General features: G+C 64.2%; 44 protein-coding genes and 5 pseudogenes (1 of these 49 running past the window's edge). 15 read left to right on the top strand and 34 right to left on the bottom strand.

The genetic code is table 11. From position 1 onward, the window contains the following. From BG28_RS15795 to BG28_RS05375, 4 genes and pseudogenes are all read right to left on the bottom strand, one after another. A pseudogene (locus BG28_RS15795) lies at positions 1–207 on the bottom strand (hypothetical protein); the annotation flags it as partial. A gap of 374 nt (positions 208–581) precedes the next feature. Then, the gene (locus BG28_RS05365; protein WP_036474713.1) at positions 582–839 is read right to left on the bottom strand and encodes a type B 50S ribosomal protein L31; all 258 of its coding nucleotides are present in this window, start codon (positions 837–839) and stop codon (positions 582–584) included. A gap of 141 nt (positions 840–980) precedes the next feature. Further along, positions 981–1901 (bottom strand): sulfite exporter TauE/SafE family protein, encoded by a 921-nt coding sequence (locus BG28_RS05370; protein ID WP_051501037.1) that lies wholly within the window; start codon positions 1899–1901, stop codon positions 981–983. Further along, positions 1901–2737, bottom strand: coding sequence for an ABC transporter ATP-binding protein (locus tag BG28_RS05375; protein ID WP_051501038.1), 837 nt, complete (start codon positions 2735–2737; stop codon positions 1901–1903). The genes BG28_RS05370 and BG28_RS05375 overlap by 1 nt, the downstream gene beginning before the upstream one ends. Positions 2738–2785: 48 nt before the next feature. Here BG28_RS05375 and serB point away from each other — a divergent pair, with 48 nt between their 5' ends. From serB to pgl, 7 genes and pseudogenes are all read left to right on the top strand, one after another. Further along, entirely contained in the window at positions 2786–3778 is a 993-nt protein-coding gene (gene serB, locus BG28_RS05380) for a phosphoserine phosphatase SerB (RefSeq protein WP_235180984.1), read from the top strand. 140 nt (positions 3779–3918) lie between these two features. Then, positions 3919–6078, top strand: a complete 2160-nt coding sequence (gene tkt / locus BG28_RS05385) for a transketolase (RefSeq protein WP_084479489.1) — start codon at positions 3919–3921, stop codon at positions 6076–6078. A gap of 126 nt (positions 6079–6204) precedes the next feature. After that, the gene (tal, locus tag BG28_RS05390; protein WP_036474717.1) at positions 6205–7326 is read left to right on the top strand and encodes a transaldolase; all 1122 of its coding nucleotides are present in this window, start codon (positions 6205–6207) and stop codon (positions 7324–7326) included. Between the two features lie 220 nt (positions 7327–7546). Beyond that, positions 7547–9195 (top strand): annotated as a pseudogene (locus BG28_RS05395) (glucose-6-phosphate isomerase). A gap of 110 nt (positions 9196–9305) precedes the next feature. Further along, complete coding sequence (zwf, locus tag BG28_RS05400; protein WP_235180988.1) at positions 9306–10775, top strand: glucose-6-phosphate dehydrogenase; 1470 nt, start codon at positions 9306–9308, stop codon at positions 10773–10775. Between the two features lie 13 nt (positions 10776–10788). Continuing rightward, the gene (locus BG28_RS05405) at positions 10789–11751 is read left to right on the top strand and encodes a glucose-6-phosphate dehydrogenase assembly protein OpcA (RefSeq protein ID WP_036474719.1); all 963 of its coding nucleotides are present in this window, start codon (positions 10789–10791) and stop codon (positions 11749–11751) included. 71 nt (positions 11752–11822) lie between these two features. Further along, entirely contained in the window at positions 11823–12629 is an 807-nt protein-coding gene (gene pgl / locus BG28_RS05410) for a 6-phosphogluconolactonase (protein WP_036474721.1), read from the top strand. A gap of 91 nt (positions 12630–12720) precedes the next feature. Here pgl and secG read toward each other — a convergent pair whose 3' ends face one another. The 13 genes and pseudogenes from secG to BG28_RS05475 all read right to left on the bottom strand — a co-directional run bounded on the left by secG (position 12721) and on the right by BG28_RS05475 (position 29194). Beyond that, complete coding sequence (secG, locus tag BG28_RS05415; RefSeq protein ID WP_036474722.1) at positions 12721–12972, bottom strand: preprotein translocase subunit SecG; 252 nt, start codon at positions 12970–12972, stop codon at positions 12721–12723. A gap of 82 nt (positions 12973–13054) precedes the next feature. Further along, the gene (gene tpiA / locus BG28_RS05420; RefSeq protein ID WP_036474723.1) at positions 13055–13879 is read right to left on the bottom strand and encodes a triose-phosphate isomerase; all 825 of its coding nucleotides are present in this window, start codon (positions 13877–13879) and stop codon (positions 13055–13057) included. A gap of 142 nt (positions 13880–14021) precedes the next feature. After that, positions 14022–15248: a phosphoglycerate kinase gene (pgk, locus tag BG28_RS05425; protein ID WP_036474725.1), complete on the bottom strand. Its 1227-nt coding sequence runs from the start codon at positions 15246–15248 to the stop codon at positions 14022–14024. Between the two features lie 161 nt (positions 15249–15409). Beyond that, on the bottom strand, positions 15410–16414 hold the full coding sequence (gene gap / locus BG28_RS05430) for a type I glyceraldehyde-3-phosphate dehydrogenase (RefSeq protein WP_036474727.1): 1005 nt from the start codon (positions 16412–16414) through the stop codon (positions 15410–15412). Between the two features lie 321 nt (positions 16415–16735). Continuing rightward, complete coding sequence (locus tag BG28_RS05435) at positions 16736–17359, bottom strand: superoxide dismutase (protein ID WP_036474729.1); 624 nt, start codon at positions 17357–17359, stop codon at positions 16736–16738. 146 nt (positions 17360–17505) lie between these two features. After that, positions 17506–18485 (bottom strand): annotated as a pseudogene (gene whiA / locus BG28_RS05440) (DNA-binding protein WhiA). A gap of 68 nt (positions 18486–18553) precedes the next feature. After that, positions 18554–19587 (bottom strand): annotated as a pseudogene (gene yvcK / locus BG28_RS05445) (uridine diphosphate-N-acetylglucosamine-binding protein YvcK). Between the two features lie 2 nt (positions 19588–19589). After that, positions 19590–20483 carry an RNase adapter RapZ gene (gene rapZ / locus BG28_RS05450; RefSeq protein ID WP_036474730.1) on the bottom strand — a complete coding sequence of 298 codons (894 nt, stop codon included), beginning with the start codon at positions 20481–20483 and terminating at the stop codon, positions 19590–19592. 69 nt (positions 20484–20552) lie between these two features. Then, on the bottom strand, positions 20553–22589 hold the full coding sequence (uvrC, locus tag BG28_RS05455; protein ID WP_036474732.1) for an excinuclease ABC subunit UvrC: 2037 nt from the start codon (positions 22587–22589) through the stop codon (positions 20553–20555). Beyond that, a complete protein-coding gene (locus BG28_RS05460; protein WP_051501039.1) occupies positions 22582–23292 on the bottom strand; it encodes a 1-acyl-sn-glycerol-3-phosphate acyltransferase in 711 nt (236 codons plus the stop codon). Before BG28_RS05460 ends, uvrC begins: the two co-directional genes overlap by 8 nt. 80 nt (positions 23293–23372) lie before the next feature. Further along, on the bottom strand, positions 23373–26276 hold the full coding sequence (gene uvrA, locus BG28_RS05465) for an excinuclease ABC subunit UvrA (protein WP_235180989.1): 2904 nt from the start codon (positions 26274–26276) through the stop codon (positions 23373–23375). A gap of 253 nt (positions 26277–26529) precedes the next feature. Beyond that, positions 26530–27969 carry a glycosyltransferase gene (locus tag BG28_RS05470; protein WP_235180990.1) on the bottom strand — a complete coding sequence of 480 codons (1440 nt, stop codon included), beginning with the start codon at positions 27967–27969 and terminating at the stop codon, positions 26530–26532. Beyond that, positions 27926–29194: a HEAT repeat domain-containing protein gene (locus BG28_RS05475; protein WP_036474734.1), complete on the bottom strand. Its 1269-nt coding sequence runs from the start codon at positions 29192–29194 to the stop codon at positions 27926–27928. The genes BG28_RS05470 and BG28_RS05475 overlap by 44 nt, the downstream gene beginning before the upstream one ends. Before the next feature lie 86 nt (positions 29195–29280). Between BG28_RS05475 and BG28_RS05480 the strand changes: the two genes are divergently transcribed. Next, complete coding sequence (locus tag BG28_RS05480) at positions 29281–29685, top strand: response regulator transcription factor (RefSeq protein WP_200869302.1); 405 nt, start codon at positions 29281–29283, stop codon at positions 29683–29685. 28 nt (positions 29686–29713) lie between these two features. On the opposite strand, the gene BG28_RS05485 is transcribed toward BG28_RS05480, so the two are convergent. Both BG28_RS05485 and BG28_RS05490 read right to left on the bottom strand, forming a co-directional pair. Continuing rightward, complete coding sequence (locus BG28_RS05485; RefSeq protein WP_036474737.1) at positions 29714–30295, bottom strand: glycoside hydrolase family 16 protein; 582 nt, start codon at positions 30293–30295, stop codon at positions 29714–29716. 66 nt (positions 30296–30361) lie between these two features. Continuing rightward, positions 30362–33145, bottom strand: a complete 2784-nt coding sequence (locus tag BG28_RS05490; protein ID WP_084479478.1) for a PAS domain-containing hybrid sensor histidine kinase/response regulator — start codon at positions 33143–33145, stop codon at positions 30362–30364. A gap of 471 nt (positions 33146–33616) precedes the next feature. Between BG28_RS05490 and BG28_RS05495 the strand changes: the two genes are divergently transcribed. The 4 genes from BG28_RS05495 to BG28_RS05510 are packed head-to-tail and all read left to right on the top strand — an operon-like array spanning position 33617 to position 39151. Then, complete coding sequence (locus BG28_RS05495; RefSeq protein WP_051501041.1) at positions 33617–34453, top strand: HAD hydrolase-like protein; 837 nt, start codon at positions 33617–33619, stop codon at positions 34451–34453. Positions 34454–34458: 5 nt separating this feature from the next. After that, positions 34459–35157, top strand: coding sequence for an MBL fold metallo-hydrolase (locus tag BG28_RS05500; protein ID WP_036474738.1), 699 nt, complete (start codon positions 34459–34461; stop codon positions 35155–35157). Continuing rightward, the gene (locus tag BG28_RS05505; RefSeq protein WP_051501042.1) at positions 35136–37823 is read left to right on the top strand and encodes an RNA helicase; all 2688 of its coding nucleotides are present in this window, start codon (positions 35136–35138) and stop codon (positions 37821–37823) included. Before BG28_RS05500 ends, BG28_RS05505 begins: the two co-directional genes overlap by 22 nt. Beyond that, on the top strand, positions 37820–39151 hold the full coding sequence (locus BG28_RS05510) for an alpha/beta fold hydrolase (RefSeq protein WP_051501043.1): 1332 nt from the start codon (positions 37820–37822) through the stop codon (positions 39149–39151). The genes BG28_RS05505 and BG28_RS05510 overlap by 4 nt, the downstream gene beginning before the upstream one ends. A 3-nt stretch (positions 39152–39154) precedes the next feature. Here the strand turns inward: BG28_RS05510 and BG28_RS05515 are convergent. Together BG28_RS05515 and BG28_RS15615 are read right to left on the bottom strand one after the other, a co-directional pair. After that, a pseudogene (locus BG28_RS05515) lies at positions 39155–40356 on the bottom strand (TerC family protein). A 252-nt stretch (positions 40357–40608) separates the two neighbouring features. After that, positions 40609–40767 carry a hypothetical protein gene (locus BG28_RS15615; RefSeq protein ID WP_161634799.1) on the bottom strand — a complete coding sequence of 53 codons (159 nt, stop codon included), beginning with the start codon at positions 40765–40767 and terminating at the stop codon, positions 40609–40611. A 447-nt stretch (positions 40768–41214) separates the two neighbouring features. Here BG28_RS15615 and BG28_RS15800 point away from each other — a divergent pair, with 447 nt between their 5' ends. Together BG28_RS15800 and BG28_RS16735 are read left to right on the top strand one after the other, a co-directional pair. Then, entirely contained in the window at positions 41215–41871 is a 657-nt protein-coding gene (locus tag BG28_RS15800) for a transposase (protein ID WP_255342473.1), read from the top strand. 20 nt (positions 41872–41891) lie between these two features. Continuing rightward, positions 41892–42122, top strand: a complete 231-nt coding sequence (locus tag BG28_RS16735) for a hypothetical protein (RefSeq protein WP_369797196.1) — start codon at positions 41892–41894, stop codon at positions 42120–42122. Positions 42123–42308: 186 nt separating this feature from the next. Here BG28_RS16735 and BG28_RS14865 read toward each other — a convergent pair whose 3' ends face one another. From BG28_RS14865 to BG28_RS05560, 13 genes are all read right to left on the bottom strand, one after another. Beyond that, the gene (locus BG28_RS14865) at positions 42309–43520 is read right to left on the bottom strand and encodes an O-antigen ligase (RefSeq protein ID WP_161634800.1); all 1212 of its coding nucleotides are present in this window, start codon (positions 43518–43520) and stop codon (positions 42309–42311) included. Positions 43521–43602: 82 nt separating this feature from the next. Then, positions 43603–44658, bottom strand: coding sequence for a glycosyltransferase family A protein (locus tag BG28_RS14265; protein WP_084479480.1), 1056 nt, complete (start codon positions 44656–44658; stop codon positions 43603–43605). After that, positions 44655–45545 carry an ATP-grasp fold amidoligase family protein gene (locus tag BG28_RS14870; RefSeq protein WP_084479481.1) on the bottom strand — a complete coding sequence of 297 codons (891 nt, stop codon included), beginning with the start codon at positions 45543–45545 and terminating at the stop codon, positions 44655–44657. Before BG28_RS14870 ends, BG28_RS14265 begins: the two co-directional genes overlap by 4 nt. 391 nt (positions 45546–45936) lie before the next feature. Next, positions 45937–46770, bottom strand: a complete 834-nt coding sequence (locus tag BG28_RS16740; protein WP_152539225.1) for an oligosaccharide flippase family protein — start codon at positions 46768–46770, stop codon at positions 45937–45939. Further along, positions 46767–47738, bottom strand: a complete 972-nt coding sequence (gene murB, locus BG28_RS14875; RefSeq protein ID WP_084479482.1) for a UDP-N-acetylmuramate dehydrogenase — start codon at positions 47736–47738, stop codon at positions 46767–46769. The genes BG28_RS16740 and murB overlap by 4 nt, the downstream gene beginning before the upstream one ends. Beyond that, a complete protein-coding gene (locus BG28_RS05530; RefSeq protein ID WP_036474739.1) occupies positions 47735–49078 on the bottom strand; it encodes a UDP-N-acetylglucosamine 1-carboxyvinyltransferase in 1344 nt (447 codons plus the stop codon). The genes murB and BG28_RS05530 overlap by 4 nt, the downstream gene beginning before the upstream one ends. Continuing rightward, positions 49062–49835, bottom strand: a complete 774-nt coding sequence (locus BG28_RS14880; RefSeq protein ID WP_084479483.1) for a WecB/TagA/CpsF family glycosyltransferase — start codon at positions 49833–49835, stop codon at positions 49062–49064. Before BG28_RS14880 ends, BG28_RS05530 begins: the two co-directional genes overlap by 17 nt. Before the next feature lie 3 nt (positions 49836–49838). Then, entirely contained in the window at positions 49839–51365 is a 1527-nt protein-coding gene (locus tag BG28_RS05540; protein WP_235180985.1) for a sugar transferase, read from the bottom strand. 160 nt (positions 51366–51525) lie between these two features. Continuing rightward, complete coding sequence (locus BG28_RS14885) at positions 51526–52146, bottom strand: hypothetical protein (RefSeq protein WP_084479484.1); 621 nt, start codon at positions 52144–52146, stop codon at positions 51526–51528. Beyond that, positions 52147–53523 (bottom strand): polysaccharide biosynthesis tyrosine autokinase, encoded by a 1377-nt coding sequence (locus tag BG28_RS05545; RefSeq protein WP_036474742.1) that lies wholly within the window; start codon positions 53521–53523, stop codon positions 52147–52149. A 114-nt stretch (positions 53524–53637) separates the two neighbouring features. Continuing rightward, positions 53638–55782 (bottom strand): excinuclease ABC subunit UvrB, encoded by a 2145-nt coding sequence (gene uvrB, locus BG28_RS05550; protein WP_036474743.1) that lies wholly within the window; start codon positions 55780–55782, stop codon positions 53638–53640. 9 nt (positions 55783–55791) lie between these two features. Then, positions 55792–56406, bottom strand: a complete 615-nt coding sequence (coaE, locus tag BG28_RS05555) for a dephospho-CoA kinase (RefSeq protein ID WP_369797195.1) — start codon at positions 56404–56406, stop codon at positions 55792–55794. Between the two features lie 145 nt (positions 56407–56551). Then, the gene (locus BG28_RS05560; protein WP_235180986.1) at positions 56552–57394 is read right to left on the bottom strand and encodes a LysR family transcriptional regulator; all 843 of its coding nucleotides are present in this window, start codon (positions 57392–57394) and stop codon (positions 56552–56554) included. Positions 57395–57466: 72 nt separating this feature from the next. Here BG28_RS05560 and BG28_RS05565 point away from each other — a divergent pair, with 72 nt between their 5' ends. Next, positions 57467–57671, top strand: the start of a protein-coding gene (locus BG28_RS05565) for an EamA family transporter (protein ID WP_084479485.1). The gene runs 830 nt beyond the window's last position; the window shows 205 of its 1035 coding nt (coding positions 1–205); the start codon lies at positions 57467–57469; its stop codon lies beyond the right edge, outside the window.

Consider the following 57671-nt stretch of genomic DNA (forward strand, 5'->3'; position numbering starts at 1 on the left):
CTGGCCCTCGATCAGGACGTCTCCGACGGTGCCGGAGTTGTTCAGGGGGTCCAGGCTGGTCTGGAAGGACCAGGACTGGCTGGAATCAGCGGTGGCGACGCCGTCGGAGGCTCCGCCGTGGTCTGAGTGGGCCATGGCCGGGGCTGCGCTGAGCAGCAGCGCGCCAAGCGCGAGCGTGGGAACCGCGAAAAACTTTGATTTATGCATCTTCAGTTACTCCTGTTTGCAAGTGTGTGACGACTACCCACCACTGGGTGACGCAAGCAACACGTTACTTTAAAAGTTCCCCGAAAAAAATAAATAAAAAACTCAAATCAGATGAACGCTTAGGAGATTCTCTCCGTACGCGCGCGCACCTCACACTTGCTGTGCCCGGGTGACACCCTCGGCCTCGGTGACTACCGGAGGGCAGGCGAAGACACTGGCCACCCGAGCCGGTCATCGTCATGAGCTGGGAGAAGGGGCAGGGCAGCCTCCTCGAGGTGCTGGCAGCCGACCAGCCGCATGAGACAGCAGTAGGGCCGCAGTCGATGGACTGCGGCCCTACCGGGAATGCTCTAGGAGCGAGAAGCGTGAACTGCTTACTTCTTGCCGCCAAAGCCCTTGAAGCGTGCGTTGAAGCGCTCGACGCGACCCTCGGAGTCCATGATGCGCTGCTTGCCCGTGTAGAACGGGTGCGAGGCTGCGGAGATCTCGACGTCGATGACGGGGTAGGTGTTGCCGTCTTCCCACTCCATGGTCTTCTTCGAGGAGGTGGTGGAGCGGGTGAGGATCTTCTCACCGGAGGCCAGGTCGTTGAAGATGACCGGCTCGTACTTGGGGTGGATATCAGACTTCATGAAGTGTGTCCTTTTCATCTGCCGCTGGATTTTGCCAGAAGCGTGGAACTGAGGGTGGGCCGAGTTTGGACCAACACAGCACTATATCAAATCCACCGCAGCCCGGCCCAGCCCCGGTCCGCAGCGGACGCCCATGAGGGGTCAGCCGACGAAGAGGTTGCGCAGCATCACGAACAGCGCCACCAGGCCCAGGGTCACGATGATCAGGCGCAGCACCAGCGGCGAGAGCCGGCGGCCCACCCAGGCGCCGATCAGACCACCCAGCGTGGAGCCCACGGCGATCACCACCACCACCTCCCAGAGGATCACCCGATCCGCGGGCTCGCGGAGCAGGTAGTCCACCAGCACGTAGCTGATCGCGGCGGTGAGGTTCACGACGGCGACCAGCAGGTTCTTCACGCCGTTGGCCTGTTGGATGTTGGCCATCAGGAAGATTCCCAGGATGCCCATCAGCAGGATTCCCTGGGCGGCGACGAAGTAGCCGCCGTAGATGCCGGCCGCGAAGACCAGCAGCATCAGCACCAGGCTGACCGTGGGCATCGAGGGCCGTCCCGCCTTGGCCGCCTTCTCAGACGCACCCTCAGCTGAATCACCCGTGGCATCACCGGAGCCAGCTGTCTCGGCGTCCTTCTCCCGGGCCGCGGCGCGCGCCCGGACCCAGGCCGAGAGCCTGGGCTGGGCGATCACGAAGGCCAGCGAGACCACGATCAGGATCGGGGCGACCCGGCCGAAGACCTCTTCGGGCAGCGTGATCAGGAGCGTGGCGCCGATGACGCCGCCCAGGATCGACGCCGGCACCAACTTCTTCAGCACCGACTTCACCTGCCGGATCTCACGCCGGTAGCCCCAGGCGCCGGTGAAGTTGCCCGCGATCAGTCCCATCGCGTTGGAGACCGTGGCGGAGACCGGCGGCACGCCCATGGCGACCAGCACCGGGAAGGTCACCAGGGTGCCAGAGCCGACCACGGTGTTGATCGCGCCGGCCCAGATGCCGGCGACCAGGATGAGCAGGAGCTGTGCGAGGCTCAGATCGGTGAGGAAGAAGTCAGCGAGCGCCTCCATCAGCCACGAGCCTGCGAGGCCGATGAGAACGACGACGCGGCGGCAGCCGCGGGCTGCTTCTTGAACGCCGAGAAGCGTCCATCGCGGTGGATCAGGTCCAGCTCGGTGTCAAAGGTCCGGGACAGGTTCTCCGAGGTCATGGTCTCCCCGATCGGCCCGGCGGCCACGGTCTCGCCGTCGCGCAGCAGCAGCACGTGGCTGAAGCCGGGCGGGATCTCTTCCAGGTGATGGGTGACCAGCACGGTGGTGGGCGCCTCTTCGCTGTTGATCAGCTCGCTGGTGCGCTCCACCAGTGCCTCGCGGCCGCCCAGGTCCAGTCCGGCGCCGGGCTCGTCGAGCAGCAGCAGCTCCGGATCGGTCATCAGCGCCCGGGCGATCTGCACCCGCTTGCGCTCACCCTCTGAGAGGGTGCCGAAGGGCCGGTCGAAGACCGTGCCCACACCCCACTCGTTGAGCAGGGCGAAAGCGCGGCGCTCATCGAGCTGCTCGTACTCCTCGCGCCAGCGCCCGGTGACCCCGTAGGCGGCGGTGACCACGACGTTCAGCGCCGTCTCCTGCGCCGGGACCGTGGTGGTCAGCGAATTGGAGCTGAACCCGATCAGCGGGCGCAGCTCGAAGACGTCGACGGCGCCGAGCTGCTCATCGAGGATCTTCACGGTGCCGGTGGTCGGGAACAGCCGGGCAGCGGCGATCTGCAGCAGCGTGGTCTTGCCCGCCCCGTTCGGCCCCAGAATCACCCAGCGCTCGTCCTCGTTCACCGTCCAGGAGACGTCCTTCAGGAGTTTCTTGCGCCCTCGGCGCACGCTGACATTCTGGATATCGAGGACAGGACTCATGGGCCCAACACTATCGAACCCGATGAGTCGCTATAGGCTGAACACGCTATGACTGCGCACCCTCACTCCGATCAGCCCAGCCCGGATCTGTCCAACCCTGACCTCCCCCACGGCACGGTGGCCATGTTGGCGGCCGCCTCACTGGACGGGCCGCTGATCCGGTCCTTGACCCACGAATTCTCCCGGCGCGGGGTCGTGCACAGCGTGGAGCTGCGCCAGGTCCCGCTGGCCGAGGGCGAGGAGGTCTCCGCGGTGCGCTGGTCCGTGACGCTGGATGACTCCGACGACTCCTACGGCACCCAGCTTGCGGTCTCGCTGCTCGAAGACGCCGCCCACCAGCTTCCGGGCCCGGTCACCCAGACCGTGCTGCCCGCCCAGCGGCGGGCGCAGCTGCACGCCGAGGACGGTCGGCTGATGCTGCTCATGGACGTGGACTCCACGCTGATCGACCAGGAGGTCATCGAGCTTCTGGCCCGCGACGCCGGCCGGGAGGCCGAGGTCGCGGAGGTCACCGAGCGCGCCATGCGCGGGGAGCTCGACTTCGCCGCCTCGCTGCACCAGCGGGTCCAGACGCTCGCCGGGCTGCCCCGCACCGTGATCGACTCCACACTCGCCGCGATCACCCCCACCCAGGGCGCGCCCGAGCTGCTGGCAGAGCTGGGCCGGCGCGGCTGGCCCAGCTACGCCGTCTCCGGCGGGTTCCTCCAGGTGCTGGCGCCGCTGGCCGCGGATCTGGGCCTCACCGGCTTCCACGCCAATGACCTGGCGATCTCGCCGCAGGGAACCCTGGAGGGCACCGTCCGGGGCGCCGTCGTCGACCGAGCGGCCAAGAGAGAGTATCTTGAACAGTGGTCGGCGTCACAGGGGCTACTCCCCCACAATGTGGTCGCCGTGGGCGATGGAGCCAACGACCTGGACATGCTGGCGGCCGCCGGAGTGGGGATCGCCTTCTGCGCGAAGCCCGCACTGGCGGAGCAGGCGGACCTGGTGATCGACCACCGCTCCTTCGAGCTCATCTCGCTGGCCCTGGGGATGAGCTGAGATGAGCTTCAGCTGCCCGACGACGTCGCAGCATCAAGAATTCACACTCGCGATCATCACTCGTGAGCATTCTGCAATGCTCTGATGATCCGCCAGGAATAGCCTCTACCCCGGTAGGGTTGGACCTGCGCGGCACAACGATGTGCGCGGCCCTCGTTGTCCACCGTCCCTCACCATTTGGAGGAAACCTAGTGACCGATAATGCCGTATTCACCGATCTGGACAAGCGGGCAGTTGACACGCTGCGCGTGCTCGCAGCTGACTCCGTGGAAAAGGTCGGCTCAGGCCACCCCGGCACCGCGATGTCGCTGGCTCCAGCCGCCTACCTGATCTTCCAGAAGATGATGAAGCATGATCCCACTGATCCTCAGTGGATCGGCCGCGACCGCTTCATCCTCTCCCCCGGTCACACCTCTCTGACCCTGTACCTCCAGCTCTACTTCTCCGGCTACGGCCTCGAGGTCGAGGACCTGGCGGCTCTGCGCACCTGGGATTCGCTGACCCCCGGGCACCCCGAGTACGGCCACACCCCCGGCGTTGAGATGACCACCGGTCCGCTGGGCCAGGGGCTCGCCTCCTCGGTCGGCTTCGCCTACGGCCAGCGCCGGATGCGCGGCCTGCTGGACCCCGAGGCAGCTGCCGGAGAGTCCCCCTTCGACCACACCATCTGGGTCATCGCCTCTGACGGCGACCTGCAGGAGGGCGTGACCTCCGAGGCGTCCTCGCTCGCCGGGCACCAGGAGCTCGGCAACCTCGTGGTGATCTGGGATGACAACAAGATCTCCATCGAGGACGACACCGACATCGCGTTCACCGAGGACGTCGCCGCCCGCTACGAGGCCTACGGCTGGCACGTGCAGCGCGTGGACTGGAAGAAGTCCGGCGACTACGACGAGGACATCAACGAGCTGCACCGCGCACTCGAGGCGGCTCAGGCCGAGACCTCCAAGCCTTCGCTGATCGCGCTGCGCACGGTGATCGGCTATCCCTCCCCCAAGAAGCAGAACACCGGCGGGATCCACGGCTCGAAGCTGGGCAGCGACGAGCTCGTCGCGCTCAAGGAGCTGCTCGACTTCGACACCGAGGCACACTTCGCGGTGGAGGACGAGGTGCTCACCCACGCTCGCAAGATCCTCGAGCGCAGCGTGGAGACCCGCAAGGACTGGGACGCCAAGTTCGCGTCCTGGCGCGAGGCCAACGCCGATGCGGCCAAGCTGCTGGACCGGCTGACCGCCGGCGAGCTGCCCGAGGGCTGGGAGTCCCAGCTGCCCGAGTTCCCCGCCGGGGACGACGTCGCGACCCGCGCGGCCTCGGGCAAGGTGCTCAACGGCATCGCCGAGGTGCTCCCCGAGCTCTGGGGCGGCTCCGCGGACCTCGCGGGTTCGAACAACACGCTGATGTCGGGCTACGACTCCTTCATCCCGGAGTCCCACTCCACCGAGAAGTTCACCGGCAACCCCTACGGGCGCAACCTGCACTTCGGCATCCGGGAACACGCCGCCGCGGCGATCACCAACGGCATCTCGCTCTCGACCCCGCTGCGCACCTATAACGGAACCTTCCTGATCTTCTCCGACTACCAGCGCCCCGCCATCCGGCTGGCCGCGCTGATGGGCACGGGTTCGATCTTCGTCTGGACCCATGACTCCATCGGACTGGGTGAAGACGGACCCACCCACCAGCCGGTGGAGCAGCTCGCCAGCCTGCGAGCCATCCCGAACCTGGATGTGATCCGCCCCGGTGACGCCAACGAGGTGGCCATCGCCTGGCGCGAGGTGCTGCGCCGCAACGACCGCCCCGCCGGCCTGGCGCTGACCCGCCAGAACATCCCCACCTACGCCCGCGGCACCGGTGCCGCCACCGCCACCGAGTTCGGCGCGGTCGAGGGCGCGGCCAAGGGAGCCTATGTGCTCGCCGAAGCCGTCCGCGACGGCGCCGTGGTGACCCCCGAGGTCGTGCTCATCGGCACCGGCTCCGAGGTCCAGCTGGCCGTGGAGGCCCGTGAAGCGCTGGCCGAGCAGAACATCGCCGCCCGCGTGGTCTCGATGCCCTGCCGCGAATGGTTCTTCGAGCAGGACGCCGAGTACCGCGAGAGCGTCCTCCCGGCGGCCGTGAAGGCCCGCGTCTCGGTGGAGGCAGCAGCCTCCATGGGCTGGCGCGACATCGTCGGCGACGCCGGGCGCATCATCGGTCTGGACCACTTCGGTGCCTCGGCGGACTACAAGGTGCTCTACGAGAAGTTCGGCATCACCGCCGCCGCTGTCACCACGGCCGCCCAGGAATCCATCGCCGCCGCCTGAGCGCAGCGCCTCCCCCGGGGGCACCGCCCTGCGGCGCTTCCAGGAGGCGCAGCCCTCCGGGACCGCCTCCTGCGAGGCGCCCGGCGCACCACGACTCATCCATCACCTGGCATCAGGAGAATAGATATGACTGCTAATAAGAACACTCAGGCGCTCTCCGACCTCGGCGTCTCCATCTGGCTCGACGATCTCTCCCGCGAACGGCTGAACTCGGGCTCGCTCGCGAAGCTGATCGATTCGCACAACGTCGTCGGGGTCACCACCAACCCGACCATCTTCGAGTCCGCGCTGAAGGACGGCGAGGCCTACGAGGCGCAGCTCGCCGAGCTGGCCGCCGCCGGAGCCGACGCCGAGAAGGCCGTCTTCGACATCACCACCGCCGATGTGCGCGAGGCCTGCGACGTGTTCGCCGGGGTCTACGCGGCCACCGACGGGGTCGACGGCCGGGTCTCCATCGAGGTCGACCCGCGCCTGGCCCGCGACGCCGCCGGCACCATCACCCAGGCCCGCGAGCTGTACAAGGCGGTGGATCGGGAGAACGTGCTGATCAAGATCCCCGCCACCGTCGAGGGCATCGAGGCGATCGCCGCGGTGACCGCCGAGGGGATCAGCGTCAACGTGACCCTGGTGTTCTCGCTCGAACGCTACCGCGCGGTGATCAACGCGTTCATGCTCGGCCTGGAGAAGGCCCACTCGGACGGGATCGACATCTCGAAGATCCACTCGGTGGCCTCCTTCTTCGTCTCCCGCGTGGACGCCGAGATCGACAAGCGCCTGGAGCTAGCCGCCGAGGAGGGCAAGCCCGGCACCGAGAAGCTGAAGTCCCAGGCCGCGGTGGCCAACGCCCGGCTGGCGCACCAGATCGCGGTGGAGACCTTCTCCTCCGAGCGCTGGCAGCTGCTGGCCGAGCGCGGCGGACGCCCGCAGCGGCTGCTGCTGGCCTCCACCGGCACCAAGGACCCGAACCTCTCGGACACGCTGTATGTGACCGAGCTGGCCGGGTCCGATGTGGTCAACACCATGCCGGAGAAGACCATGCTCGCCCTGGCCGATCACGGCGTCATCGAGAAGGACACGCTCAGCGGCACCTACGTGGAGGCCAACCGGGTCCTCGACGGCATCTCCGCCGCCGGGATCAGCTACCGCGAGGTGGTCGACACCCTGGAGACCGAGGGTCTGCAGAAGTTCGAGGTCTCCTGGACCGGCCTGCTGGGCACCATCGATGATGGGCTCAAGCGCAACAGCTGAATCTGCACGCCGGTCGGCTCAGAACCTGAGCCGAGCGGCTGACTGTTCACTCCGTACGGTGCCCGGCCGGGCGGCGTCTCGGGAGCCAGCTTCACTGGCACCGAGACTCCCCCGACCGGGCGCCGATCAGGGTCAACAGCCGTGTGACTCCCACCGGCCCCCTATAAGCGCAGTTGCTGGCCAGGCTGAACCGCGGTTCGGTCGAGAAAGGAAGCACGTCATGAGCTCACTCTCCCTGACACTGACCGGAGCGGCCCGTGAGGCCGCCGAGAACCAGGTGCCCGGCCTGCTGGACCACGAGTTCGCCTCCCGGCTGGCCGCCAAGGACCACACCCTCTGGGGCATGGCCGCCGAGGACGAGGCCAGCAAGCGGCTCGGCTGGGTCTCCCTCTTCGAGGACTCCCGGGCGCTGCTGCCCAAGATCGCCGCACTGCGCGAGGAGCTCGCCGCCGAAGGCCTCACCCGGGTGGTGCTCGCCGGGATGGGCGGGTCCTCGCTGGCACCCGAGGTCATCTGCGCCACCGCCGGGGTGGAGCTCACCGTGCTGGACTCCACCGACCCGCAGCATGTGGCCGCCGTCGTCGGTGCTGAGATCGAGAAGACCGTGCTCGTGGTCTCCTCGAAGTCCGGCTCCACCGTGGAGACCGACTCGCAGCGCCGGATCGTGCAGCAGGCGATGACCGAGGCCGGGATCGACGCCGTGAGCCGCACCGTGATCGTCACCGACCCAGGCTCCCCGCTGGCGCAGTCCTCCGCCGAGGCCGGGGTCCGCGCGATCTTCGAAGCTGATCCCACCGTGGGCGGGCGCTACTCCGCGCTCACCGCCTTCGGCCTGGTCCCCTCCGGCCTGGCCGGCGCCGACCTGGAGACCCTGCTCGAGGACGCCGAGGACGCCTCCGTGATCCTCGCCGAGGACGACGCCGACAACCCCGGCCTGCGCCTGGGCTCCGCGATCGGCGGCACCGTCCCGCTGCGCAACAAGCTGGTGCTCGTCGACGCCGGTTCGCCGCTGATCGGGCTGGGCAACTGGATCGAACAGCTCATCGCCGAGTCCACCGGCAAGAACGGCACCGGCCTGCTGCCGGTGATCGTCGCCGACGGCGAGCCCGAGCTGCACCGCGAGGACGCCGACGTGCTGATCACCCAGATCATCGACGCCGAGACCGAAGATGGCGCCTCGGTGGACAACGACGACGCCGACCTGGTGGTCAGCCCGCACAAGGTGCGCACCGGCGGCAGTCTCGGCGCGCAGTTCATGCTCTGGGAGGTCGCCACCGTGGTCGCCGGCGCGCTGCTGAGCATCAACCCCTTCGACCAGCCCGATGTGGAGTCCGCCAAGACCGCCGCCCGCGGCCTGCTCGACGCCCCCGCCCCCGAGGCCGGGGAATCCGTGACCGACGGCGCCGTGGCCATCCGGACCCTTGGGTCCGCCGCGCTGACCGAGGCGAACCCGAGCACCCTGAGCGAGGCGCTGCAGGCGCTGGTGAAGTCCGTTCCCGAAGACGGCTACCTCGCGGTCACCGCGTACCTGGACCGCACCACCGAGACCCAGCTCGAGGCCATCCGGGCGCAGCTCTCCGCACTCTCAGGACGCCCGGTGACCTTCGGCTGGGGCCCACGATTCCTGCACTCCACCGGACAGTTCCACAAGGGCGGCCCGCACATCGGGGCGTTCCTGCAGCTGACCACCAGCTCCAGCACCGATCTGCAGGTCCCGGAGAGGCCGTTCACGCTGGGCAAGCTGATCGCCGCTCAGGCCGAGGGCGACGCCAGGTGCTGGCCGGGCACGACATGCCGGTGCTGCAGGTGCACCTGAATGACCGCACCGCGGGCCTGACTCAGGTCATCGAGACCGTGGACGCCCTGTGAACGCACCTCGCAACGCCGGCGCCCGCAGCGCCGGCGCCCGCAGCCGGCAAGGCAACCCGCTGCGCGATCCGCGCGACCGGCGACTGAACCGGATCGCCGGGCCCTCGGCGATGGTGATGTTCGGCGTCACCGGGGACCTGGCCCGGAAGAAGCTGCTCCCGGCCATCTATGACCTGGCCAACCGCGGACTGCTGCCGCCGAGCTTCTCGCTGGTGGGCTTCGGTCGGCGCGACTGGACCCATGAGCAGTTCGCCGCGGAGGTGCTCGAGCAGGTCAAGGCCTCCGCGCGCACCCCCTTCGACCAGCAGGTCTGGGACCAGCTCTCGGCCGGGCTGCGCTTCGTGACCACCTCAGGCTTCGACGAGGACGCGGCCTACGCCCGGCTCGGAGAGACCCTGGAGGAGCTCAAGGGGTCCCGCGGGACCCGCGGGAACCATGCGTTCTACCTCTCGATCCCGCCGAACTCCTTCGAGATCGTCTGCCAGAAGCTCTCCTCCCATGGACTGGCCACCCCGCAGAACAGCGCGGAGGAGCCGTGGAGCCGAGTGGTGATCGAGAAGCCCTTCGGCCACGATCTGGCCTCGGCGCGGGAGCTCAACGCCGTGGTGGAGTCGGTCTTCCCGCCGGACGCGGTGTTCCGGATCGATCACTACCTGGGCAAGGAGACCGTGCAGAACCTGCTGGCGCTGCGCTTCGCGAACCAGCTCTTCGAGCCGCTCTGGAACGCCCAGTACGTGGACCATGTGCAGATCACCATGGCCGAGGACATCGGCATCGGGGGCCGGGCCAGCTACTACGACGGCGTGGGCGCGGCGCGCGACGTGATCCAGAACCACCTGCTCCAGCTGCTCGCGCTCACCGCGATGGAGGAGCCGATCTCCTTCGACGCCCAGCACCTGCGCGCCGAGAAGGAGAAGGTGCTCGCCGCCGTCCGGCTGCCCGAGGACCTCGGCGCTGCCTCGGCCCGCGGACAGTACACCTCGGGCTGGCAGGGCGGGGAGAAGGTCGTCGGATTCCTGGATGAGGAGGGGTTCAACCCCGACTCCACCACCGAGACCTTCGCGGCGCTGCGCCTGGACATCAACACTCGCCGCTGGGCCGGCGCCCCGTTCTACCTGCGCGCCGGGAAGCGGCTGGGCCGCCGGGTCACCGAGATCGCGGTGATCTTCAAGCGCGCCCCGAACCTGCTCTTCCAGGACCACGACGACCACGAGTTCGGTCAGAACGCCGTCGTGATCCGGGTCCAACCCGATGAGGGCGCCACCATCCGGTTCGCCTCCAAGGTGCCGGGCACCCAGATGGAGGTCCGCGACGTCACCATGGACTTCGGCTACGGCCATGCCTTCACCGAGGCCAGCCCCGAGGCCTACGAGCGGCTGATCCTCGACGTGCTGCTCGGGGAGCCGCCGCTGTTCCCGCGCCACGAGGAGGTCGAGCTCTCCTGGAAGATCCTGGACCCCTTCGAGGAGCACTGGGCCGCCCAGCAGCTCCAGCCCGAGCCCTATGCCCCGGGCGGCTGGGGACCACCCTCCGCCCATGATCTGCTGGCCCGCGACGGCCGCACCTGGCGCAGGCCGTAGAAGGAGAACCCCAGTGATCGTCGAAATCGAGAACACCACCACCTCCAAGGTCTCCAAGAAGCTGCGGAGGCTGCGCGAGGACGGCGGCGTCGTCGCGCTGACCCGGGTGCTGACCCTGGTCATCCTGACCTCGAAGGACAACGCCGAACCTGCCATCGCCGCGGCGAACCTGGCCTCCCGCGAGCATCCCTGCCGGATCATCGTGCTGGCCTCCGGCCCGATCTCGGATGAGACCCGGCTGGACGCGCAGATCCGGGTCGGCGGCGACGCCGGCGCCTCCGAGGTGATCGTGTTGGAGGCCTCGGGCGAACTGGCCGAGCAGAACGAGGCGATGGTCTCGGCGCTGCTGCTGCCCGACGCTCCGATCGTGGCCTGGTGGGCCGACGAGCTGCCGGACAACGTCAGCTCCACCCCGATCGGGAGGATCGCGCACCGCCGGATCACCGATTCGGCGATGGACCCGCGTCCGCTGGAGGCGCTGCAGCGGATCTCCGCGCATTATGTGGAGGGTGACACCGATCTGGCCTGGACCCGGCTCACGCACTGGCGGATCCAGCTGGCCAGCATCTTGGATACCTTGGATCCTGCAGACATCAGCGCCGTGACCGTGGAGGCGGCCGCGGACCTGCCCAGCGCGGCGCTGCTCGCGGCCTGGCTGCAGCAGGCGCTGGGGATCCCGGTCAGCCTGGTCTCGACGGTGGCCCCCGCGGAGTCCGAGCTGCCGCTGACCCTGACCGCGGTCACCTTCCACCGCGCCGGCGGGGACGTGAGCCTCTCCCGGCCGCGCGGCGAGGAGATCGCGGAGCTGCGCTCCGCAGACGGGCTGGTTCAGGGCGTGCCGCTGCCGGTGCGCACCCTGCAGGTCTGCCTGGCCGAGGAGCTGCGCCGGCTGGACTCCGATGAGGTCTTCGGTGAGGTGCTCACCAAGGCGCTGCCGAACACCGATCTCTCAGGCGCCAACGCGGCGTCGAACTGATTCACCCGTCCCGAACACAGACCCACTAAGCTCGCAGCATCAGTGACGATGCGGCGGAAGGATGCACCCTCATGACAGATTCCCCTCAGCAGCCCGCACTCGCGGCGCCGCGCACCGAGGTCTACGCCGAGAAGGACCAGCTGGTCACGGTGGTCGCCGAGAGGCTGCTCGCCGTCCTGGTCGACGCCGCACGCCACCAGGGTGACGCCCATGCGGTGCTCACCGGCGGCAGCGCCGGCGTCGCGGTCCTGGCGAAGGTCGCCGATCTCCTCGCGCGGCCCGGCACCGAGACCCCGCCCTGGCAGAAGGTGCACTTCTGGTGGGGCGACGAGCGGCTGCTGCCCAGCGACGACCCGGAGCGCAACGCCCAGCAGGCCCATGAGGCGCTGCTCGACGTGCTGATCGAGCAGCACGGGCTGCCGGAGTCCAATGTGCACCAGATGCCGGTCTCCGAGGACGCGGCGGATCCGGAGATCGGCGCGGAGATCTACGCGACCGAGCTGCAGGCCCACGCCGTGGAGAACGGCCGCTCCGGCCTGGCGCTCCCCCGCTTCGACGTGCTGCTGCTCGGCGTCGGCCCGGACGGTCACGTCGCCAGCCTGTTCCCGGGCAAGGCCTCGCTGCACGTCACCGAGAAGACGACCACCAGTGAGGATGAGTCCCCGAAGCCGCCGCTGCAGCGGATCACGCTGACCTTCCCCGCGATCCAGACCGCCGAGCGGGTCTGGATGGTGGTCTCCGGTGCGGACAAGGCCGAGGCCGCGGCGAAGGCGCTCGCCCCGGGCACCGAGGTCACCGAGATCCCCGCGGTGGAAGCCCGTGGCGCCCGGGAGACCATCTGGCACCTGGACCACGCCGCCGCCAGCAAACTCAGCTGACCCCGCAGGGGCAGTTCAGAAAGCCCCAGCGAAGAGGAAAGCCCAGCTCGACCGTGGTGGTCGGGCTGGGCTTTCCTTGTGGGCGGTCGCGCTAGATGTCGGCGCCCAGGGGAACTATGAGCCCGAGGGCGACGATGATCAGGCCCCAGCTCAGGGCCAGGGTGATGGTCAGCCGGTTCAGGTTGCGTTCAGCCACGCCGGAGGACCCCAGCGAGGAGGTCACGCCGCCGCCGAACATGTCCGACATGCCTCCGCCGCGGCCTTTGTGCAGCAGGATGAGCAGGATCAGCAGCAGGCTGATCAGTGCCAGGAGCACCTGAAGTGTGATGGTCAGTGCAGACACAGCGACCTTTCGTGATGGAACGTGGGCGAATCAGCTACCAGGATAGCCCGGAACGGGCGCAACCCTGGCCTCCGGTGGTTGCTCAGGCCTGCGCGCCGGTGTCGACGTGCTTCTCGAAGGAGGCGATCTTGCTGAACTCCTCGGTGTCCAGGCTCGCGCCGCCGACCAGGGCGCCGTCCACATCCGCGCCCGCGAGGATCGAGGCGACGTTCTTGGACTTCACCGAACCGCCGTAGAGCACCCGGACGGTCTCGGCGAAGCCCTCCGAGTACAGCTCAGCGAGCTTCGCACGGATCGCGGCGGACATCTCCTGGGCGTCCTCGGGTCCGGCGACCTTTCCGGTGCCGATGGCCCAGACCGGCTCATAGGCGACGACGAGCTCGGTGAGCTCCTCGGCGGTGCGCCCGGCCAGGGCGCCCTCGAGCTGGGCCAGGGTGTGTGCCACGTGGTTGCCGGCCTCGCGGACCTCAAGGCCCTCACCGACGCAGAGCACCGGGGCGAGCCCGTGGCGCAGCGCGGCGGAGAGCTTGGCGTTGAGCTGTGCATCGGTCTCGCCGTGGACCTCGCGGCGCTCGGAGTGCCCGATCAGCACCTGGGAGCAGCCGAGCTTCTTCAGGAAGGCCCCGGAGATGTCACCGGTGAAGGCGCCGGAGTCCTGATCGGAGAGGTCCTGGGCGCCGTAGTCGACGCCGAGCTTGTCCCCGGTGACCAGGGTCTGCACGCCGCGCAGATCGGTGAACGGCGGGAACACCGAGACCTGCACGCGGTCGTAGTCGTGGCCGGCGTCGTTCAGCGTCCAGGCCAGCTTCTGGACCAGCGCGATCGCCTCCATGTGGTCGATGTTCATCTTCCAGTTGCCGGCGATCAGCGGGCGACGCACGAAGGCGCCATTCTTCTGAGTAGTCATGGAGAGGAGTTCCCTTTCAACGGTGGTCAGGTCAACGGTCAGGTCAGCTGTGAGGTCACCGGGACGGCGTCACAGCAATGGTTCAGTGCGGCGTACAGTGCAGCGCGGTGAGGCAGCGCGGTGGTGCAGCTCGGCGCGGCGCTCAGTTCTCGAGCGCGTCGATGCCCGGCAGCGCCTTGCCCTCGAGGTACTCCAGGCTGGCGCCGCCGCCGGTGGAGATGTGGCCGAAGCTGTTCTCGTCGTAGCCCAGCGCGCGCACCGCGGAGGCGGAGTCCCCGCCGCCGACCACGGTGAACGCCTCGGTGGTGGTCAGCGCCTCGGCCACCGCGGCGGTGCCCTTGGCGAAGGCCTCCATCTCGAACACGCCCATCGGCCCGTTCCAGAAGACCGTCTTGGCCTGGGCGATCTCGGCGGCGAACGCCTTGGCGGTGTCGGGCCCGATGTCCAGGCCGAGCGCCTCGGCGCCGGCCGGACCGGACTCCAGGGCATCCACCGGGAGCACCTCGACCTCGGCGTCGGCGGCGAAGGCCGAGGCCATCACGATGTCGGTGGGCAGCACGATCCGGCAGTTCTGCCGTTCGGCGGACTCCAGGAAGCCCTTGACGGTGTCGAGCTTGTCGTCTTCGACCAGGGACTTGCCGATGCCGTGGCCCTGGGCCTTGAGGAAGGTGAAGACCATGCCGCCGCCCACCAGGAGCGTGTCGGCGCGGCTCATCAGGTTCTCGATCACCGCGAGCTTGTCGGAGACCTTGGACCCGCCCAGCACCACCGTGTAGGGGCGCTGCGGGGTCTCGGTGAGCCGCTGCAGCACCAGCAGCTCGTCGCGGACCAGGTCGCCCTGGTAGGCGGGCAGCTTGGTGGTGATATCGGCCACCGAGGCGTGCCGGCGGTGCACCGCGCCGAAGGCGTCATTGACGTAGGCGCCATGCGCGCCGGTCAGCGCGGCGAGCTCGGCGGCGAGGCTGTCTCGCTCGGCGTCGTCCTTGGAGGTCTCGCGCGGATCGAACCGGACGTTCTCCAGCAGCAGGATCTGTCCGGGCTCCAGTGCGGCGGCCTGTTCCTGCGCGCTGGGACCGACGAGGTCATCCGCGCGCAGCACGCTCAGCTCGGTGAGCTCGGCCATCCGCGCGGCCACCGGGGCCAGCGAGTACTTCGGCTCGGGCTCGCCCTTGGGCCGACCCAGGTGGGCGGCGACCAGGACCCGGGCGCCGGCGGCGGCGAGCTTCTCCAACACCGGCAGCGAGGCGCGGACGCGGCCGTCGTCGGTCACCACCCCGTCGGAGAGCGGCACGTTGAGGTCGGAGCGGACGAGCACTCGGCGGCCGTTCAGGCCTTCGGAGAGCAGGGCGTCAAGGGTGGCTGCAGTCATGGGATCAGGGTACCAATCGCTGGAAGGGAGGGACTCAGGAGCCGCCGACGACGCCGGGCTGTGCCGCACGCGCCGTGCCGGCCGGCCGGTGCCGCACGGCAGAGGCCCCGGTCCCGACGAGGATTCGTCGAGCCGGGGCCCTTGCTGTCATGCGAGCTGGATCAGCCGCCGACGTGTGCGGTCATGTCCACCAGGCGGGAGGAGTAGCCGTACTCGTTGTCGTACCAGCCGAAGACCTTCACGGTCTTGCCGATGACCTTGGTCAGCGGGGCGTCGAAGATCGTGGAGTGCGGGTCCCCGACGATGTCGGAGGAGACCAGCGGATCCTCGTTGTAGGCCAGGATGCCCTTGAGCGGGCCCTCGGCGGCCTTCTTGAAGGCGGCGTTGACCTGCTCGGCGGTCACGCCCTCCTTCTCGATGGCCACGGTGAGGTCGGTGCCGGACCCGGTGATGACCGGGACGCGCAGGGCGTAGCCGTCGAGCTTGCCGTCCACCTCGGGGATGACCGCACCGATGGCGGCGGCCGCACCGGTGGAGGTCGGGACCATGTTCACTGCGGCGGCGCGGGCGCGGCGGGGATCGCCGTGCGGGGCGTCGTGCAGGCGCTGGTCGCCGGTGTAGGCGTGAACCGTGGTCATCAGGCCCTCGACGAGACCGAACTCGTCGTTGAGCACCTTGACCATGGGAGCCAGGCAGTTGGTGGTGCAGGAGGCGTTGGAGACCACGGTGTGGTTCTCGCGGTCATAGGTGTTCTCGTTGATGCCCATGACCAGGGTCGCGTCGACGCCCTTGCCAGGTGCCGAGACGATGACCTTCTTGGCGCCGGCTTCGAGGTGCTTGCCGGCGGTCTCCTTGGTGGTGAAGAAGCCGGTGCACTCGAGCACGACGTCCACGCCGAGCTCGCCCCAGGGCAGGTTCGCCGGGTCCTTGTCGGAGAAGAGCTTGATCCGGCGGTCACCGGCGACGAGGGTGTCGCCCTCCAGGGAGACCGGTGCCGGGAAGCGACCCATGACGGAGTCGTACTTGGTCAGGTTCACCAGCTGGGCGGGGTCGGTGAGGTCGTTGATCGCCACGAGCTCGAGGTCGGTGCGGCCGGTGTTCTCCAGCACGCGCAGCACGTTGCGGCCGATACGTCCAAAACCATTGATCGCGATTTTCGTCGCCATGAGGTTCCTCTCTTGAGCATGGGACCGCAGTTCCTGCGGGCCTTGGAGCCGTTCTTGCGCAGTCCGCCCTGGCGCTTGGAAACCAGGGAAAAAGGCCCTTAGACACACGTTGGGGATCAGCAGCTCGACCGTAGTCGAACCGCTGACCCCCAACAACATCGTTGTCCATCAGGCTGTCTGCAGAACGTGATTTTCAGTTTTCTTGTACATCATTCAACCATGTCGCCCGGGCTGGCCCCAACATTGAGGGGCCGGTTCTCCCTGGGCGGACTACCGGTCCCGCAAGGGTCCGGGAGTCTCAGCGCCTGAGCGCCGGGCAGCTCAGGGAGTGAGCAGCTTGGCGGCGCCCGTGCGGGCGGCCTCCAGACGTGCGGCGACGTCGGTCCAGTTGATGATGTTCCAGAACGCCTTCACGTAGTCGGGCTTGACGTTCTGGTAGTCCAGGTAGAAGGCGTGCTCCCACATGTCGAGCATCAGCAGCGGGATGGTGCCCACGGGCACGCCGTTCTGCTGGTCGTAGAACTGCTCGATGACCACGTTGCCGCCGATGGGCTCGTAGGCGAGGATCGCCCAGCCGGAGCCCTGGATGGTCAGCGCGGCGGAGGTGAACTGGGCCTGGAAGGCCTCGAAGGAGCCGAAGTACTCGTCGATGGCGGCTGCCAGCTCGCCCTCGGGCCGCTCCTGGCCCTCCGGGGAGAGGTTCTTCCAGAAGATCGAGTGGTTGGTGTGTCCGCCGAGGTTGAACTGCAGGTCCTTGAGCAGCTTCGGAGTCGTGGCGTAGTCGCCCTTCTCACGAGCCTCGGCCAGCTTCTCCAGCGCGGTGTTCGCGCCGGTGACGTAGGTCTGGTGGTGCTTGGAGTGGTGCAGCTCCATGATGCGGGCCGAGATGTGCGGCTCGAGCGCGGAGTAGTCGTAGTCCAATTCAGGAAGCGTGAAGTCAGTCAAAATGTCCTCCTAGACACGGGGGTTCGTCGAGGCCAGCTGCACCTCGGCTCGGTCCTCATCCTATGCGGTGAGTTCCACACCAGAAAGAGGGATGACGCCCGTGACGTGCAGTGTTCACCACAGGAGAAACTACTGTGGGCCGCAGCTCAGCCCTCGAGCATGTCCGGAGTGACGCTGGACTCGGTGCCGGGGATCTTCAGCTCAGAAGCCTGCTTGTCCGCCATGGCCAGCAGCCGGCGGATCCGCCCGGCGATGGCGTCCTTGGTCATCGGCGGGTCCGCGAGCCGGCCCAGCTCGTCCAGCGAGGCCTGCTTATGCGCCAGTCGGAGCTCTCCGGCGTACTTCAGATGCGGCGGGGCGTCCTTGCCGAGGATCTCCAGGGCGCGCTGCACCCGGGCGCGGCGGCGACGGCGGCCTGGGCCGAGCGGCGCAGGTTGGCGTCGTCGAAGTTGGCCAGCCGGTTGGCGGTGGCGCGGACCTCTTTGCGCATCCGGCGCTCCTCCCAGACCAGCAGGGTCTGATGCGCCCCCATCAGGGTGAGCAGCTTCGCGATGGAGTCCCCGTCGCGGATGACGACGCGGTCCACGCTGCGCACCTCGCGGGCCTTGGCCGGGATGCCGAGCCGGCGTGCGGAGCCGACCAGGGCCAGCGCCGCCTCGGGGCCGGGGCAGGTGACCTCCAGGGAGGAGGAGCGTCCGGGCTCGGTGAGCGAGCCGTGAGCCAGGAAGGCGCCGCGCCAGGCGGAGACCGCATCGGCCATGGACCCGTTGACCACGACGGAGGGCAGGCCGCGCACCGGGCGGCCGCGGGCGTCGAGCAGCCCGGTCTGCCGGGCCAGCGCCTCGCCGTCGCGGACCACACGCACCACGTAGCGCGAGCCGCGCTTGAGTCCGTTGCCGGAGACCACGATGACCTCGGGGTTGTGTCCGTAGACCTCGGTCACGGTGGTCTTGAGCCGTCGCGCCGTGGCGGCATGGTCCAGCTCGGCCTCGATCACGATCCGACCAGAGATGATGTGCAGTCCCCCGGCGAAGCGGAGCATGGCCGAGACCTCGGCCTTGCGCTCGGATGTGGTCTTGACGTGTTGGCGGGAGAGCTCTTCTTTGACCGACTCGGTCAGCGCCATATGTGTTGTCCTCTGGTCTTCGTCTGATGCAGCTCGGTCATCGTACCCAATACCCCGGGGGCTCCGGCTCAGTCGCTGAAGACCTCGCTGAAGGCGATGGCCAGCCGCAGCGGGTCGTGGACCTCGGGCTGCCCCGCCTTGGCGACGTCGTGATAGCGCACCTCGGCGCCGAGCAGCTCGGCCGCCTGGGCGAACTCCGCACGCTCCTGGATCGGCACTGAGGTGGGATCCGCGATGATGCGGTGAACGTGCATTCCTGGGGCGTAGTGATGAAGGACTCGCAGGTGTTCGGCGGGACTCATGCCCGCCGTCTCGTCGGTGTGTGGTGTGAGGTTCATCACGATACACCGCCGGGCCTCGGTCTCATAGAGCGCGTCCCGGAGCTGCGGCAGCAGCAGATGCGGCAGCACCGAGGTGTACCAGGAGCCAGGACCTAACACCACCCAGTCACTGAGCTCGATGGCGGTGAGCGCCTCGGCGCAGGCCGCAGCCTCGGCCGGGTGCAGCGCGACGTCGCGCAGCCGCCCGAGGCTCCCGGCCTTGGCCAGAGCGACCTGAGAGGACAGCCGACCGCCGCTGTTGGCCGGCGGCTCGAACCCGTCCGGGCCCGGCAGGGGTTCCACGACGCCGGACATGGTCAGTGGCTGCCGGGACATCGGCAGCACCTGGCCGCGGGCGCCGAGCAGCGTCCCGGCCCAGCGCAGACCCTCCACGGAGTCGCCGATGAGCTCCCAGAGCGCGACGATGAGCAGGTTGCCCATCGCATGGTCATCCAGCTGCCGGTGACCCCCTCGCGGGAGCGGAACCGGTGCTGCATCACCTGGGCCCAGGTACGGCCCCATTCGGTGTCGTCGCACAGCGCGGCCAGCGCCATCCGCAGGTCCCCGGGGGGCAGCACGTCCATGTCTTCGCGCAGCCGCCCGGAGGAGCCGCCGTCGTCGGCCACTGTGACGATGGCGGTCAGGTGCTCAGCGGCGATGACCCGCAGAGCGGAGAGCGTGACGGAGAGCCCGTGGCCCCCGCCCAGGGCGGAGACCCGGAACGAGCCGCGAGAGGAGCCGCGGGAGGAGCCGCCCGCGGGCGGCGGACCGATCTGGGTCACGACTACTCACGTCCCAGATCACGGTGGATGGTGTTCACCGTGACGTTGGGCAGCTGGCCCAGCCGGCGGGCCAGCTCTTCGGAGACCGCCACGGAGCGGTGCTTGCCGCCGGTGCAGCCTACCGAGATGTTGGCGTAGTGCTTGTTCTCGCGCCGGTAGCCCTCGATCACCGGGCGCAGCGATTCCACGTAGTTCTCCAGGAAGTCTCCGGTGCCCTCATTGCCCAGCACGTACTCGCTGACCTGGGCGTCCAGGCCGGTGTAGGGGCGCAGCTCGGGCACCCAGTGCGGGTTGGGGATGAAACGCATATCGGCGATGAAGTTGGCATCGGCGGGGACCCCGTATTTGAAGCCGAAGCTCATCACGTTGAGCCGGAGCTGGACCGGGCCGTCCTCGTTGAAGATCTCGGTGATCTCCTTGGCCAGGCCGTGGACGTTGAGGTCGGTGGTGTCGAGCACGATCTCCGCAGCGGCCTTGACCTCCTTGAGCAGATCGCGCTCGGCGGTGATCCCGTCGAGGATCCGGCCCGAGCCCTGCAGCGGGTGCGGGCGGCGGCCCTGCTCGAAGCGGCGGACCAGCAGCGCGTCGGAGGAGTCCAGGAACAGCATCCGGTAGGTCACCCCGGTGGCCTTGAGCTGCTGGAGGGCCCCGAGCATGTCGGAGAACAGCGCGCGGGTGCGCACGTCGATCACCACGGCGAGCTTCTCCATGGATCCGGGGTGCCGGGAGATGATGTCGATCATCGTGGTGATCAGCTCCGGCGGAAGGCCTTCGACCACGTACCAGCCCAGGTCCTCCAGGGCGTGGGCGGCCGTGGTGCGGCCTGCACCGGACATGCCGGTGACAATCAACAGTTCGTTCTCGGGGGGCTTCACCGGGGTCAGACCAACATCCATGTCTCAGAGCTTATCTGCCCGGTATGACAAGGGTGAAGCTCTGGTTCAGGCCGGGGTTCAGACCGGAGTTCAGACCGGGTCTTTCGCCGCCGCGCCGGCCGGTTCCGGCGCCGGCGCGGCGGCCTCGGCGCGCAGGTGATCCAGGATCTTGGTCGCGGTGTCGCGGCCCAGGCCGGGGACCTCGATGATCTCCTCCAGGGTGGCCTTCTTCAGGTTCGCGACCGAGCCGAAGTGCGCGACGACGGCGGCGCGGCGGGCCGGCCCCAGGCCCGGCACCTCATCGAGCGCCGAGGCGGTCATCGCCTTGGACCGCTTGGAGCGGTGGTAGGCGATGGCGAAGCGATGGGCCTCGTCGCGGATCCGCTGCAGCATGTAGAGCGCCTCCGAGGAGCGCGGGAGCACCAGCGGGAAGTCGTCCCCGGGCAGCCAGACCTCCTCGAGCCGCTTGGCCAGTCCGACGACGGGCAGGTCGGTGATCCCGAGGTCATCCAGCGCCTGCCGGGCCACGTTGACCTGCGGCTGGCCGCCGTCGACCACGACCAGGCTGGGCGGGTAGGCGAAGCGTTCGGCCTCGCGCTCGACCACGGTGGAGTCCTTGGTCTCCCCCGCCGCGAGTTCTGCAGCGTCTACCGGAACCTCAGCCGCCACACCCTCGTCCAGCTCGGGCACTGCGGCTTCGGACCGGGCCTGGTCCTTCAGGTGCCGGGCGAAGCGGCGGCTGATCACGTCATACATCGCCGAGGTGTCGTCCCGGGCGGCGTCGCCCTTGACCGAGAACCGCCGGTAGTCGCGCTTCTTGGCGAGCCCGTCCTCGAGCACCACCATCGAGGCGACCACGTTGGTGCCGGAGGTGTGCGAGATGTCGAAGCATTCGATGCGCAGCAGCGGCTCGGCCGCGCCGAGCGCCTCCTGCAGGTCACGCAGCGCCGCCGAGCGGGTGGTGATGTCGGAGTTGCGCCGGGCCTTGTGCAGCGCCAGCGCCTGGGAGGCGTTCTCCTGCACGGTGCCCAGCAGGGCGGCCTTGTCCCCGCGCTGGGGCACGCGCAGGCTGATCTGCGCCCGGCCCTCGCCGGAGTCGCTGCGCAGCTGGCGCAGCCAGGCGGTCATCTCCTCGGCGTTGTCCGGCAGCGCCGGGACCAACACCTCGGGCGGGATCCGTTCGGTGTCCGCCATGGAGCCGTAGACCTGCATCAGCAGCTGCTCGACCATCGCGCCGGCGTCGGTGTCCTCGACCTTCTCCACCACCCAGCCGCGCTGGCCGCGGATCCGGCCCTGCCGGACGTGGAAGACCTGGGCGGCGGCCTCGAGCTCATCCTCGGCGAAGGCGAAGATATCGGCCTCGGTATCCTCGGAGAGCACCACGGAGTTGCGTTCGAACACCCGGCGGATGGCTTCGAGGTCGTCGCGGTGCCGGCCGGCGTCCTCATAGCGCAGCTCGGCCACGGCGGCCTTCATCTCGTTCTCGATCCGGCGCACCTGTGGGCCGGGGCGTCCGGCCATGACCTCGCAGAACTCCTCGGCGAGCTTGCGGTGGTCCTCCTCGCTGATCTCCCCGACGCAGGGCGCGGCGCATTTGCCGATATAGCCCAGCAGGCAGGGCCGGCCGGAGGCCTTGGCGCGCTTGAACACTCCGGCGGAGCAGCTGCGCACCGGGAAGACCCGCAGCATGGTGTCCACGGTCTCGCGGATCGCCTTGGCCGGGTAGAACGGGCCGAAGTACTTCACCCCGGGCTTCTTGTCCCCGCGCATCACCTGGACCCGCGGGTACTTCTCGTTCATGGTGACCGCGAGGTAGGGGTAGGACTTGTCGTCGCGGTACATGATGTTGAACCGCGGGGTGTGCTGCTTGATCCAGGTGTATTCGAGCTGGATCGCTTCGAGCTCGGAGCCGACCACGGTCCATTCCACGCTGGAGGCGGCGTGGACCATGGCGTAGGTCTTCGTGTGCAGCGTGGCGACCCGGGCGAAGTAGGAGTTCAGCCGGGCGCGCAGGTTCTTGGCCTTGCCGACATAGACCACACGGCCATGCGGGTCGATGAAGCGGTAGACCCCGGGGGTGGTGGGGATCTCTCCGGTGCGCGGGCGGTAGGTGGTGGGGTCAGCCATCGGCCTCGGCGGGCGGCGCGTTGTACCGGGCCACCCGTTCCTGGCCGCTGAGCGCGGCGATGGCGTCCATGATCTGCTCGGTGGCGGCCCGGCGGGCGGGCAGCGGGTGCTTCTTGCCCAGCTGCTCGAACTGCAGCGGCTCCCCCACGTGCATCTCGAACTTGGTGGGCCGGATCATCCGGGAGTCCGGCTTCTGCAGCGCCTCGGTGCCGCGCAGCCCGACCGGGACGATCGGCAGACCGGTGGCCACCGCAAGCCAGCCGACGCCGTTCTTGCCGCGGTAGAGCCGGCCGTCGCGGCTGCGGGTGCCCTCGGGGTAGATTCCGACGCCGTGGCCGGCCTGGGCGATCGAGCCCAGCTCGAAGAGCGCCTCCACCGAGGCGGACTGGCGCTGCCGCTCCACCGGGACCGAGCCCACGGACTCGAAGAACAGCTTCATGGCGCGGCCCTTCACCCCGGTCTGGTTGAAGTACTCGGCCTTGGCGAAGAAGCTCACGGTGCGAGGGAACAGCGCCTGGATCAGCACGGAGTCCAGGAAGGACAGGTGGTTCGACGCGACGATGAACCCGCCCTCGGCCGGGGTGTTCTCCAAACCGGTGATCACCGGGCGGCAGGAGAGCTTCACGGCGATCTCGAAGGTCTTGCGGACCGCATCATTGGTGGCGACCCGCTCGGAACCCTGCGCCTCGGGGGTGGTGCTCACCTGATGTGCCTCCGCTTACTCGCTGATCAGCGTCGTTGTCCTGCGTGATGACGTGGGTGCCGGTCTGTGAACTGGCCCACTCACTTTAGCAGTGCGGCAAGGAATGCGCCCGTGTGGGAGCCGGTCTTCTCCGCCGTGGCGGCGACCTTCTCCGGGGTGCCCTGCGCGACGACGAGCCCGCCGCCGCTGCCGCCCTCGGGCCCGAGGTCGATCACCCAGTCCGAGGACTTGATCACGTCGAGGTTGTGCTCGATGGTGATCACGCTGTTGCCCTTCTCCACCAGTCCCTGAAGCACCTGCAGGAGCTTGCGGATGTCTTCGAAGTGCAGCCCGGTGGTGGGCTCGTCCAGCACATACACGCTGCGCCCGTTGGAGCGGCGCTGCAGCTCGGAGGCGAGCTTCACTCGCTGGGCCTCGCCGCCGGAGAGCGTGGTGGCCGACTGGCCGAGCCGCACATAGCCCAGGCCGACCTCGACCAGGGTGTTGAGGTGCCGGGCGATCGGGGCGAAGGCGGCGAAGAACTCCGCGGCCTCCTCGATCGGCATGTCGAGGACCTCGGCGATGTTCTTGTTCTTGTACTTCACCTCGAGGGTCTCGCGGTTGTACCGGGCGCCGTGGCAGACCTCGCAGGGCACGTAGACGTCGGGCAGGAAGTTCATCTCGATCTTCAGCGTGCCGTCGCCGGAGCAGGATTCGCAGCGGCCGCCCTTGATGTTGAAGGAGAACCTGCCCGGCTGGTAGCCGCGGGTCTTGGACTCGGGGGCCTGGGCGAAGAGCTTGCGTACGTGGTCGAAGACCCCGGTGTAGGTGGCCGGGTTGGAGCGCGGGGTGCGCCCGATCGGTGACTGGTCCACATGGATCACCTTGTCCAGGTGATCGTCGATCCCGTCGATCCGGCGGTGCCGACCGGGGACCTGCTTGGCGCCATTGAGCTTGTTCGCAAGGGACTTGTAGAGGATCTCGTTGATCAGCGTGGACTTACCCGACCCGGAGACCCCGGTGACCGAGAGGAAGATCCCCAGCGGGATCTCCACCGAGACCTTGTCCAGGTTGTTCTCCTGAGCCTCGATGACCTTGAGCATCCGGGTCTTGTCCACCGGGCGTCGGTTGGTCGGGACCGGGATGCTGCGCCGTCCGGAGAGGTAGTCGCCGGTGATCGAGTGGGTGTTCTCGCGCAGGCCCTGGACGGAGCCGGAGTGCACGATCTCGCCGCCGCGCTCACCGGCGCCGGGGCCGATGTCCACGATCCAGTCGGCCTCAGCGATGGTGTCCTCGTCGTGCTCCACCACGATCAGGGTGTTGCCGAGGTCGCGCAGCCGGGTGAGGGTCTGGATCAGCCGGGCGTTGTCGCGCTGGTGCAGCCCGATGGAGGGCTCGTCCAGCACGTAGAGCACCCCGACCAGGCCGGAGCCGATCTGGGTGGCGAGCCGGATCCGCTGGGCCTCGCCGCCGGAGAGCGTGCCGGCGGCGCGTTCCAGGTTCAGGTAGCTCAGGCCGACGTCGAGCAGGAAGTTCAGCCGGGCCAGGATCTCTTTGAGCACCTGGTCGGCGATGGCGGCGTCGCGGCTGGAGAGCTCCACGGTGGAGAAGAACTCGGCGCACTTGTCCAGCGGGAGCCGGGCGATCTCCGCGATGGAGGCGCCCTGCACGGTGACCGCGAGCGCGGCCGGGTTCAGCCGCTGGCCGTTGCAGGCCGGGCAGGGGACCTGGCGCATGTACTGCGCGTAGCGGTCCCGGGCGTTGTCGGACTCCACCTCGAGGTGCTTGCGCGAGATGTAGGAGAGCACGCCTTCGAACCCGGTGGAGTAGGTGCGTTCCCGACCGAAGCGGTTGCGGTACTGCACCACGACCTTGTGGTTGCGCCCGTGCAGCAGCGCCTTCTGCGCCTTCTTGGGCAGGTCCTTCCAGGGGGTGCGCACCGAGAACTCCAGCTCCTTGGACAGCGCAGTGATCAGTCGGAGCCAGTAATCCTTGGACGCCTTGCCCAGCGCCCAGGGCGCGATGGCGCCGCCTTCGAGGGAGAGCGTGTCATCGGGGATGACCAGGTCGATGTCCACCTCGAGGCTGGAGCCGATGCCGGAGCAGACCTCGCAGGCGCCGAAGGGGTTGTTGAAGGAGAAGGAGCGCGGCTCGATTTCGTCCAGCGCGAGCGGGTGCTCGTTGGGGCAGGCCAGGTTCTCGGAGAAGGGCCGCTGCTTGGGGCCGTTCAGGCCTTCGGGGACCCGATCGTTGGTGGGTTCGCCGGCCTCGTCGAGGTCGACCAGGTCGATGACCAGGCGCCCGTCGGCGAGCTTCAGCGCGGTCTCCACCGAGTCGGTGAGCCGCTGGCGCATGCCCTCGCGGATCACCAGGCGGTCGATGACCACCTCGATCTGGTGCTTATAGGTCTTCTCCAGCGTGGGCGGCTCGCTGAGCTGGATGATCTCCCCGTCGACGATGGCGCGGGAGAAGCCCTCGGAGGCGAGGTCGCGGAAGAGGTCCTTGAACTCACCCTTGCGGCCGCGGACCACCGGGGCCAGCACCTGGAACCGGGTCTTCTCGGGGAAGCCCAGGACCTGGTCGACGATCTGCTGCGGGGTCTGGCGTTCGATCTTCTCCCCGCAGGTGGGGCAGTGCGGGATCCCGATCCGGGCCCAGAGCAGTCGCAGGTAGTCGTGGATCTCGGTGACCGTGCCCACGGTGGAGCGGGGGTTCTTGGAGGTGGACTTCTGATCGATGGAGACCGCCGGGGACAGGCCCTCGATGAAGTCGATGTCGGGCTTGTCCACCCGGCCGAGGAACTGGCGGGCGTAGGCGGAGAGCGATTCGACATAGCGGCGCTGGCCCTCGGCGAAGATCGTGTCGAAGGCGAGCGAGGACTTGCCGGAGCCGGAGAGGCCGGTGAACACGATGAACGAGTTGCGCGGCAGCTCGACGGTGACGTCCTTGAGGTTGTGCTCGCGCGCCCCCTGGACCACGATCCGGTCGGCCTCGGCACGGCCGATCGTGCCGTTGGCGGCGGACTTCTCTCGCGCACCCTCGGCGTAATAGTCGTCGACGGATTCGATGATGGCTGTTTCGGCGGCTCGTTCTGACACGTCGTTCAGTGTAGAACCCCTGACGGGTTCGAACAAACGTTCGAAGCGAGAGCGGGGTGGGTGCCGCGGGAGTGTCGAGGACGTGGAACCTGTGTTTCATTCGCCCCAGGAGGCACAAACGGGTGATGCTCAACGCTGCACCGCTGTGGACCTCCAGTCGTCATCCTGTTGGATTGTCGAAGCCCTGCCGTTCCATAGCACCCCACGTCTGATTTTTTCTCAGGTAGGTGATGATGGCGAAAGCCCGCCAGAACGTATTGAGTTGCCGATATCCGAAATTCTCCAACACTGCGTAAGCGGTAATTCTGGCAAGATCTGACCACCGGTGGTAGCGACGCAGTCGCATCTCCTCCAGGAGCACCGCGGCGAGGGACAATATTATCCCGAGCCCGACAGCTGCGACGAAGAAGGCAACAGCGAAACCAACGTCGAGAATCCCCAGGCTCAAGCCGATCGTGAATGCTATGTATCCAACGAGTTCGATCACTGGGCCTAGTGCCTCGAAGAACAAGAAGTACGGCATCCCCAGCATGCCTACGGTTCCGTAGCGCGGATTGAACAGCATCGTGCGGTGGCGCTGAAGCGTGTCAAGCAGACCTCGGTGCCACCGATCCCGCTGCCGGCGCAGCACTCGAAGGGAGACGGGGACCTCGGTCCAGGCGACGGGATCCGGTACAAAAACTATCCGTTCCTTACACTTGGCGCTCCGGAGAGTCTTGTGCAGCCGAGTCACGAGCTCCATGTCCTCGCCCACGGTGTCGCTCGCGTAGCCGCCGGCTGCCACGATGTCGTGTCGCCGGAACATGCCGAAAGCGCCGGAGATGATCAATAGGGCGTTGAGTGAGCTCCACCCGGTCCGGCCAGCGAGGAAGGCACGCAGGTACTCCACGATCTGAAAGTTCGGCAGCGCCTGCCGAGAGGTCTTCACATCGATGACCCGTCCCATCTCCACGGTGCATCCATTCGCGACGCGCACGATGCCCCCCACCGCAGCCACATCACTGGATTCGATCATGGGACGAGCCAGACGCAGGAGGGCATCTTCTTCGAGAATGACGTCAGCGTCGATGCAGCAGATCAATGGGTAGCGGGCGGCACAGATTCCCGCGTTGAGAGCGTCGGCCTTTCCGCCGTTGTCCTTGTCGACGACCAGAATCTTGTCCCTCGCCGAGGTGTATACGGTCCTTATCGGTTGCGTCTGCAGCTCTGGCTGGACTGACTGGTCTGACGCTTTCAGTTCGAACTCCTTGCGCAGGATTTCGATAGTGCGATCGCGGGAGCCGTCGTTGATGACTACGATCTCGAACTTCGGGTAGTTCAGAGCGAGGAATGAACGGACACTGGCCGCTATGGTGGCTTCCTCGTTATATGCCGGGACGATCAAGGAGATTCCGGGAGCGTGCTGTGAGACCGCGAGCTCTGAAAATCCCGAGAACACTTCCCGGCGCGCGTAGTCTGAGACTACCCGGAATGAAATGACGTACAGCATCAGATAAAAGCCATTGAGCAGCAAAAAGTACCCCAGTATGGCGTAGTTGACGGCCAATACGAAACCTTCAGCCGTCATCCTCAACCCCTGCTTCTTGTCCCCGGCCTTCATCTTCAAATGTGGCAGGGCCTTCCAAGATACGTCTTAGAATTTCGCGTTCGTCATGGCCGAGCTCGGGAAACAGGTCGATGAGGTGTCGTGTGGCTCCAGCGCAGACGATGCTCGATATCGCTGTTCGGGCGCGCGCTCCCGGCTGGCCCGCAAGGGCCAAGTCGTGAACCAACCTGGCTGTGGCGCCGCTGGCCTCTAGAGCCGTCACTGCCTGATCTCGAATGTGCGCGTCTCGAGAGCATGCGAACTTGACCAACGTGTCCTCCCCGATGGGACCCATCTTTGCGAGGGCTTCACCTGCCGCGGTACGCACTGTCCACACTTCATCGGCCAGCAGTCTTCCCAGGGCTGGAACCCCAGAGGTGTCTCCGATTGACCCCAGGGCGTGGGCAGCCTGTTGACGGACCTCCCAATGATCGTCCCTGGAACATGTGCTCAGCAGCCGCACATCATTAGGCCCTCCGCAGCGACCCAGCGCCCAGACGGCTTCAGCACGGACCTCCACGCCCTGCGCGACGTCGATGGTCTCCCGGAGCACCGGGCGGGCCTGGTAGGACCGCATCCGCCCCAGAACACTGACCACGGCGAGGAATCCCTTGTCCACGACGTCGACATCGTGGAGAAGTCTCCGCTTCACATGCGCGATGAGCTGGGGAACGGCTTGGGTCCCAAGCCGATCCAAGTTCTCCGTGATGCGCAGTCGCGTCAACTCTGAGGGATCATCAAGAGTGCGCACCAAGATCTCCACCGCCTCAGGTGTCCCGAGTTGCGCCAGAGCGCGCGCAGCGACGGCGCGGACTGTCTCATCCTGATCAGTGACCAAAACCCCGAGATCCTCGATCTGTCGGGCGTCGCCGAAATGGCCCAGCCGCTCGGCCGCCCGGGCTCGGCGCCAGCGGCTGCGCGAATGCAGGGCGGCCTGATTTCTTGCAACCAGCCCCAGCTCACGGATCAGATCAAGCATCTGTTCCCGAGAAGAGCCATGTAGATATCTGATGCGTTCGACCAGTAGCGGGGTGAGGTCCCGATCGAGTCTGCGCAGACTTATTCGTTGCAACAGTGCCGGACCCTCGCCGTCCTGGAGGGACTTCTCCAACACCGGCTCGAGCTTCTCCTGATTCGCTCCCCGCCACCGCTCGACCATGCTGCGTAATGACTTGATGCTCACTGTGGTCGTCACCATCCCCAGGATCAACAGCACCAGTAGCGTGATAATCACCTGCATCCACCCCGGTATACCGAATCCCATGGATAGAATGTACCCGAACAATAGTTCGACAGCTTTTGGCATTTTTAGGGCGAGGGGTAGCAATGTCTGGACTTGACGGTGTCAAAATGATGGTTGTCGATGATGAGCGCGTGATTCGACGCATGATCACCGCCAAGCTCTCCGGTCTGGGTTGTCAGGTGACTGAGCTCGGTGATGGACAAGAAGCCCTCGATGCCCTGCACGAGGGTGCAAGACCCGACGTTCTAGTGGTGGATAAGCTCATGCCACGGCTCAATGGACTCCAGCTGGTACGTCGCCTGCGCAACAGTCCCATGGAGGATCTCGCGAAGCTGCCGATCATCATGCTCACGTCCCGACAAAGTGAGAACGACATCATCGAAGGGCTGGAAGCAGGACTCGATGACTACATCTCCAAGCCGTTCTCTCCCGATGAGCTCGCCGCGCGTGTTCGCACGGTGCTCTGGCGCTCGAGAGGACGAACCTGAGGTTGTCGCCTCAGGTGACGATCCCCCTTCAGCGAGGCGTTACTCGAACGTGGTCCGCTGCCACGAAGTGATCCTGCGGACTGCGTTCGCCCTGGAGCCACGTGGGAAACCATGCGTTGAGATGCAGGCGAAGTGGTCCGGCAGGCATCGTACCGCGGAGACTTTCCATGACTTCACCGTCTACGGAGAACTCCACCCCGTCGGCCCCATAGTCAAAACTGTAAGTGTGGAACTCCGCTGTCGGGTCGAAGGGAAGCTCACGGGTCCTGCTGACCTGTTGACCAGCTGAGTAATAGGTGAACATCACCCCGCCAGTCCGGTCGTTGAAGATCTCGATATCGATCTCCTGAGCCTCATCCGGCGGTTCGTAGAGGAAGAATCCGGTGATCGAGGAGGGGGCGTGTGGAACTCGCAGGCGTGCCTCAAACCTTCCGAAGCCAAAAGCTTCGACAGAGCGTATCTCTGCTCCATCGGTGGATTCCGCTGGCAGCTTCAAGCGCAACACATCGTCGGCGACGTCCACGCTCGAGGGTTCGAGAAGACTGCGCCCGAGACGATGACTACGTTTCGTCCAGTGCGCGTGTCGGAAAGAACTGAAATCCTCGTCCACAGCAGCTTCTTCTCCTCGCCTGCATACCCGACGGTCATGCGCGCTGACGTTTCCCCCCACGGCACACTAGACGCTCTTGGAGATTTCCTTCTCCAAGAACTCCTTGACGGCTTCGAATTCGCTCTCCACCATGCTGAGTTTCTGAGACAGCCCCGGCCGATCCCGCGCTTTGCTCAATTCTTGCACCTGACTAGCAAGTTTACTCAGGTGAAGGGCACCCATGCTGCCGCTGCTCCCCTGGAGCGCGTGCGCAAGCTGGCCCAACGCAGTGGGGTCATTCTGCGCAACGGCCGCTCTCATACTGCCAATCTGTGCGGGAGCATCTTCTAAGAACATGCCCACCAACTCAACGAATACCTCGTTCTCACCTTCCTGATTTAAGGCGCGCAGCGCCTTCAAGGTCTCCCGATCCAGGGGACACGAGGTCCGTTCTGGCGCTGCCTGGGGGTCCGGCACACCACCTGCTGGTGATCCGACCCAGCGCGACAATGTCACCTGCAGCTGTTTCTGATGAATCGGTTTCGGCAGATGGTCATCCATTCCAGCCGCCAGGGCCTGGTCACGGTCCTCGGCCAAGGCGTTGGCGGTCAGTGCTATGACAGGCAATCGGTCCTTTCCGGACTCTGCTTCTATCCGGCGCAGCTGGGCGGTGGCGCCGTAGCCATCCAGCTCAGGCATCTGAATATCCATCAACACTGCATCGAACGTCTGCCGCGACGCCGCTTCAACCGCAAGGCGTCCGTTCGCTGCGGTCTCTACCGTGTACCCCAAGTTTCTCAACATGGCGCTGGCGACCTTCTGGTTGATCATGTTGTCCTCAACCAACAGAATCCGACCGGCGTAGCCGACTCGCTCTCCCGAGTCCTCCTCCAGCGGTGGGTGCCTTCTACCTCTCTTCTCAGAGAATGGACTCGTCGTCTCCCCCCTGGCATCGGGAGCCGCCATGACCTGTGTCAACGATTCCAAGAGCTGGGACTGTCGGACCGGTTTGGTCAGGTAGGCCGCGATGCCTGCCTGTCTGGCTTGCTCCCCTAGGCACTCGCCTATCGAGGTCAACAGCAGAAGTCGGGTGTCCTTGTGCGTTGGGTCTGCCGTGATGACGCGCGCCAGCGTGATGCCGTCCATTCCCGGCATATGCATGTCCAGGATCGCTAAGTCATAGGGCTCTTGCGTCTCGGCCGCCGCCCGAAGCATCTGAAGCGCCTGGGGTCCGTCTTCTGCGGTGGCACTGTGCATCCCCCAGCTAGCGAGCTGATGCTCAAGAATGCTCCGGTGCGTCGGACTGTCATCCACGACTAGGACCCGGGTCCCCAGCATATTGTGAGGATGGTCGTGCGGGTCTGCATCCCTGACGTCAGGTGTCTGTTTCATCAAAGGGGCGGTGAAAGTGAATGTGCTTCCGCTCCCTGGAATGCTTATCACACCCATCTCGCCACCCATCAGTTCGCTCAACCTACTGGCGATCGAAAGCCCTAGACCTGTTCCACCAAAGCGTCTCGACGTGGATCCCTCGGCCTGGGAAAACGCTGAAAAAAGTCGATCTTCCTGGTCTTTGCTGATACCGATACCTGTATCGGTGACTTCGAACCGGATTGTAGCAGCGCCTCCGGCCTCTTGATCACAGGAAGCGCTGATGACAACCTCACCTGAATCGGTGAATTTCACGGCGTTTCCGACGATATTGCTCAATATCTGTCGGATGCGGAACGAATCACCTGCCAACTTCGTCGGCGTGCCTGGTTCAACAAAACCACTCAGGTCAAGCCCCTTATTGTGGGCAGGGGCGGCGAAGAGCTGGGTAATTCCTTCAATGGTCTCGCCCAGATCAAAGTTGGTGATATCAAGCTCCATCCTGCCGGCCTCGATCTTAGAGAAGTCTAGGATGTCGTTGATCACCGACAACAGCGCCTCACCTGAACTCTGCAGAGTCTGCGCATAGTCGCGCTGCTGAGTAGAGAGCTCTGTCTCCAGGAGCAACTCAGTCATGCCGATGACGCCATTCATCGGTGTGCGAATCTCGTGTGACATATTAGCCAGAAACTGACTCTTCGCCCTGTTCGCCGTCTCAGCAGCCTCCTTCGCAGAACGCAGCTGAGTGGAAACCAGATCACGGGTCGTCACATCGACAGCGACGCCGATCACTCCCGTCACCAGACCGTCGTGACCCCGAGTGGGCGAGAACGTCACAGAGTAGACCACCGCATCAATCCGGATATCAACAGTCGCCCTCTCGCCTGCCAACGCACCTCTTACAGCAGTGATAATTTCAACATTATCAGAATAGATATCAAAGATTGACTCTCCCACGAGCTCTTTTGAAGCGACACCTATGACAGCAAGTCCTTGCCCTTCTGAAAGCGTTAAGATTCCATCGGCATCTATAGCAAAGAGCACCACGGGAGCATTATCGACTAAGGCTTGAAGTCGGGTTTCACTCTCTATAAGCTTTTTCTGAATCTGTCTTTGCGACGTAAGGTCATCGTTGATGACGATAATCGCTTCAGGTTCACCGGTCTCATTCCGCAGGGGGACCCATCGACAAAGAACGACCAGTTCGCTGCCGTCTCTGGCGGCTTGCTTCAATTCACTTTCCCACCGGCCGTCACGAAACACGGCCGCGTTGATTTGTTCGAGCGGAACAGGGAACTGTGTCTGAAGCAGGTCGTAGGCCACCTTTCCTTCGGCGTCCTGCTTAGACCACCCATACATGTCCTCTGCACCGCTGTTCCAGAAGAGGATACGTCCGTCTAGATCGCGCACGTAGATGGCTTCATGGACCAAATTCAGCAGCCACTCCTGGGCGGTCGTAGACAACGTCCACTGCGCGCCCGAGAATCCTTGAGCATTCATTGTTGAAACAACCCCGTACGTCGGAATTACAGTTCTCGGTCTCACTGTAGATGCTCGAACATCATCTCCACGGCAACCATCCAGACCGACTTGCCCTGTTCTCCGATGAATCCAGATTCTCGCAAATCGGTTGTTGAGCACTCCGTCTTGACCCGCGATTCTTCTTCTACGAGAGCGGCGTGCCGTCTCACTCCGCCCATGGATCCATAGGGCCCTGGTCGGGTATCTCAGGAAGCGGATCAAGGCGGTTCTTGTGGATGGTCTGAAAGCCACCCGGCTCCGCCAGTCCACGATGACCTCGACGCTCTGGACCCCGCGATAGACCACTCAGCAACACAAGTTGAGGGGCGGATTCTGCGGGCATCTCATGCGGTTCTCGGGCCAAACTAGTCGCAGATTCCGCCCCTCAACGAAGGGTGGCGTTCATCACGACGACGCCGGCGCCGCATCGGCCCGTGTCACAATGGCGCGGTGAACTCTGACTCCCTCACCGCATCCGCCGCCGTCCGCCCCGCCGAGAGTGCCGTGGCAGCACCCGATACCCGGGCCGTGCTCTTCGATCTCGACGGCACCCTGGTGGATCCGGCGGGAGCGATCACCCTGGGCATCGTGCATGCACTGAACGTCCACGGCATCGAGATCCCGGACCAGGAGGTGCTGGACTCCTTCGTGGGCCCGCCGCTGGCCACCTCGCTGGCCAGTCTGCCCGGGGTCACCGAGGCGCTGATCCCCTCCATCGTGGAGGAATACCGACAGCGCTACCTGGCCGAGGGCATGGCGGCCAGCCAGGTCTACCCCGGGATCGAGAAGCTGCTGGGCACGCTCAACGCGGCCGGCGTGGTCTGCGCGGTGGCGACCTCCAAGCCCACCGGACTGGCTGAGCGGCTGCTGGAGATCCAGGGCATCCGCGAGCACTTCGCCGCGGTGCACGGCTCCCCGGAGGACGAGTCGATCCCGCACGCCGGAAAGGGCCCGATCCTGGGCGCCGCACTGGAGGCGATCGGCCTGGACCCCGCGGCCGGTCCGCTCGCGGAGACCGCCCCAGACGCCACGGTGGTGATGGTCGGTGACCGGATCTTCGACGTGGACGGCGCCGCTGACCACGGACTGCGCTGCATCGGGGTGCGCTGGGGCTACGCCCCGGCCGGAGAGCTGGAAGCCGCTGGCGCGTACCCGATCGTCAGCACCGCCGAGCGCCTTGAAGACGCGCTGGCCTCCGCCGGAATCCTGGACCGCGCCCCGCAGAAGGCCCACGCCCCGGGGTCCGTCCGCTTCGTGGCCCCGCGGAGTCGCCAGACCATAGACTGACCCCTATGGCCTCTGACAGTTCTCTGCTCTACGATCTCCCTGCGATCACGCTGCGCCGCATCTCGGTCTCCGAGATGAGCAACAACGTGTATCTGCTCACCGCCAAGAAGTCCGGGGTCCAGGTGCTGATCGATGCCGCCGACGACGCCGGGGCCATCCGGAGCCTGCTCGCTGAAGCCGCCCAGGACACGCCCTGCCCGCTGGAGCTCTCCGCGGTGCTCACCACGCACTCGCACTGGGATCACATCCGGGCCCTGGAGGAGCTGCTCGGCTCCCCCGCCGGCGGATCCGGCGCCGGAACCTCTCCCCGCCCGGAGTCCGCGGCCGGCGCCGAGGACGCCGGCACCATCGAGGCCGAGAAGAACGTCACCATCGACCGGCGGCTGAGCCACGGCGAGAGCCTGTCCTATGACGGCATCGCGCTGAACGTGATCCACCTGCGCGGTCACACCCCCGGGTCCGTGGCCTTCGTCTACCGAGTGGAAGACGGCCCCACGCATATCTTCACCGGAGACTCGCTCTTCCCCGGCGGGGTCGGCAAGACCTGGGGGAAAGAGGACTTCAGCTCGCTGCTCGATGACGTGGAGGCTCGGCTCTTCGCCGAGTACGAGGACGACACGATCATCCACCCCGGCCATGGTGACCCCACCACGCTGGGCGCCGAACGCGCCTCGCTCCCCGCATGGCGGGAACGCGGCTGGTGAGCGCCGTGACCGCGCTCAGCCCGTCCAAGCGGCTGCACAAGCTGGAGAGCTCCGCCGAGACCGCAGGCCCCGCCGAGCCGGAGGAGCTCTACGCGGCCTTCGAGTCCTGGACCCAGACCCAGGGGATCACGCTGTATCCCGCCCAGCAGGACGCCATCCTGGAACTCGCCGACGGCCAGCACGTCATCATGGCCACCCCCACCGGATCGGGCAAGTCCCTGGTCGCCACCGCCGCGCACTTCTTCGCGCTCTCCCGCGGGGAGCGCAGCGTCTACACCGCCCCGATCAAGGCGCTGGTCTCGGAGAAGTTCTTCTCCCTGGTGGAGATCTTCGGCGCCGAGAACGTCGGGATGGTCACCGGTGACTCCTCGGTCAACGCCGAGGCCCCGATCGTGTGCTGCACCGCGGAGATCCTCGCCAATGAGGCGCTGCGCGACGGCCGCGATGCCAACGTCGGCCCGGTGATCATGGACGAGTTCCACTTCTACGCCGATCCGCAGCGCGGCTGGGCCTGGCAGGTCCCGCTGCTGGAGCTCACCGGCCGCGCCGAGCCCGCCACCCCGGGCCACGGCGCCTCCGGCAGCCGGGCACAGTTCCTGCTGATGTCCGCCACCCTGGGCGACACCTCCCGGTTCGAGGCCCGGCTCAGCGAAGGGACCGGACGCGACGTCGTCACGGTCTCCAGCGCCGAGCGTCCGGTGCCGCTGAGCTACGAGTACTCCACCACCGCGCTGCAGACCAAGCTCGAGGAGCTGGTCACCACACACCAGGCCCCGGTCTACGTGGTGCACTTCTCCCAGCGCGAGGCGGCCGAGCGCGCCGTCGGCCTGGCCTCGCTCAATGTGGTCTCCAAGGAGGAGCGCGAGGCGATCCGGCTCAAGCTGGAGACCTTCCGCTTCGCAGCAGGCTTCGGCAAGACGCTGAATCGGCTGCTGCGCGCCGGGATCGGGGTGCACCACGCCGGGATGCTGCCGAAGTACCGCCGGCTGGTGGAGCAGCTCGCCCAGCAGGGCCTGCTGAAGGTCATCTGCGGCACCGACACCCTCGGCGTCGGGATCAACGTGCCGATCCGCACGGTCCTGCTGACCGCGCTGAGCAAATACGACGGCACCCGCACCCGGCAGCTCAACGCGCGTGAGTTCCACCAGATCGCCGGGCGCGCCGGCCGGGCCGGGTTCGACACCCACGGCACCGTGGTGGTCCAGGCGCCGGAGCACGTGATCGAGAACAACGCCTCCATCGAGAAGGCCCGCGCCAAGCACGGTGACGATGAGAAGAAGGTCACCCAGGCGATCCGCTCGGCCGGGAAGAAGAAGCCCCGCGACGGGTTCGTCTCCTGGAGCGACAAGACCTTCGAACGGATCATCGTCGCCACCCCGGAGCCGATGGTCTCGCGGATGAAGGTCAGCTACTCGATGGTGCTGCACCTGCTGGAGCGGCCGGAGGACCCGATCCGGGCGATGCGCCGGATGATCCTGGCCGCCGATGAGACCCCGGCCCGGAAGGCCCAGCTGCAGCGCCAGGCGCTGCAGATCCTGCGCGAGCTGCTCACCGCCGGGGTGCTCGAGCGCCTGGAGCGTCCCGATGAGGACGGCCGCACCGTGGACCTGACCCTGGACCTGCAGGACAACTTCGCGCTGAACCAGCCGCTGGCCCCCTTCGCGGTGGCCGCGGTGGAGCTGCTGGACACCGAGTCCGAGTCCTACGCCCACGATGTGATCAGCGTGATCGAGTCCATCCTGGAGACCCCGCACCAGATCACCGGCGCCCAGGTGAAGCAGCTGAAGGCGGAGAAGATCGGCGAGCTCAAGGCCGAGGGGGTGGAGTATGTGGACCGGATGCGGATCCTCGACGAGCTCACCCACCCGCAGCCGCTGGCCGAGCTGCTGACCCAGCAGTTCGAGATCTACCGCACCGGCGCGCCCTGGGTCTCCGATCACGCGCTGCAGCCGAAGTCGGTGGTCCGGGACATGTTGGAGCGGGCCTTCGACTTCACCACGATGGTGAACCACTACCAGATCGCCCGGTCTGAGGGCGTGCTGCTGCGCTACCTCAGCGATGCCTATAAGGCGCTGAAGCAGACGGTCCCGGAGAACCGGCTCACCGAGGAGCTCGAGGACCTGCTCGCCTGGCTGGGCGAGGTGGTGCGTCAGACCGACAGCTCGCTGCTGGAGGAATGGGAGCGGCTCCAGGCCGGGGATGACCCCGAGAGGCTGGCCGAACTCGCCGCCATGGAGGCGGATATCTCCGCACTGGACCACCCGGACCGGGTGACCTCCAATGCGCGCGCCTTCAAGGTGATGGTGCGCAACGCGCTGTTCCTGCGTGCCGAGCTCTTCGCCGAGGAGAAGGAGGCGAAGCTCGCCGAACTCGACGCCGAGCACGGCTGGGACAAGGACCGCTGGGGTCAGGCGCTGGACGCCTACTTCAACATCTACGAAGAGGTCTACACCGACGCTCAGTCCCGCGGGCCCTCCCTGGTGCGGATCGAGACCTCCCCCAAGGACACCCCGGACCCGGAGCGGCGCTACTGGCGGGCCGTGCAGGTGCTGGATGACCCAGAGGGCAACCACGACTGGGGCATCCACGCCTGGATCGACCTCACCGCCTCGGATGAGACCGGGGCCCCCGTGGTGATCATGGACCGGGTCGGCGAACTGGGATGAGGCCGGCCTGGACCGCGACCGCCGGTGCCAGCTCCACCCTGATCGACGGCACCCAGATCACCGATCACTGGCTCCAGGTTCCGCTCGATCACCGAGCTCCCGACGGCGAGGCGATCCGGATCTATGCCCGCGAGTTCGTCGCCGCGGACGCCGTCAAGCAGGGCCGGGAGCATGTGGAGTCCCTCCCCTGGCTGCTGTTCCTCCAGGGCGGGCCCGGCGGGAAGGGCAGCCGGCCGGCGAAGCTCGGCGGCTGGATGAGCGAGGCCGGCACGAAGTTCCGGATCCTGATGCTGGACCAGCGCGGCACCGGGCTCTCCACCCCACTCACCCGGCACTCGCTCAGCCTCCAGGGCGAAGCCGCCGCCCAGGCCGCGCACATGCGGCACTTCCGCGCGGATTCGATCGTGGCCGACGCCGAGGCGTTCCGGCGCGCACTGGGACTGGACTCCTGGAGCGTGCTGGGGCAGAGCTTCGGTGGATTCACCACGCTAAGCTACCTCTCCCTCGCTCCTGAGTCCCTGGACCGGGCGCTGATCACCGGCGGGCTGGCCCCGCTGACCGGTCACGCAGACCGGGTCTACCGGGCCACCTACGCCAAGATGCGGTCCCGGAACGCCGAGCACTTTGCCCGGTTCCCGCAGGACCGAGAGATCCTGGACGGGGTCTTCGCCCACCTGCGCGCCCATCAGGTGCGGCTGTTGGACGGCTCTATGCTGACCCCGGCTCGGCTTCAGCTGATCGGGATGCTGTTGGGCGGCAATACCCGGGCCGATTCGCTGCATTACCTGCTCGAGGAGGCCTTCACCGGGCCGGAGTGCCCGCAGCTCTCCGACACGTTCCTGGCCGCGGTGGGCCAGCAGCTCTCCTTCGCAGGGAACCCGATGTACGCGGTGATGCATGAGTCCATCTACGGCCAGCCCGCCGAGCTGACCGATGGAGTCGCCGCCACGGGCTGGGCGGCCCAGCGCGTGGGCGCCGAGTTCCCGGAGTTCGACGCCGAGGGGGCCTCCCCCCTGCTGTTGGGCGAGATGATCCTGCGCGAGCATCTGCTGCTGGACCCGACGCTCGCGGATCTCCTCGAGGCCGCAGACCTGCTGGCCGCCGTGGAGGACTGGGAGCCGCTCTACGACCTCGCCCAGCTGCGCCGGAACCGGGTGCCCACCGCCGCGGCGCTCTACACCGATGACGTGTACGTGGCGCGGGAGCTCTCCTGGGAGACCGCCGATGTGATCGGCGGGATCATCGTCTGGGAGACGAACGAGTTCCACCACGACGGCCTGGGCGACGACGGCGCCCGGGTCTTCGCGGAGCTGCTGAAACGCACCTGAGGCTTATTTGACCCCGGTGCGCAGCCCGCGGGCCTTCTCCAGCAGGGCAAGGTACTGGCCGCGGTGCTCAATCAGGTCTGCCTGGTATTTCTCCGGCACGCTCGCGACCTTTGCGGACCAGTAGTCGGACTTCTCTGCCGTCTTGATCAGGCTGAACTCGCGGTCCTCGGGAGCCTTCTCGGAGAGGTCCACATAGCGCTGGTTGTACTTCTCGGCGTTCTGGATGGCGCGCAGCGCGCGGCCCTTCGGTGCCAGCAGAGATGTGGTCACCGTGAAGATCAGCACGCCGACGATGACCAGCAGCGAGAGACCGGTCTCGATCTCCACCACGGAGACGTCTTCCCCGTTGTTGATGAAGGCAGGTTGTTCTCGTGCAGAGCGTGGATCATCAGCTTGACGCCGATGAAGCCCAGGATCAGCGCCAGGCCGTAGGAGAGGTAGATGAGCCGGTCCAACAGGCCGTCGATGAGGAAGTAGAGCTGACGCAGACCCATCAGGGAGAACGCGGTGGCGGCGAAGACGATGAACGGCTCCTGGGTCAGCCCATAGATGGCCGGGATCGAGTCCACCGCAAAGAGCAGGTCGGTGCCGCCGATGGCGAGCATGACCAGCAGCATGGGAGTGAACATGCGCTTGCCGTTCACCGTGGTGGTGATCTTGTCCCCGTGGTATTCCTCGGTGGTGTTCAGATGCTTGCGGGCGAAGCGGATGAAGAAGTTGTTCGCCTCGTCTCCCCCGGTGTCCCCGGCGAGCTCTTTCTTGAGCAGCTGGCCTGCGGTCATGAGCAGGATGATGCCGAAGAGGTAGAAGACATCGCTCCAGAGGTTGATCAGCCCGGCACCAATGAGGATGAACCCGCTGCGCGCGATCAGCGCGAAGACGATGCCGAAGAGCAGCACCTTCTGCTGGTATTCACGGGGGACGTTGAAGCTGCCGATGATGACCAGGAAGACGAACAGGTTGTCCACCGAGAGCGCCTTCTCGGTGACGTAGCCGGCGTAGTACTCGGTGGCCATCTCCGGGTGGCCCAGGGCGAAGAAGCCCAGGCCGAAGAGCAGGGCCACCCCCACGTAGAAGGCAGACCAGAGGGCCGCTTCCTTGATGGTGGGGGTATGCGCCTTGCGGACGTGGAAGACGAAGTCGAAGAGCAGCAGGCCGATGATCAGCGCAAGCGTGACGGTCCAGATAAGTGGGGAAATCTCCATGAAGGAGCCTTTCGCGCAGATGGGCACAGCGATGTCATCGCGAGTCTCTCCGCCTGAGTCCAGGCCTCTGTGTCCGGCGAGGCGACGATGCCCCGCGTGCTGACGACCACAGTGTTAGGGATACTCCCCCACGCTTGGATGATGATACACCTGCCGAGTCGCAGCAGGACGTTACCAGTCGCGGCGCGTGAACCTCCGGCAAGCAAAGAGTCCATGCGCCGATGAGGACCACGTAAACAAACTGGGGGGCGTCTATGGTTTTCGTGAAGCCGACAGGGCGTGCTCTGATGCGACCGGCAGGGCGAGGTCTTGGTAGAGGGTCCCATCGCGCAGCATCGCGTAGAGAGTGTCCAGCCAGCGTCGGGCTAGCATCGGCACGATCATCGCCGCCTCATCGGTGCCGGCGACCATCTACTCCTCGAAACCCGGGACAGACCATGCTCGTCATCCAAGTTGGAAAACAAGCCATCGTATTAGGGCGTCGTGCCTCTGACTTGTCTTGAATGAGAGGGTGGCCGGCACTGGGGAGCCTGCAGCTTCGTAGTGTTGATGGTGACGGTCAGCGTTGGTCCGCGTGCTTCTTGCCGCCCCAGAAATGGGACTGGCTCACTGATGGGGTGCCCGGCTGACCGTCATCGGCCCTGGGTGTGGTTCAACAGAGGCGTGTAGGTGATTCAAAGTCAGAGTGCCCACCGAGGGAGCTTCATGTCCCTACGAGTGGAAGCAGCCCGTCATGATTGTCATCGGAATCGATCCACATAAATCATCACTCACCGCCGCAGCCCTTGAAGCCGATGGGACTACCAGCGCCTGTCGGCGTTTCGCGGTGAACAAGGGCACGGGCTCGGCCGTGCTGACATGGGCCTCGCAGTTCGAGGAGGTCCGCTTCGCTGTGGAAGGCGCCCGGGGCCTCGGACGGGGCATCCCCAGTTCCTGCTCAATCAGGGCCATGAAGTCCTCGACGTGCCTTCCACGTTGTCGATGAAGGCCCGGGTCCTGCACACCCGTGGTGGTCGTAAGTCCGATGCCGCTGATGCGCGAGCCGTGGGCTGGGTCGCCCAGCATCACGAGGGTCTCCGACCGGTGGCGGCGGAGGATCACGCCGAGATCCTTGACCTGCTGACCCGCCAACGCGACGGATTCAAAGGTGAACGCACCCGTGCCCTGAATCGCCTCCACGACCTGCTTCGGGATCTGATCCCCGGCGGAGTGCCACGAGGCCTGACGCTGACCCGGGGTCGGACTGTGTTGAGGGGCTTGCGGCCCGCCACTGCGATGGGTCGGACTCGTCGGGATCTCGCGCGCGATCTGATCGGTGAGGTGGCCCGGTTGGAGAAGCTCATGGACGATTACGAGCAGCTGATCGCCGAGGAGCTACAGGCCTCGGGCACGTCCTTGATGGGGCTCCATGGCATCAGCACGATCATGGCTGGAAAGATCTTGGGTGAGGTTGGGGATGTGCGCCGGTTCCGCTCGGCGGGCACTTCGCCAGCTTTACCGGTGCTGCGCCCCTAGATACTTCCAGTGGAAACAATCTGAGGCAGCGCTTGAATCCTGGTGGCAATCGTCGTTCGAACTCGGTTCTGCATGTCATCGCGGGGTGCCAGATAGAGCATGGAGGTCTCGGCCGCGACTACTACCTGAAGAAACTGGCGGAGGGCAAGACCCCTCGAGAAGCTCGCAGGGCCCTCAAGCGCAGGCTGAGCATTGTCATCTACCGCACGATTCTCAAGGACCTCAGCACAGCCCCAACGGCCATCTCTTGACACAGAGGCCCTATCAGCGACCCATGCTCCGCCGCCACCAGCCCCTGGGTAACAACACCCCCGAATCATGGGGTGACTGGGGGCAAACGATCATGCCCAGAAACCGGACCGGCCAACACCACTCATCCTGCTGAAAAGCAATGTCCCTAAAAGCTAACGAGGCACGCCGACGAACACCAGGGAAAACTAGAAGCTCGTGCGCCCGAGCTGACGCGCCACTGCGCGGCTACCGTCTTGCTGGTCCACGAGCCTCAGATGACCCCTAGCCTTTAGAGAAGCAAAAAGAATTGCGAACAAAGAGAACGTAGCGAAATGATTATAGGATATAAATATAAACATACCCATTCCAGCAAAGGCGTACACAGCCACGACAGTCGACACAACTAAGCCGTCCGAAGCAGCACCCAGGGACTGAAGCCTATATCCATTCAAGAACGATACAACGAGAATTATTATAAGAAACAGAGTTCCAAAAATTCCGAGATCTATCGAAGTTTGTATATAAGACTGATGGAAGTGAGAAAGATTATAACCCTCAAAACGGGACGCACTAGCAAGTAGTCCTGCGCCTTCACCACCCGGGAAATAGGCCTGAAATCCCCAACCCCAAATGGGTCTTTCGCCGATGGAATCCATTCCCCAATCCCAAATCAGCGTCCGACCGGTGAGTGTCGCATCACGACCCAACAAGTCAAGAATCCTGTCACCGGAGAACATTGCCACAACTCCGACAGGCAAAACGACAGCAGTCACAAGGCCAAGACAACCCAGCACCGGAACCCTCGGAGCAACAACAACGAGTACTGCCATGACTAGGAGCGCCAAGAGCGATAGAAGTATTCCAGTCGCCGACCCGGCGCAAGCAATAAACAAGGCGCAGACGACAACTCCGAACCACCGCTGACGCCCAGAGAACTTGCAGATCGAGATAACTGCACCAACCAGCGCGAAGAGTCCACCGGCCACGTTATGGCTGAAGAATCCTCGAAGCCGTATCGCACCATCGAGGACTAAGTTCTCGCGCGCATGAGGATCGATAATATATACATTGTTAAAGCCAACAAAATAAGCTACTATTCCCGCAAGTGAGAGGAAAACTATCGTTCTACCGAAAACTAGTAGAGTCTTCGAAAGCCCAAGCTCCGAAGCCATTATATAGGCGACGACTATATTGCAGATTAACTGGAGTCCATATAGCGACGAAGACTCGACACTAACGGACCAGAATCCAGACAAAAAAATGAAGGAAACACTAAACAGCGTCCACGCAAGAATCACCCGGCTGAAGTAACTACTCGATACAACGACAAGCGCCGCTGCCACGTTGAGCAACAGCCAACTGATAACAAATACGCTGTTATCGCTTTGATTTCCATCTACCTCTGAAGGAATAAGCACTACTGCGTTCGCACCTAAGGTGCAAGCAGTGTACAGGTAAAAAAAAGCCAGGCGCATTCCTGCTAACGACAATTCAGATACCTCATTGAGCTCGTCGGAAACTTGACATAACGCGACGCATTTGAAGCGGTAAGTTCTTGCATGATCGCGCCACCCTGATCAAACCATCTGGTTGCAACGGCAACAGAGAAACTGTCCTCGCGCACCAAATAGACGGACGACTCGAGCGAGGCACCGAATAGACGCTCGCATCTACGATATCAGCAAGCTCCCGCGCCTCTTTCCCTCGACCCATTAATTCGAGCTTGATGATGCGGTTGGTCAGACCCCTCTCAATGCGGCGTTTCGCACCCTCCAGACTGGCATCCAGTCCATCCAACTGCGCCAACTGCAATAAAGCGTCTCGTTGATCCGCCGTTACGCCGTGAACCATCGCAACAAGCGCCTGATACCGAATCTGATCGAAAGATTTTCGGGGATCGAAGCTGACGCCGTCGCGCTGAGCAATACGCGTGTACAACTGATCAGGGAGGTAGATCCCATGACCGCTCTCCAGAATCCGCAGAAACAGATCCCAGTCAGCACACCACTTGAATGTCTCCTCAAACCCACCCACGGCTTTCAGAGCGGAAGTTCGATACATCACGGTGCCATGGGTGAAGGGAACGGTCTCGAGCAGGTCATCCACCGAAAACTTCCGTTGGGCAAAACTGCTGTCGAGAAACTCGCTCCCTGAGATCAGATCCTTCGTCACGCTTGCCGAGGCGCACATGACGGCATCCGGGTCACTTTCGAGCGCTTCTACTTGTAGTGAGATCCGATCTCTATGGCACGCATCACCCGATCCCACCACTGCGATGTAGCGAGTATCGATAGGACCGATGGCTTCGTTCAGACCTGGAGTCAATCCCAGGTTGCTCTGATTCCTCCGAACTCTGACTCTGGGGTCCCCTAGTTCGTCCCTAGTTGCCACAAGTTTGTCCCAGGTCCCGTCTGATGACCCGTCGTCCCAGAGATCACTCGTGAAGCTTTTGTACGTTTGGTCGGCGATAGATTCAAGTGTCCTCTCAACACCACTAGATCGATTGAAGAAAGGACTTATGATTGTGACAAGTGGATGGCTCGCAGTCAGGCTCATCGAACATCCTCGATTCTTGGGAGGTTCCACATGCTGCCCAGCCACGTGTCTGCCTCAGGTGGATCAAAGCGCTGCAGACCTCGTGTTGGGTAGGGAGTGAGTTCTCCGAAATAAACGCCGTCAGGAGTGTCGTACAAATCTACGCGCACGAAATCGAAATCTTCTGCGAGCTTTTCGGCAATCACGATCATCTCCCTTAAACGATCAGGACATGGGACTTCATCAACTACCTCAACATCAGACTTTTTAAGATTGAGTGAGTGCCAGTCTCTATCATAGTACCTGTGCCCTTTCGTGACTCCATACTCGTCGGGAATCCGAAAATACACCATTTCAACGCGCCCATGGAACGTCCAGAACTTATACTCGGGAGGCGCCAACGAGCTCGTGCTTGGAAGTTTCTTTTCCAGTAAAAATCCATCGGCTGCTAAAGACCCAAGCCACTCCGCACGAAGCTTTAATTCTCTAACAGGTGCGCTCAGCATTCTATCAAGTCTGGCTCCACTCGACCCGATAGCACCCTCCCCGAACGTGACATGACCGGCCCCAGCAATCGGCTTGGCTACCCACGAGCAACCCCAGTCCACATCTGCAATTGCCCGCGGGTCTGTGCCAGCCCAGAGCGTCTCCGGGATCTGCACTTCAGGACACACCTCAGCCGCATACTTCTTCATTCTAATTTTGTCGCCAGCCAAGCCAATATGTGGTCGACGATCGTTGATTATACGCCATTGCATTTTCTCTGAAAATTTAACAGGGGTACTGAGTTCAGGATTCCTTCTGTAAGTGCGAAGATACAGGAGGCGTCGCCGTACACGAATTGGTAACGCATATAAAGCATTAAATGACGCCATTTTAACTAACTCCATAGAACCTCCCCGTTTCATATTTAACTTTACTTAAATGATGAGTACCCATTTTTTTCTTCCCAGAACGTCCAATATAGAGATAATCCGATAAACAATGAATAGCTGATAGTAAGTCCGACTGAAAGTGCGATACAACATAAAATGAAGTCTGGTTCCAGTATATATGTCACAACAACGAAGGCCAACGGTATGGGCAAACGCACCAATTGGAGTCTGAGAAGACTCCTCTCACGACCAATCATTATTAGCGTGTGGGTCATGGGGAGAGCGACCAGCCGCAGGCTGAATGGCAAGGCGAGAATCGCGATTACCTGCCCAGCGATGTCCCACCCTGGTCCTAGAACCGGTTCGGCAAGGAGAGGCCCCAGCGTTATTAGGCCCGTGGCGCAAACCGCCGCAATTCCTGCCGTTATGAATGTGAATTTGAGCTAGCGCCGAACAGCCCGAACTTTCTCTCCCGGACAAACGGAGCCAAGCTCGATTGAACAAACTGCGCCAACGATCTCCCGACTAGATTAATGGGCGTAGCCGCCACGCGGTCTGCAATTCCGAGATGTCCAGCAGCCGTTGCGCCAAACATTCCAGCCAAGTAAAGAACGGGAGCCTGATTGGACAAATTGATTGCCATGCTGCCCCCCACGGCGGCCCCCGTGTCTCGCGCTGACCGAAGAGTGATACTTGCTGCACCAACCCCATCGTTGTTAGCTCGGGACCTAGTTAGGATAATCGCCAAAGTCCGCCCGAGCAGTAGTGCGAACGCGAGCGACCAAATCTCCCCGATGGTCACTGCAGCCACCAGTTGGAGCAGAGCAGTGAAGAGCCCAGCGAGCAGATGTCGAATTGTCAACCTTAGAAGTTCACCGGACCGAATCAGGAGTGCAGTGTCTAGAGCCATCCAAGCGAATGCGCCTAGCAACAGGCTCGCCAGTAGCAAGTGTTCCGAATAGTTGGAATCAACAGCAAATAATGTGGCAGCCGCACCGACACCCACCATGCAAGTCAACGCCACTGCGAGTCCCGCGCGTCGATTGTAGGCTCTAACTGTTGCGCTATTTGGCGCGGCCGGAATGTGCGCTTCGATCTTGAGTGTTGCAAGCGGCTGAAGAATTAGTGCGATGGCCAAAGCAATCTGGTAAACACCCATTTCGGCGGGTGAAAAAATGCGCGTCAGAAGAGGAATTACTGCGATCAGGAACAATTGTCCAACAACTTGCCCCGCTACCAGGGTCGTGCCACGTTTCATGCTATTTGTTGCGGCACAAAGTCATCGGCGGGACCAGTCTCGCCGTCGGAGGGTAAGAACCGGACTTCACATCGCATACGATGGCCCGTGGTCTCAAGTACTTTGTACTGCCCCAATGCGATCAATTCCAACACATCGTCTGAGGTCGCATTGCCACGATTGATGATGAAGTTTGCGTGTTGAGGTGAGTACTGCGCATCCCCATGGTGGTAACCCTTCAGGCCAGCGGACTCCAACATCTTTCCCGGCGAGCCGACAGTCGCGTATACCGAGGGGTCTGACGCGAAGGTAGAACCACAGTTAGGAAGCAATTCAGGAAACCGGTCTCGGCGGGTTTCGATGATTGACTCATTTAAGTCCCCAACCTCACCGCGAGTACTGGCCGCTAGACCCAGAACCGCACCTATGATGATCAGCGATCCACCCTGAAAAATAGAACTGCGGTAAGCGAATTTACATTTATGTGGGTCTAGTTGTTTTCTATCTCCACTTTTTGTTAGACAGTCGATGCTCAATACGTTCTCACTTATCCCCCGACGCATCGAGCCACCATTCATGGCAATAAGGCCACCGAGGGTGCCAGGAATACCGACTATGTGCTCGATGCCCGACAGACCGAAACGCTCCGCAACTCTGGCGAGATCTGAAGCCCGCACTCCGGCACCCGCTGTCACAACCCTTCCTTGGACTGAGTAATCCGAGAAGTTGCTGCCAATTCTAACTAGCAGTCCCCGATACCCTTGTGAGTCGAACAGAATGTTGGACGTGTCGCCGATAACTGAATACCTAGTACCGTGCGCGCTAGCGAACTGGAGGACTCGTGCGAGCTGATCCGTTGATGTAGGTTCGTACATCAGATCGGCCAGGCCTCCGATCTGCCACCGAGACAGTAAACGGAGGTCTGCGCCGACTGTTGTCGTGCCTGGGTCGACTGCCTCGATGAAGCGAGACTCCTCTGCCAGCGTCATGGACGAATTGATCCCGCCGTCGCCAATGCTGGCGCGGGAGTATCGTGAACCGACAATCTAGCCCCGACAGTCCGCAGCTTTGACTCGAGTTGGTCGTAGCCTCGCAAAGCTAGTTGCACTCCATTCACACGAGAAGTCCCCGGTGCGCACAAGGCGGCCATGAGCACAGCCATTGATCCTCGAAGGTCGGTCGACTCTGCTTCAGCCGCCGCGAATCCCTGTGGTCCCCGGATCGTTATGGCTCCAGGTCGAGCTTCCAACGCTTGTGCAGGCAGAAACTTTGCCAGCTCTTCGACGAAACCGATTCTCTCCGGATAACGATAGTCGAAAACCCTAGATGTCCCAGCAGACAGTAGGCCAAGCATCACGAAGAATGGCTGCATATCCGAGATCACCCCCGGGTGCGTCCCACAAGCCACTTCGAAGGGTTGAATCGAGCCCGCCTTCAGGCTCTCTGGACCTACGTAGAGAGAGTCAGAACTTCCCATTAAATCCACGCCCGCGTGCTCCAGATGAATCAGCGGAACTTGCATAGCGTCGAAGGGGACACCCTTAACCATCAGATCGCCCCCGCTGATGAGTGCGTAGACGATCCAAGTCAGTGCTTCGATACGGTCCGCCATGACGCTCATGTGCGCACCCCCGAGGAGTCCAGACTTCCCCGTAATCACGATGTGGCTGTTGCCAGCGACCACGACGTCGGCACCCATCCGACGAAGAAGCTCTATCAGATCATCGATCTCGGGGGTGATGTAGGCGTTATATATTGTAGAGGTTCCCGAGGCCACGGCCGCGCACAGAAGGGCATTCTCTGTTCCTCCAACCGTGCTGATCGGAAAGTCCACGCTTCCGCCACGCATTCCCCCGTAAGGCGCCGTGATCTCTATGTAGCTCGGTGTCTCTGTGACGGTGCAACCTAGAGCCTCCCAGACCATGACGTGCAAATCGTATCCTCGCCCACCTCCCGCACCGCCACCAATTTTGCAGCCGGCAGGATACGGAATCCGCGCACGTCCGGTCCGTGCCAGTTGAGGCGCTGCCAGCAGGTACGTAGTCCTGATGGGCACGTCGTACCCATCCGTATTTAGTCCAGCGGCATCAAGATTGGGCGTGTCGATTGCAAGAGTCTTTGCTGGGCCATCGACCTTCACGTTCGCCCCCATGGACTGGACAAAGCGCACCTTGTGTTGAGCATCGACCAGTGAGGTCGGGAAGTTGTGGAGTTCTACGTGGTCTTCAGTGAGGAGCGCTGCTGCGAGTAGGCGCGTCGCGGAGTTCTTCGCTCCGCTGACCTGAACTCGACCGCTAGGGACGTTTCCTCCCTCAATTATTGCGTACATTTTTTCCCCTTTTCTTTAACTGATCTGGAGCTAGTCTCACCGTGGAGATCAAGCCGGTTGCGTATCGAACCGCCAACCGTTGCGGCGCCTGGAGTAGCCTGTAGGCCCACTCTGTTCCGGTGACCTGCATGATGCGTGGAGCACGCTGTTCACGCCCCGCAAGGAATCCGAACCAACCGCCACAAGTCATGATCAAGGTCTCAGGCAAGCTCACCCAGTGATGTTGCACCCAAGTGGCCTCACGAGGCATACCGAGGCCCACGATCACTATGTCGGGACGAACCGCATTCACTTTATTGATGAGAGCGAGGTCATCCGAGTGGTAGCCATGCTCAGCCAATACCACTTCGCAATCAGCCGACCGTTCGAGACTCGTGCCGGCCTCCTTGGCGAGACCTTCAGTGCCGCCAATCAGCGCCAGCCGACATGGCCGACCAAGTGTGATGCTGGCGCGGCGGACAACATCTATGCCGATGTCGGTCGTCGCGGCGCGCGTGATGCGCCGAGCGCCTGCCATACGTGCGAGACCGACAACCGCCGCGCCATCGGCGTAGACCACGTCAGCGGCGTCGAGCGCCTGTACGAACTCATGGTCCTTACGGTTATTGAGTCCTCCTACGTGAAGGGCGTATGCGACTGCTCGTTGGCCCCTCCCTACTAGTTCGCCGATCCGCCGTGTGACTTCTTCAGCGGGATGATCGTGAACCGTAAAAGGGCCCACCCCGACTAATCCTGTTTCCAGGGAATGCCTCTCCATTGTTCAGTAAGCTCCAGATCCTCGAATGACGACATTGGCAGTACGCCAAAGAATGAGAAGGTCAGCGGTGAGGGACCAGTTTTCCACGTAGTACAGGTCCAACCTGACCGCTTCGTCCCATGGAAGATCAGATCTTCCACTAACCTGCCAGAGTCCCGTAATACCTGGCTTGACCAAGAATCGACGGTGAACGTGATGCTCATACTGAGCCACTTCTCGTGCGAGTGACGGTCGCGGACCAACGAGTGACATGCTACCCAGTAGAACGTTAAAGACTTGCGGCAGTTCGTCGATACTGTAGCGGCGAATGAAGCGTCCGACGCTGGTAATTCGGGGGTCATCTTTCATTTTGAATAAGACGTTCCCAGGATCCATTCGGTCCGCAGCGTCGAGCCGAGCGAGCTGCTGTTCCGCATCCTGGCGCATTGATCGGAACTTCCACATGCGGAACTCTTCCCCGTCGAGTCCGACGCGTTGCTGCTTGAAGAACACCGGACCGGGAGATGTGCTCTTGACCGTGATCGCCACTACCGCCATCGGCAACGAAAGGAGGACGATGATTAAGAGAGAACCCGCAATATCGAACGAACGCTTCATTGCTGCCCGCAAACCCGTATAGCGCGGCGTCTCCACGTGCATGAGAGGCAGTCCTGCCACGGGGCGGCTGTGAATACGAGGTCCACTGACATCGGTAAGGCTTGGCGCCATCACCAACGAGTATTCACCTTTCTCCAGCTCCCAGCTCAACTCACGGACTCTCTGCGGGTCCAGATGGTCTGCTCCCGTGATGATCGCCGTGTCAGCGCCGATAGTGTCCATTGCCTCTCGGACTCCGTCGAAATCGCTGACCACCGGAACATTGCCTATGGCGAGCACCCCACTATCTTGGGGAGATTGCGCGAGGGCGGCCCCCACGACGTTGTATCCAGCCCAGGGCTGTTTCGCCAACTCATCTGCAATGTGGCGGATCGAAGAATGTGATCCGACCAACACGACCTGGCTTGAATAATCTCCGCGGGTTCGATGCTTCTTTAGCCACTTGCGCCACATCATTCGAGCAAACAAGAGAGCGATTATACCGACTGCAAAGGTGAGGAGGAGGTAGCCGCGAGCCACATCTAGCTTGAGCAGAAACATAATAGTGGCCCCTGCCGCGAAGAGACCGACTCCACTGTCTGTGATTTTGCGGTACTCGGTGTGCCCTACGCCCATCACGCGCGAATCAACACTTCCCACGGAAACAAGTACAACCATCCAGAGCAGGAGAAGTGCGCCTGAGACGAGGCCATAGCTCACTTCTCCACTGAACTGTTCGCCTGGACTGCCAGGGAACCCGAAGTTCGCTGTGTCATCAAAATCCAGCCAGAAAACTTGGATTGTGCCTATTACGAGGGCCAGGACGATGAAGTCAGTGATGAGGAGGCGTGTGGCGTATCGTCTTTGCCACACTCGACGTGGCAGGTGGCGCTCGGTCTCAGCCTGAATTCCAGTGTAGGTGGCATACATATTTGGAGCCTCTGCAGTGCTCATCAGTCCAAACTCCTTCCGCCGTCGATGGGCACCACTGCCTGGTCCCCTGCCCCGAGCCACAGCCCGTTTTCAGTAAGATTTCTAGCTGTAGCCAATCCTGAGATGTGTCGGGATTTTCCAGAGAGCCCTTCCATAAGAATGTGCGACTTCTTGGCTCGAGTCATACGCATACTCGCTTCGCCAGGTTCACCGCAGCTCGCTGGGTGCGATCTAGTGCATCAACGATTTGACGCGCTGATTCCACGTAGGTCTCATCGGACCGACGGTACGGATCGACGACATCGGCTGGTTTGGCGTCTGCACCCAAGAACCCCCTTCGCGCCGACACCCATTTGACTGCACTTCGTAGCTTGTCCGCTGGTGTCAACGCCGAAAAACCCGTCGGTATGGCTGGGCGATTTAGTTCCGCGTTCTCCAACAAGGCCGCGAACTCCGTAAGCGTGAAGGTGTTTCGAGAAGCACGAGGCAAAAGTCTGACTACACCGCTGCGGTGTTCGGCCGCCATCGCGAGGACAAGGTCTGCTGCCCGTACCTGATCTACCGTCAGCTGGCGTGCAACGTGATTGGCCGGAAGACCACCGTACTGGGTGGACAACGCCGCGGCCTGCTCTGGCATGCCTGATCCGCACATGGCTCCCGTACCGGCACTTTCCACAACGACCACGGATTCAAGACCCGGATAGCTTTCAATAATCTTTGCGCGGATGAACTGCTCTGCTTGAGCGGAGCGGCAGATGTTGCCGGTACAGACCACGAGAATGCGGAAACAATCGGACATCATCTACGCCCTCCCGTCTTCTTCGTAGGTATAGGCGTATCCATAACGCCCGTAACCGTATGCATCGGGGCCCTTGGTAGGAAGCATGGTGGGAATCACTCCAAAGAGCTTCGCGCCGACGTTCTCCAGGGAAGTAACCGCTCCCTTGAGTTGCTGGCGGTGGGTCTTACCCGCAACAACGACGATGATGGCACCGGTGGCGCGGGTGGCGAGCACCGCAGCGTCGGTGACGGGAAGCAGCGGAGGGGCATCAATCAACACGACGTCGAACTGATCCTCTACGAACCGGAGCAGCGCGTCCATGCTCGGCGAACCCAAGAGCTCACTGGGGTTCGGAGGAATGTCTCCCGCGGGAAGTACCGCGAGGTCATGCGGGCCCCAGTACTGGACGACATCATCCAGGTCGGCCTTGCCGATCAAGACATTGGTCAGGCCCACCGCGCCTTCGAGCCCGAAGTAGTCAGCAATCCTAGGGCGACGAAGATCAGCGTCGATCACCAAGATTCGCTGACCTGCTTCCTGCATGGTGATGGCAATGTTGGCCACCGTAGTGGACTTGCCTTCACCCTGAATTGATGAGGTTATAACGAAACTGCGACGAGATTCGCCGACCTCCAGGAACTGAAGGTTCGTACGCAACGTGCGGAAAGACTCCGCTCGGGGGCTTTTCGGATCTACCTGGACCACCAGCGGCCGCTTCTGCGCCTCGGAGTCGTAGGCGATGCCACCGAGAACAGGGGTCTCCGTAGTCGCCGAGATGTCGTGCTCACCGCGAATTCGAGTGTCCAGAACATCGCGAAGCACGGCGATTCCCACGCCGAGACTCAGTCCGATCAAGAGACCCAGAGCGAGGTTGAGTGGGACCCGAGGCGAGACCGGGGACTCGGGCGCGACTGCTTCCTGGAGAACCTCGACTGATATCGAGCTGGCCTCGCCGGACGAACCGGGTGTGATCTCACCAACCACACTAATCAGGTTCTCAGTTACGGTGTTCGCAATCTCGGCGGCCACTACCGGATCCTCAGCTACCGCAGTTATCTGTAGCAACACGGTGTCGGCCTGGGTGGACACCGCGATCGAATCAGACAGCTCTGCAGGAGTTTGGTCCAGGCCAAGCTCCTCTACCACTGGCTGGAGCACTCTCGGGGTCGTGGTGACCTCAACAAAGCTCTGAACGATCTGCTGCGTATACGTGGTGCCCTGGCCAAGCTCCGCCACTGTGGACGCCGAATCAGTCGAGACATACACCCTGGTCTCGGCCTCATACTGCGGACTTTGGAGGAGGGAAAAGGTTGCCGCGGCGCCGATTCCGGCGAGGGTCGCCAACACGATGATGAGCCATCCGCGATGGACGATCCTTAAATATTCACGCAATTCCACGTACTTATGCCCCTAAAGTCCCACGGATATGACCTAAGCCAGCATAGGGGATTCACCGGAAAAACTCAGTTCGACGTTGAACGAAAGGTTGAGCTGAGACGTAGCGCACGTGGCTCACATCTGGTCGTGGCCGGCGTTCTGCATCTGCCGCAGCTCCTTCTTCAGCTCCCCGATCTCATCGCGCAGCCGGGCCGCCACTTCGAAGTTGAGCTCCTCCGCCGCGTGGTGCATCTGGCCGGTGAGCTGGGCGATCAGGTCCGTGAGGTCCTTCGCGGGGGTCTGCTCCGCCAGAGACTTGCCGGACTTCTTACCGGTGGAATCCTCGCCGTCTTCGTTGTCAAAGCTGGTGTAACCGCGGTGGCCCTTGCCGTACTGGAAACCGGTGGCCAGGCCGCCCATTCCCTGCAGCAGCTCGGCCGTGTCGGCATCTTCGCGGGCCAGCTGATCGGTGATGTCCGCGATCTTCTTCTGCAGCGGGGTCGGGTCGATCCCGTTCTCGGTGTTGTACGCGATCTGACGTTCCCGGCGACGGTCGGTCTCGTCGATCGCGCGGCGCATCGAGTCGGTGATCCGGTCCGCGTACATGTGCACCTCGCCAGAGACGTTGCGAGCCGCACGGCCTATGGTCTGGATCAGCGAGGTGGTGGACCGCAGGAAACCTTCCTTGTCCGCATCCAGGATCGCCACCATGGAGACCTCGGGCAGGTCCAGGCCCTCGCGGAGCAGGTTGATCCCGACCACCACGTCATGGACGCCGCGGCGCAGATCCCGCAGGATCTCGATCCGCTTGAGCGTGTCCACATCCGAGTGCAGGTATTCCACCTTGATGCCGTTCTCCAGCATGTACTCGGTGAGGTCCTCGGCCATCCGCTTGGTCAGCGTGGTGACCAGCACGCGCTCGTTCTTCGCGGTCCGGGTTCGGATCTCCCCCAGCAGGTCATCGATCTGGCCCTTCGTCTTCTTGATCACGATCTGCGGGTCCACCAGACCGGTAGGCCGGATGATCTGCTCCACATAACCATCGGCCTGACCCAGCTCATAGGGACCAGGGGTGGCGGAGAGGTACACCGTCTGCCCGATCCGCTCCAGGAACTCGTCCCACTTCAGCGGCCGGTTGTCCATGGCGGAGGGCAACCGGAAGCCGTGGTCCACCAGGGTGCGCTTACGGGACATGTCCCCCTCGTACATGCCGCCGATCTGCGGGATGGTCGCATGGGACTCATCCACGATCAGCAGGTAGTCATCCGGGAAGTAGTCCAACAGGCAGTGCGAGGCCGAGCCCGGGCCGCGTCCGTCGATGTGCCGGGAGTAGTTCTCGATGCCGTTGCAGAAGCCCATCTGCTGCATCATCTCGAGGTCATAGGTGGTGCGCATGCGCAGCCGCTGGGCCTCCAGCAGCTTGTCCTGGGACTCCAGCTCCTCCAGCCGGACGCGCAGCTCATCCTCGATCCGGGTGATCGCGCTGGCCATCCGCTCGTCGCCGGCCACGTAGTGGCTGGCCGGGAAGATGTACATCTCTTCTTCCTCACGCACCACGGTGCCGGTGAGCGGGTGCAGCGTGGAGATGGATTCGATCTCATCGCCGAAGAACTCGATGCGCACCGCGAGCTCCTCATACATCGGGATGATCTCCACGGTGTCCCCGCGAACCCTGAAGGTGCCGCGGTGGAAGTCGGTGTCATTGCGGGCGTACTGCATGCCCACGAAGCGGCGCAGCAGCTCATCGCGCTCGATCTTCTCCCCCACCTCGACCGCGACCATCTGCTTGATGTATTCCTCAGGCGTGCCCAGGCCGTAGATGCAGGAGACGGTGGCAACCACCACCACGTCTCGGCGGGTCAGCAGCGCGTTGGTGGCCGAGTGGCGCAGCCGCTCGACCTCCTCGTTGACCGAGGAGTCCTTCTCGATGAAGGTGTCCGTCTGCGGCACGTAGGCCTCGGGCTGGTAGTAGTCGTAGTAGGAGACGAAGTACTCCACCGCGTTGTTCGGCAGCAGTTCGCGGAACTCATTGGCCAGCTGAGCGGCCAGGGTCTTGTTCTGCACCATGACCAGCGTGGGCCGCTGCACCTGCTCGATCAGCCAGGCCGCCGTCGCCGACTTGCCGGTGCCGGTGGCACCCATCAGCACGACGTCTTTCTCGCCACCCTCGATCCGGTCCACCAGCTCGGCGATCGCCTTCGGCTGATCCCCTGAGGGCTTGAAGGGGCTGATGACCTCAAAGGGAGCGACGGTGCGGCTGATCTTCTGAGCGAGACTCATGGATCAATGCTACTGCGCGGCTATGACACGCCCGTGGAGTTTCTCGTACAGCTCATCGACCTGGGCATCGAGCTCTGCCAGGGTCCCGGAGTTCTCCAGCACCACGTCAGCTACCGCAGCACGTTCGCCCTCAGAGGTCTGCGCGTCGATGCGCGCCTGGGCGTCCTCGGGGCTGGTGTCACGGTCCCGGACGATCCGATTCAGCCGCTCCTCCGGGGGCGCGGCGACCACCACGACGACGTCAAACCGCTCGGCCTGCCCGGTCTCCACCAGCAGCGGGATGTCCTCGACCACCACGGTTCCCTCCGGCGCCAGCGCGCGCAGCGCGTTGCGGGCCTCGGCCACCCGGGGATGGACGATCGCGTTGAGCCGGGCGCGGGCGTCCTCGTCGGCGAAGACGATCTGACCCAGCGCCTCGCGGTCCAAAGCACCGGAGTCGGTGAGCACGCCGGACCCGAAGGCCTGGACCACTGCGTCCAGCCCGTCGGTGCCGGGTTCCAGCACCTCCCGGGCCAAGAGGTCGGCCTCGATGACGATGGCGCCGTGTTCGGCCAGCCGGGTGGCGACCGCTGACTTGCCCGAGGCGATCCCGCCGGTCAGGCCCACTGAGAGGATTTTATGCATCCCAAGATTCTACGGCTGAATCTCCTCGATGCACCCGGGCCTCAGCCACGCCGCACCGCATAGTCCTCCATCAGCTCAGCCCCGATGCTGACCAGATGCTCGGTCACGGTCCGCACCGCCAGCCGCTCATGGCGGTCGGGTCTGCTCAGCGCCACGATGCTGCGGGCGGCGCTGACCCCCACCAGTGGCCGCAGCACCACGCCGGGTGCCGGGCGGGTGCTGAACCTTGGCAGCAGGCCGATCCCGCGCCGGCGCCGACCAGGGATTCCAGCAGGTGGTTGTCGCGCAGTCGCAGCCTCCGGTGCACCGGAGCGCCGGTGAGCTGCTCGATGACCACCGGGATCGCGTCGAACGGATACCCCTGTGGCACTCCGACCCACTCCAGATCCGCCACATCACCGGGGCTCAGCTCGGCCTTTGCGGCCAGCGGGTGATCCGCGGGGAGCACCACGTCGATGGGTTCCCGGGCCAGCAACGTGCTGATCAGCCCGTGGGCACCGCGGGGCACGCCTCCGCTGATGCTGTGACTGATCACGATGTCAGCGTCCAGGGCGCGGGCCGCGAAGTCGGCCTCGGCGATGTCGAAGTCATCCAGGGTCAGTGTGATCGCAGACCCGCGGAGCCGGTGCAGCAGCTGCGGCAGCAGCACCTGACCGGCGCTGGGCAGGGTGCCGATGCTCACGCTTCCGCGCGGCTCCCCGGTGGCGGCGTCGAGCCGGGCCTGGACCCGGGCGAGGCTCGCGATGACCTCATCGGCGCCCTCGGCGAGCAGCTGACCGGCCGGAGTCAGCCGGATCCCGCGGGAGTCCGGTTCCACCAGCTTCACCGCGAGCTCGCGCTCGGCGGTGCGCAGCTGCTGGGAGAGCGCCGAGGGGGTGCGGTGGGTGGCCTTGGCCACCGCGGCCAGGGTGCCGCGGGCCGCGATCTCGCGCAGCAGCTGAAGATGCCGGGGCTCCAGGGAGTGGGAACTGAGCGAAGACGCATCCATGTAGGCAACCTACACGCTCAGTGCAGAAACGTTCAGTAGACCTGATGTGGTTCTGCGGCGGAGGATGGACCCATGCCCCTGCGCCACACGCTGCTCGCCCTGCTCGTCGCCGTCTTCTGGGGGCTAAACTTCCTGGCCATCCGGTTCTCACTGGACCAGTTCCCGCCGCTGTTCCTGGCCGGGCTGCGCTTCGCGCTCCTGGCGCTGCCGGCGCTGCTGTTCGTGCCCTGGCCCGGGGTGAAGATCCGCTATCTGCTCGGCTACGGGCTGGGCTTCG

It is taken from the genome of Nesterenkonia sp. AN1, from assembly GCF_000582475.1.
GTDB classification, from domain to species: domain Bacteria; phylum Actinomycetota; class Actinomycetes; order Actinomycetales; family Micrococcaceae; genus Nesterenkonia; species Nesterenkonia aurantiaca.

Bases quoted from the DNA above. Each gene is read 5' to 3' on its own strand.
- BG28_RS05480 (WP_200869302.1), top strand. From the start codon at position 29,281: ATGTCTGGACTTGACGGTGTCAAAATGATGGTTGTCGATGATGAGCGC.
- BG28_RS14870 (WP_084479481.1), bottom strand. From the start codon at position 45,545: ATGAAACGGGGAGGTTCTATGGAGTTAGTTAAAATGGCGTCATTTAAT.
- BG28_RS14880 (WP_084479483.1), bottom strand. From the start codon at position 49,835: ATGGAGAGGCATTCCCTGGAAACAGGATTAGTCGGGGTGGGCCCTTTT.
- BG28_RS05540 (WP_235180985.1), bottom strand. From the start codon at position 51,365: ATGAGCACTGCAGAGGCTCCAAATATGTATGCCACCTACACTGGAATT.
- BG28_RS14265 (WP_084479480.1), bottom strand. From the start codon at position 44,658: ATGAGCCTGACTGCGAGCCATCCACTTGTCACAATCATAAGTCCTTTC.
- BG28_RS05370 (WP_051501037.1), bottom strand. From the start codon at position 1,901: ATGGAGGCGCTCGCTGACTTCTTCCTCACCGATCTGAGCCTCGCACAG.
- BG28_RS14885 (WP_084479484.1), bottom strand. From the start codon at position 52,146: ATGATGTCCGATTGTTTCCGCATTCTCGTGGTCTGTACCGGCAACATC.
- tpiA (WP_036474723.1), bottom strand. From the start codon at position 13,879: ATGACTACTCAGAAGAATGGCGCCTTCGTGCGTCGCCCGCTGATCGCC.
- rapZ (WP_036474730.1), bottom strand. From the start codon at position 20,483: ATGGATGTTGGTCTGACCCCGGTGAAGCCCCCCGAGAACGAACTGTTG.
- uvrC (WP_036474732.1), bottom strand. From the start codon at position 22,589: ATGGCTGACCCCACCACCTACCGCCCGCGCACCGGAGAGATCCCCACC.
- pgl (WP_036474721.1), top strand. From the start codon at position 11,823: ATGACAGATTCCCCTCAGCAGCCCGCACTCGCGGCGCCGCGCACCGAG.
- BG28_RS05560 (WP_235180986.1), bottom strand. From the start codon at position 57,394: ATGGATGCGTCTTCGCTCAGTTCCCACTCCCTGGAGCCCCGGCATCTT.
- murB (WP_084479482.1), bottom strand. From the start codon at position 47,738: ATGACGCTGGCAGAGGAGTCTCGCTTCATCGAGGCAGTCGACCCAGGC.
- tal (WP_036474717.1), top strand. From the start codon at position 6,205: ATGACTGCTAATAAGAACACTCAGGCGCTCTCCGACCTCGGCGTCTCC.
- pgk (WP_036474725.1), bottom strand. From the start codon at position 15,248: ATGACTGCAGCCACCCTTGACGCCCTGCTCTCCGAAGGCCTGAACGGC.
- BG28_RS05510 (WP_051501043.1), top strand. From the start codon at position 37,820: ATGAGGCCGGCCTGGACCGCGACCGCCGGTGCCAGCTCCACCCTGATC.
- BG28_RS15615 (WP_161634799.1), bottom strand. From the start codon at position 40,767: ATGGTCGCCGGCACCGATGAGGCGGCGATGATCGTGCCGATGCTAGCC.
- zwf (WP_235180988.1), top strand. From the start codon at position 9,306: ATGGTGATGTTCGGCGTCACCGGGGACCTGGCCCGGAAGAAGCTGCTC.
- uvrB (WP_036474743.1), bottom strand. From the start codon at position 55,782: ATGAGTCTCGCTCAGAAGATCAGCCGCACCGTCGCTCCCTTTGAGGTC.
- BG28_RS05475 (WP_036474734.1), bottom strand. From the start codon at position 29,194: ATGCAGGTGATTATCACGCTACTGGTGCTGTTGATCCTGGGGATGGTG.
- BG28_RS05490 (WP_084479478.1), bottom strand. From the start codon at position 33,145: ATGAATGCTCAAGGATTCTCGGGCGCGCAGTGGACGTTGTCTACGACC.
- BG28_RS16740 (WP_152539225.1), bottom strand. From the start codon at position 46,770: ATGAAACGTGGCACGACCCTGGTAGCGGGGCAAGTTGTTGGACAATTG.
- BG28_RS05530 (WP_036474739.1), bottom strand. From the start codon at position 49,078: ATGTACGCAATAATTGAGGGAGGAAACGTCCCTAGCGGTCGAGTTCAG.
- tkt (WP_084479489.1), top strand. From the start codon at position 3,919: ATGTGCGCGGCCCTCGTTGTCCACCGTCCCTCACCATTTGGAGGAAAC.
- gap (WP_036474727.1), bottom strand. From the start codon at position 16,414: ATGGCGACGAAAATCGCGATCAATGGTTTTGGACGTATCGGCCGCAAC.
- BG28_RS05470 (WP_235180990.1), bottom strand. From the start codon at position 27,969: ATGAAGGCCGGGGACAAGAAGCAGGGGTTGAGGATGACGGCTGAAGGT.
- BG28_RS15800 (WP_255342473.1), top strand. From the start codon at position 41,215: ATGGGCCTCGCAGTTCGAGGAGGTCCGCTTCGCTGTGGAAGGCGCCCG.
- coaE (WP_369797195.1), bottom strand. From the start codon at position 56,406: ATGCATAAAATCCTCTCAGTGGGCCTGACCGGCGGGATCGCCTCGGGC.
- BG28_RS05365 (WP_036474713.1), bottom strand. From the start codon at position 839: ATGAAGTCTGATATCCACCCCAAGTACGAGCCGGTCATCTTCAACGAC.
- BG28_RS05505 (WP_051501042.1), top strand. From the start codon at position 35,136: ATGGCGGGAACGCGGCTGGTGAGCGCCGTGACCGCGCTCAGCCCGTCC.
- BG28_RS05375 (WP_051501038.1), bottom strand. From the start codon at position 2,737: ATGAGTCCTGTCCTCGATATCCAGAATGTCAGCGTGCGCCGAGGGCGC.
- serB (WP_235180984.1), top strand. From the start codon at position 2,786: ATGACTGCGCACCCTCACTCCGATCAGCCCAGCCCGGATCTGTCCAAC.
- BG28_RS05500 (WP_036474738.1), top strand. From the start codon at position 34,459: ATGGCCTCTGACAGTTCTCTGCTCTACGATCTCCCTGCGATCACGCTG.